Source organism: Acidovorax sp. Root217 (genome assembly GCF_001428645.1).
Classification (GTDB): domain Bacteria; phylum Pseudomonadota; class Gammaproteobacteria; order Burkholderiales; family Burkholderiaceae_C; genus Acidovorax.
The window spans coordinates 82,720-138,316 of record NZ_LMIH01000042.1; the positions used below are offsets into that span (position 1 = coordinate 82,720).

Annotated in this window: 53 protein-coding genes (1 of these 53 cut by a window edge); 24 read left to right on the forward strand and 29 right to left on the reverse strand. The window is 67.7% G+C overall.

The window, feature by feature from the left end; translation table 11 throughout:
* Positions 1-33: 33 nt before the first annotated feature.
* On the reverse strand, positions 34-975 hold the full coding sequence (locus ASE31_RS28930) for a LysR family transcriptional regulator (protein ID WP_057206403.1): 942 nt from the start codon (positions 973-975) through the stop codon (positions 34-36).
* A gap of 67 nt (positions 976-1,042) precedes the next feature.
* Here ASE31_RS28930 and ASE31_RS28935 point away from each other — a divergent pair, with 67 nt between their 5' ends.
* A complete protein-coding gene (locus ASE31_RS28935) occupies positions 1,043-2,536 on the forward strand; it encodes an MFS transporter (protein ID WP_235514802.1) in 1,494 nt (497 codons plus the stop codon).
* 7 nt (positions 2,537-2,543) lie between these two features.
* On the opposite strand, the gene ASE31_RS28940 is transcribed toward ASE31_RS28935, so the two are convergent.
* The 9 genes from ASE31_RS28940 to ASE31_RS28980 all read right to left on the reverse strand — a co-directional run bounded on the left by ASE31_RS28940 (position 2,544) and on the right by ASE31_RS28980 (position 11,521).
* The gene (locus ASE31_RS28940; RefSeq protein WP_057206405.1) at positions 2,544-3,248 is read right to left on the reverse strand and encodes an SDR family oxidoreductase; all 705 of its coding nucleotides are present in this window, start codon (positions 3,246-3,248) and stop codon (positions 2,544-2,546) included.
* A 219-nt stretch (positions 3,249-3,467) separates the two neighbouring features.
* Entirely contained in the window at positions 3,468-3,848 is a 381-nt protein-coding gene (locus ASE31_RS28945) for a hypothetical protein (protein ID WP_157412698.1), read from the reverse strand.
* Positions 3,849-3,878: 30 nt separating this feature from the next.
* On the reverse strand, positions 3,879-5,441 hold the full coding sequence (locus ASE31_RS28950) for a malonyl-CoA synthase (protein ID WP_057206514.1): 1,563 nt from the start codon (positions 5,439-5,441) through the stop codon (positions 3,879-3,881).
* A gap of 35 nt (positions 5,442-5,476) precedes the next feature.
* Complete coding sequence (locus tag ASE31_RS28955) at positions 5,477-6,301, reverse strand: enoyl-CoA hydratase/isomerase family protein (protein ID WP_057206410.1); 825 nt, start codon at positions 6,299-6,301, stop codon at positions 5,477-5,479.
* 223 nt (positions 6,302-6,524) lie between these two features.
* Positions 6,525-7,520 (reverse strand): tripartite tricarboxylate transporter substrate binding protein, encoded by a 996-nt coding sequence (locus tag ASE31_RS28960; RefSeq protein WP_057206412.1) that lies wholly within the window; start codon positions 7,518-7,520, stop codon positions 6,525-6,527.
* 161 nt (positions 7,521-7,681) lie between these two features.
* On the reverse strand, positions 7,682-9,202 hold the full coding sequence (locus ASE31_RS28965) for a malonyl-CoA decarboxylase (protein ID WP_057206414.1): 1,521 nt from the start codon (positions 9,200-9,202) through the stop codon (positions 7,682-7,684).
* Positions 9,203-9,204: 2 nt separating this feature from the next.
* Complete coding sequence (locus ASE31_RS28970) at positions 9,205-9,873, reverse strand: GntR family transcriptional regulator (protein WP_057206416.1); 669 nt, start codon at positions 9,871-9,873, stop codon at positions 9,205-9,207.
* A 384-nt stretch (positions 9,874-10,257) separates the two neighbouring features.
* Positions 10,258-10,551, reverse strand: a complete 294-nt coding sequence (locus ASE31_RS28975) for a cupin domain-containing protein (RefSeq protein WP_057206515.1) — start codon at positions 10,549-10,551, stop codon at positions 10,258-10,260.
* A 76-nt stretch (positions 10,552-10,627) separates the two neighbouring features.
* Entirely contained in the window at positions 10,628-11,521 is an 894-nt protein-coding gene (locus ASE31_RS28980; RefSeq protein ID WP_057206418.1) for a helix-turn-helix transcriptional regulator, read from the reverse strand.
* A gap of 100 nt (positions 11,522-11,621) precedes the next feature.
* Here ASE31_RS28980 and ASE31_RS28985 point away from each other — a divergent pair, with 100 nt between their 5' ends.
* From ASE31_RS28985 to ASE31_RS28995, 3 genes are all read left to right on the forward strand, one after another.
* Positions 11,622-12,509 carry an SDR family oxidoreductase gene (locus tag ASE31_RS28985; protein ID WP_057206420.1) on the forward strand — a complete coding sequence of 296 codons (888 nt, stop codon included), beginning with the start codon at positions 11,622-11,624 and terminating at the stop codon, positions 12,507-12,509.
* A 78-nt stretch (positions 12,510-12,587) separates the two neighbouring features.
* Positions 12,588-13,421: an alpha/beta hydrolase gene (locus ASE31_RS28990; protein WP_082604417.1), complete on the forward strand. Its 834-nt coding sequence runs from the start codon at positions 12,588-12,590 to the stop codon at positions 13,419-13,421.
* Between the two features lie 7 nt (positions 13,422-13,428).
* A complete protein-coding gene (locus ASE31_RS28995) occupies positions 13,429-13,944 on the forward strand; it encodes a GNAT family N-acetyltransferase (protein ID WP_057206423.1) in 516 nt (171 codons plus the stop codon).
* A 10-nt stretch (positions 13,945-13,954) separates the two neighbouring features.
* Here ASE31_RS28995 and ASE31_RS29000 read toward each other — a convergent pair whose 3' ends face one another.
* Positions 13,955-15,445, reverse strand: a complete 1,491-nt coding sequence (locus ASE31_RS29000) for a M20 family peptidase (RefSeq protein ID WP_057206425.1) — start codon at positions 15,443-15,445, stop codon at positions 13,955-13,957.
* A 111-nt stretch (positions 15,446-15,556) separates the two neighbouring features.
* Between ASE31_RS29000 and ASE31_RS29005 the strand changes: the two genes are divergently transcribed.
* Positions 15,557-16,498, forward strand: coding sequence for a LysR family transcriptional regulator (locus tag ASE31_RS29005; RefSeq protein WP_057206427.1), 942 nt, complete (start codon positions 15,557-15,559; stop codon positions 16,496-16,498).
* Between the two features lie 32 nt (positions 16,499-16,530).
* Complete coding sequence (locus ASE31_RS29010) at positions 16,531-16,959, forward strand: N-acetyltransferase (protein ID WP_057206430.1); 429 nt, start codon at positions 16,531-16,533, stop codon at positions 16,957-16,959.
* 9 nt (positions 16,960-16,968) lie between these two features.
* Here the strand turns inward: ASE31_RS29010 and ASE31_RS29015 are convergent, their stop codons facing one another.
* Together ASE31_RS29015 and lgt are read right to left on the reverse strand one after the other, a co-directional pair.
* The gene (locus ASE31_RS29015) at positions 16,969-18,021 is read right to left on the reverse strand and encodes a serine hydrolase (protein WP_057206432.1); all 1,053 of its coding nucleotides are present in this window, start codon (positions 18,019-18,021) and stop codon (positions 16,969-16,971) included.
* A 17-nt stretch (positions 18,022-18,038) separates the two neighbouring features.
* Entirely contained in the window at positions 18,039-18,878 is an 840-nt protein-coding gene (gene lgt / locus ASE31_RS29020) for a prolipoprotein diacylglyceryl transferase (RefSeq protein ID WP_057206434.1), read from the reverse strand.
* A gap of 213 nt (positions 18,879-19,091) precedes the next feature.
* Between lgt and bfr the strand changes: the two genes are divergently transcribed.
* Positions 19,092-19,562 (forward strand): bacterioferritin, encoded by a 471-nt coding sequence (gene bfr / locus ASE31_RS29025; RefSeq protein WP_057206436.1) that lies wholly within the window; start codon positions 19,092-19,094, stop codon positions 19,560-19,562.
* A 94-nt stretch (positions 19,563-19,656) separates the two neighbouring features.
* On the opposite strand, the gene ASE31_RS29030 is transcribed toward bfr, so the two are convergent.
* Positions 19,657-20,934 (reverse strand): hypothetical protein, encoded by a 1,278-nt coding sequence (locus ASE31_RS29030; RefSeq protein ID WP_057206438.1) that lies wholly within the window; start codon positions 20,932-20,934, stop codon positions 19,657-19,659.
* A 288-nt stretch (positions 20,935-21,222) separates the two neighbouring features.
* On the opposite strand from ASE31_RS29030, the gene ASE31_RS29035 reads away from it, so the two are divergent.
* Together ASE31_RS29035 and ASE31_RS29040 are read left to right on the forward strand one after the other, a co-directional pair.
* Entirely contained in the window at positions 21,223-22,236 is a 1,014-nt protein-coding gene (locus ASE31_RS29035; RefSeq protein WP_057206517.1) for a GlxA family transcriptional regulator, read from the forward strand.
* 49 nt (positions 22,237-22,285) lie between these two features.
* Entirely contained in the window at positions 22,286-23,455 is a 1,170-nt protein-coding gene (locus ASE31_RS29040; RefSeq protein WP_057206440.1) for an MFS transporter, read from the forward strand.
* Here ASE31_RS29040 and ASE31_RS29045 read toward each other — a convergent pair.
* Entirely contained in the window at positions 23,452-24,414 is a 963-nt protein-coding gene (locus tag ASE31_RS29045) for a LysR family transcriptional regulator (protein WP_057206442.1), read from the reverse strand. The genes ASE31_RS29040 and ASE31_RS29045 overlap by 4 nt on opposite strands.
* A 143-nt stretch (positions 24,415-24,557) precedes the next feature.
* On the opposite strand from ASE31_RS29045, the gene ilvD reads away from it, so the two are divergent.
* Positions 24,558-26,264, forward strand: a complete 1,707-nt coding sequence (ilvD, locus tag ASE31_RS29050; protein ID WP_057206444.1) for a dihydroxy-acid dehydratase — start codon at positions 24,558-24,560, stop codon at positions 26,262-26,264.
* 145 nt (positions 26,265-26,409) lie between these two features.
* On the opposite strand, the gene ASE31_RS29055 is transcribed toward ilvD, so the two are convergent.
* Positions 26,410-29,049: a diguanylate cyclase domain-containing protein gene (locus ASE31_RS29055; RefSeq protein ID WP_057206446.1), complete on the reverse strand. Its 2,640-nt coding sequence runs from the start codon at positions 29,047-29,049 to the stop codon at positions 26,410-26,412.
* 205 nt (positions 29,050-29,254) lie between these two features.
* On the opposite strand from ASE31_RS29055, the gene azu reads away from it, so the two are divergent.
* The 3 genes from azu to ASE31_RS29070 all read left to right on the forward strand — a co-directional run bounded on the left by azu (position 29,255) and on the right by ASE31_RS29070 (position 31,499).
* The gene (azu, locus tag ASE31_RS29060; RefSeq protein WP_057206448.1) at positions 29,255-29,713 is read left to right on the forward strand and encodes an azurin; all 459 of its coding nucleotides are present in this window, start codon (positions 29,255-29,257) and stop codon (positions 29,711-29,713) included.
* A gap of 106 nt (positions 29,714-29,819) precedes the next feature.
* The gene (locus ASE31_RS29065; protein ID WP_157412700.1) at positions 29,820-30,098 is read left to right on the forward strand and encodes a hypothetical protein; all 279 of its coding nucleotides are present in this window, start codon (positions 29,820-29,822) and stop codon (positions 30,096-30,098) included.
* Positions 30,099-30,101: 3 nt separating this feature from the next.
* Positions 30,102-31,499: a hypothetical protein gene (locus ASE31_RS29070; RefSeq protein ID WP_057206452.1), complete on the forward strand. Its 1,398-nt coding sequence runs from the start codon at positions 30,102-30,104 to the stop codon at positions 31,497-31,499.
* Positions 31,500-31,616: 117 nt separating this feature from the next.
* Here ASE31_RS29070 and ASE31_RS29075 read toward each other — a convergent pair whose 3' ends face one another.
* The gene (locus ASE31_RS29075) at positions 31,617-32,513 is read right to left on the reverse strand and encodes a LysR family transcriptional regulator (RefSeq protein WP_057206454.1); all 897 of its coding nucleotides are present in this window, start codon (positions 32,511-32,513) and stop codon (positions 31,617-31,619) included.
* 104 nt (positions 32,514-32,617) lie between these two features.
* Between ASE31_RS29075 and ASE31_RS29080 the strand changes: the two genes are divergently transcribed.
* The 3 genes from ASE31_RS29080 to ASE31_RS29090 are packed head-to-tail and all read left to right on the forward strand — an operon-like array spanning position 32,618 to position 36,477.
* Entirely contained in the window at positions 32,618-34,327 is a 1,710-nt protein-coding gene (locus ASE31_RS29080; protein WP_057206456.1) for an acyl-CoA dehydrogenase family protein, read from the forward strand.
* Between the two features lie 36 nt (positions 34,328-34,363).
* The gene (locus tag ASE31_RS29085; RefSeq protein ID WP_057206458.1) at positions 34,364-35,338 is read left to right on the forward strand and encodes a tripartite tricarboxylate transporter substrate binding protein; all 975 of its coding nucleotides are present in this window, start codon (positions 34,364-34,366) and stop codon (positions 35,336-35,338) included.
* An 8-nt stretch (positions 35,339-35,346) separates the two neighbouring features.
* Positions 35,347-36,477: a CaiB/BaiF CoA-transferase family protein gene (locus ASE31_RS29090; RefSeq protein WP_057206460.1), complete on the forward strand. Its 1,131-nt coding sequence runs from the start codon at positions 35,347-35,349 to the stop codon at positions 36,475-36,477.
* Positions 36,478-36,492: 15 nt separating this feature from the next.
* Here ASE31_RS29090 and ASE31_RS29095 read toward each other — a convergent pair whose 3' ends face one another.
* The 6 genes from ASE31_RS29095 to ASE31_RS29120 all read right to left on the reverse strand — a co-directional run bounded on the left by ASE31_RS29095 (position 36,493) and on the right by ASE31_RS29120 (position 43,486).
* A complete protein-coding gene (locus ASE31_RS29095; RefSeq protein ID WP_057206462.1) occupies positions 36,493-37,530 on the reverse strand; it encodes an amino acid ABC transporter substrate-binding protein in 1,038 nt (345 codons plus the stop codon).
* A gap of 199 nt (positions 37,531-37,729) precedes the next feature.
* Positions 37,730-38,239, reverse strand: coding sequence for a GNAT family N-acetyltransferase (locus ASE31_RS29100; RefSeq protein ID WP_057206519.1), 510 nt, complete (start codon positions 38,237-38,239; stop codon positions 37,730-37,732).
* Between the two features lie 4 nt (positions 38,240-38,243).
* Positions 38,244-39,578, reverse strand: coding sequence for a phosphoglucosamine mutase (gene glmM / locus ASE31_RS29105; RefSeq protein WP_057206464.1), 1,335 nt, complete (start codon positions 39,576-39,578; stop codon positions 38,244-38,246).
* Positions 39,579-39,658: 80 nt separating this feature from the next.
* Positions 39,659-40,498, reverse strand: a complete 840-nt coding sequence (gene folP, locus ASE31_RS29110) for a dihydropteroate synthase (RefSeq protein WP_057206466.1) — start codon at positions 40,496-40,498, stop codon at positions 39,659-39,661.
* A gap of 192 nt (positions 40,499-40,690) precedes the next feature.
* On the reverse strand, positions 40,691-42,619 hold the full coding sequence (ftsH, locus tag ASE31_RS29115) for an ATP-dependent zinc metalloprotease FtsH (RefSeq protein ID WP_057206467.1): 1,929 nt from the start codon (positions 42,617-42,619) through the stop codon (positions 40,691-40,693).
* A 204-nt stretch (positions 42,620-42,823) separates the two neighbouring features.
* On the reverse strand, positions 42,824-43,486 hold the full coding sequence (locus ASE31_RS29120; protein WP_057206470.1) for an RlmE family RNA methyltransferase: 663 nt from the start codon (positions 43,484-43,486) through the stop codon (positions 42,824-42,826).
* A 33-nt stretch (positions 43,487-43,519) separates the two neighbouring features.
* On the opposite strand from ASE31_RS29120, the gene ASE31_RS29125 reads away from it, so the two are divergent.
* Together ASE31_RS29125 and ASE31_RS29130 are read left to right on the forward strand one after the other, a co-directional pair.
* Entirely contained in the window at positions 43,520-44,002 is a 483-nt protein-coding gene (locus tag ASE31_RS29125) for a YhbY family RNA-binding protein (protein ID WP_057206472.1), read from the forward strand.
* Between the two features lie 5 nt (positions 44,003-44,007).
* Positions 44,008-44,772: a hypothetical protein gene (locus tag ASE31_RS29130; RefSeq protein WP_057206473.1), complete on the forward strand. Its 765-nt coding sequence runs from the start codon at positions 44,008-44,010 to the stop codon at positions 44,770-44,772.
* 6 nt (positions 44,773-44,778) lie between these two features.
* Here ASE31_RS29130 and ASE31_RS29135 read toward each other — a convergent pair whose 3' ends face one another.
* The 4 genes from ASE31_RS29135 to ASE31_RS29150 form a co-directional block, all read right to left on the reverse strand.
* Entirely contained in the window at positions 44,779-45,237 is a 459-nt protein-coding gene (locus ASE31_RS29135) for a DUF4149 domain-containing protein (protein WP_057206474.1), read from the reverse strand.
* A 24-nt stretch (positions 45,238-45,261) separates the two neighbouring features.
* Entirely contained in the window at positions 45,262-45,738 is a 477-nt protein-coding gene (gene greA, locus ASE31_RS29140) for a transcription elongation factor GreA (protein ID WP_057206476.1), read from the reverse strand.
* A gap of 133 nt (positions 45,739-45,871) precedes the next feature.
* Positions 45,872-46,600: an alpha/beta fold hydrolase gene (locus ASE31_RS29145; protein WP_057206478.1), complete on the reverse strand. Its 729-nt coding sequence runs from the start codon at positions 46,598-46,600 to the stop codon at positions 45,872-45,874.
* A gap of 276 nt (positions 46,601-46,876) precedes the next feature.
* On the reverse strand, positions 46,877-47,119 hold the full coding sequence (locus ASE31_RS29150; RefSeq protein WP_057206481.1) for a TIGR04438 family Trp-rich protein: 243 nt from the start codon (positions 47,117-47,119) through the stop codon (positions 46,877-46,879).
* Positions 47,120-47,238: 119 nt separating this feature from the next.
* Between ASE31_RS29150 and ASE31_RS29155 the strand changes: the two genes are divergently transcribed.
* Positions 47,239-47,544 carry a c-type cytochrome gene (locus tag ASE31_RS29155; protein WP_057206482.1) on the forward strand — a complete coding sequence of 102 codons (306 nt, stop codon included), beginning with the start codon at positions 47,239-47,241 and terminating at the stop codon, positions 47,542-47,544.
* Positions 47,545-47,659: 115 nt separating this feature from the next.
* On the opposite strand, the gene ASE31_RS29160 is transcribed toward ASE31_RS29155, so the two are convergent.
* The gene (locus tag ASE31_RS29160; protein WP_057206484.1) at positions 47,660-48,130 is read right to left on the reverse strand and encodes a signal transduction histidine kinase; all 471 of its coding nucleotides are present in this window, start codon (positions 48,128-48,130) and stop codon (positions 47,660-47,662) included.
* A 410-nt stretch (positions 48,131-48,540) separates the two neighbouring features.
* Entirely contained in the window at positions 48,541-50,544 is a 2,004-nt protein-coding gene (gene acs / locus ASE31_RS29165) for an acetate--CoA ligase (RefSeq protein WP_057206486.1), read from the reverse strand.
* 153 nt (positions 50,545-50,697) lie between these two features.
* Between acs and ASE31_RS29170 the strand changes: the two genes are divergently transcribed.
* From ASE31_RS29170 to ASE31_RS29190, 5 genes are all read left to right on the forward strand, one after another.
* Positions 50,698-51,306, forward strand: a complete 609-nt coding sequence (locus ASE31_RS29170; RefSeq protein WP_057206488.1) for a TIGR00645 family protein — start codon at positions 50,698-50,700, stop codon at positions 51,304-51,306.
* A gap of 517 nt (positions 51,307-51,823) precedes the next feature.
* Entirely contained in the window at positions 51,824-53,086 is a 1,263-nt protein-coding gene (gene proV, locus ASE31_RS29175) for a glycine betaine/L-proline ABC transporter ATP-binding protein ProV (RefSeq protein ID WP_057206491.1), read from the forward strand.
* Complete coding sequence (gene proW / locus ASE31_RS29180) at positions 53,083-54,279, forward strand: glycine betaine/L-proline ABC transporter permease ProW (protein WP_082604419.1); 1,197 nt, start codon at positions 53,083-53,085, stop codon at positions 54,277-54,279. Before proV ends, proW begins: the two co-directional genes overlap by 4 nt.
* Before the next feature lie 38 nt (positions 54,280-54,317).
* On the forward strand, positions 54,318-55,313 hold the full coding sequence (gene proX / locus ASE31_RS29185; protein WP_235514804.1) for a glycine betaine/L-proline ABC transporter substrate-binding protein ProX: 996 nt from the start codon (positions 54,318-54,320) through the stop codon (positions 55,311-55,313).
* Positions 55,314-55,469: 156 nt separating this feature from the next.
* Positions 55,470-55,597, forward strand: the 5' end (the start) of a protein-coding gene (locus ASE31_RS29190; RefSeq protein ID WP_057206523.1) for an RDD family protein. It continues 1,000 nt past the right edge of the window; the window shows 128 of its 1,128 coding nt (coding positions 1-128); it begins with the start codon at positions 55,470-55,472; its stop codon lies off the right edge, out of view.

Genomic DNA, 55,597 nt, shown 5'->3' on the forward strand with positions numbered 1-55,597 from the left:
GCACATAACAGAAGCAACAACCAACCACGGAAGCTAACGCCGCGCGCGCAAAACCTTCACCGCCGGCCCCTTGATCATCGGATCGTCCAACACCTTCAAAAGACACTCCCGCAACCACCGGTGCGCCGCATCCGCGCTGTACCGCGGATGCCACGCCATGCGCGTAGTGTCACTCTGCAACGGCAACGGCAACGCAAAGACTTCAAGCTTCAGTGAAGGAGACATGCCCCGCGCCACCCGCTCAGGCACACAGGCCACCAGCTCCGACCGCGAAGCCGCGATCAGCGCCGCAAAGGCACTGGGCACCTGCAGCGCCACCAGGCGCGCCAGGCCCAGCGCGGCCAGCGCATCGTCCAGCGTACTGGGCTCACCAGGCCGCAGCGTCACGCCCACATGGCGCACAGCGGCCAGGCGTGCCGGGGTCAGCGGCTTGGCGAGCAAGGCATGGCCTGCGCGCGCAGCACCCACCAGTTGCTGCTGCGACAGCTCCTGCCACTCCACCTCGGGGTCGCGGCTGCGGAACACGCCCACGTCCAGGTCCACCCGTCCCTCGCGCAATGCGGCGGGATCGCTGTGGCTCTCGGCCAGGAACTGCAGGCTGGCCAGCGGCATCTCCTGCGCGAGCGCCTGCGACAGCGCAGCGCCGTAGACCACGGCCATGCCCTCGGGCGCGCGCACCACAAAATGCCGTCGCACCTGCGCCAGGCCGCCCGGCCCCTCACCCGGCGACTGCAGCGCGCGCGCCTGGGCCAGCAGTTGGCGCACGGGCGCGGCCAGCGCCAGGGCGCGCGGCGTGGGCACCAGTTGGCGGCCCGCACGCACCAGGATGGCATCGCCGAACACCTCGCGGATGCGGGCCAGCGCATGGCTCATGGCCGGGGTGCTCAGGTGCACGCGCTCGGCCGCCGCCGTCACGCTGCCGGTGGCCAGCAGCGCGTCGAGCGCGACAAGCAGGTTGAGGTCATACGTTTTCATATGATGCAACTATATGTTCAAATCATTGCACTGTACAGAACCATGCAGCGCCGCGACACTGCCGGCCATGACGACACCCAACCCCATGCCTGCCACGCAGCCACCTGAACTGGCCCAGCCCCGCTCCACGGCCTTGCCCCTGCTCGCGCTGATGCTCATGTTGGTGCTGGCCGCGCTGGACCAGACCATCCTCTCCACCGCCCTGCCCTCCATCGCCCGCGACATGCCGGGCAGCCTGCCGCCGGCCTGGACCTTCTCGGCCTACCTGTTGGCCGCGACGGTGGTGATTGCGCTGTATGGCCGCCTGGCCGACGTGCATGGCCGCAAGCCCATGCTGCTGCTGGCCATCGCCTTGTTCCTGCTGGGCTCGCTGGCCTGCGCGGCCAGCCAGAGCATGCTGCAGCTGGTGCTGGCGCGCGCGCTGCAGGGCGCGGGCGGCGGGGGGCTGATGACGTTGACCATGCTGACCGTGGCCGCCATGTTTCCGCTGGCAGAGCGCGGGCGCTACCAGTCCCTGCTGGGCGCGGTGTATGGCGTGGCCACCATGTTCGGGCCGCTCACGGGCGGCTGGCTGACCGAGCACCTCTCCTGGCGCTGGGCCTTCGGGCTGAACGTGCCGCTGGCGCTGGTGGCATTTGGTGTTCTGGCAGCCACGCTGCGCGGCCAGGCCCGGGGTCCGCGCACGCCCATCGACCACCTGGGCGCGGCGCTGCTCACCGCTGCACTGTGCAGCGCCCTGCTGATGACGCAGCACGAGCGCCTGCAACTGCCCGACTGGCTGTCGGCCGCCGTGCTGGGCACCGTGTGCGCGCTGTGCACCGTGGCCTTCGTGCTGCGCCAGCGCCGGGCCGCGCACCCGCTGGTGCCGCTGTCGCTGTTCGGCCGGCCGGTGTATGCGGCGGCGTCCATGATCGGACTGGTCACCGGCGTGGCGCTGTATGCGGCCGTGGTCTTCATGCCCGCCTACCTGCAGACCGCCCTGCACCTGGCGCCCACCACCGCTGCCTGGCACCTGTTGCCGCTGATGGCGGGGGTGACGGCTGCCGCCATCGGCAGCGGCCGCCTGCTGCGCGCCCGCGTGCCGGCCCGCAACCTGGGCATGGGCGCCAGCGCGCTGGTGGTGCTGGGCTTCGTGCTGCTGTCCGCCGCCATGCAATGGGCGCCCGCGCAGCCGCTGGTGCTGTCGGCCTGCCTGCTCCCGCTGGGCATGGGCATCGGCCTGCTGTTCCCCATCATCACCATGGTGTCGCAGCGCGCATCTCCCCTGCAGCTCATGGGCATCGCCACGGCCGTGCCGGTCATGCTGCGCAGCCTGGGTGGTGCCGTGGGCGTGGCGCTGCTGACCACACTGTTCGCCGAGGTGCTGCACACCCTGGTGGCCGGGCACCCCGAGGCCATGGCCAGCGCCGGGCCGCATGCGCTGCAGGCCGTGTGGGGCTGCAGCGCGACCGTCGCGGTGCTGGGCGTGGTGGCCTGCCGCTGGTTGCCCGATGCGCCGATGGAACAGCAGGCGCAGCCAGTGGTGAACGCCGGCCCCGCCGGCATCCGCGCCACCGCCTGAGCCAGGATCAGAGCGAGCGCGTCAGCCCACCATCCACGCGCAGGTTCTGGCCGGTGATGTAGGCCCCGCCCTCCGACGCCAGGAAGGCGATGGTCGCCGCAATCTCCGCGCTCTTGCCGTAGCGCCCCAGGGGCACGGTCTGGCGGCGTTCTTCCGTGGCCGGCAGGCTGTCGATCCAGCCGGGCAGCACATTGTTCATGCGGATGTTGTCCTTGGCGTAGCTGTCGGAAAACAGCTTGGTGAAGGCCGCCAGCCCGGCACGGAACACCGCCGAGGTCGGGAACATCGCGCTGGGCTCGAACGCCCAGGCGGTGGAGATGTTGATGATGCTGCCCCCGCCCTGCTTTTGCATGTGGGGCACGACCAGGCGCGTCGGGCGGATCACGTTGAGCAGGTAGACGTCCATGCCCACGTGCCATTGCTCGTCCGTCAGCTCCAGCACCGGCGCGCGCGGGCCATGGCCAGCGCTGTTGACCAGCACGTCGATGCGGCCCCAACGGGCCACAGCCTGGTCCACCAGCCGGGTGAGGTCCTCCACGGACTGGTTGGAGCCGGTCACGCCCAGGCCACCCAGCTCGGCGGCCAGCGCCTCGCCTTTGCCCGACGAGGACAGGATGCCGACCCGGTAGCCATCGGCCGCCAGCTTGCGCGCCGCCGCCGCGCCCATGCCGCTGCCGCCGGCGGTGATGAGGGCCACTTTTTCTACTGCCATGTGTGATTCTCCTGTGCGTTATTTGGCAGATCCCTCACCACGGTGTCGCAATGAGATTTCTTCCACCAAAGAATAGCATTCAGAACACGCTGCCCGGTGTAGCGGCAGCAGCATCTACCTGTAGATAAAGTACACCGGAGACAGGTGGAAGGTGCCGGATCGGATCGCTGAAAAAGCGACGTGACGCACTGCGTGCGCCGTGCGATGCCTCGAGCCGCATCAGCGCGGGTCTTGCGCGCCCAGCAGTGCAACAACCAGCACCCGGCCGTACCTCTTGAGCGCAAGCACCGACAGCACCAACGTGAGTTCCGGCACGCCGATCCAGGGTGCGACCATGCCCAGCAGAGACACAGGCAACTGAACGAACGCGATGACGGCATACACCAGGCCCACCAGGATGGCACAGGCCCTGGCAACCGACGGGTAGCCGCTGAGGAAAAACGTTGGCAGCGCATATGGCGCATTTCCTGAATCCAATGCACCAGCTGCGGCGTGACCCGCGCGCCGGCTTCTGGAGCTGCACGTGCGCAGGTTCTTCGACCTGCCGGCGAGAACCCGGGCATGAAAAAAGGGCCCGCAGGCCCCTTCTCGATCGCCCACGGCAGCGGCGGCTGCGCCGCCCACACCCCTTCAGGCGAACAAGCCCTTGTGCTGATCGCGCAGCAGGTTCTTCTGCACCTTGCCCATGGTGTTGCGCGGCAGTTCGTCGGCCACGAAGCAGCGCTTGGGGATCTTGAAGTTGGCCAACTGCGACTTGAGATGCGCCACGATGGCCTCGCCGTCGAGCTTGGCACCGGGCTTGGCGATGACCACGGCCACGCCCACCTCGCCGAAGTCCGGGTGAGGCACGCCCACCAGGGCGCTTTCGGCCACGCCGGGCATGTCGTTGATGTAGCCCTCGATCTCGGCGGGGTAGACGTTGTAGCCACCGCTGATGATCAGGTCCTTGCTGCGGCCGACGATGCTCACGTAGCCGCGCTCATCGACCTTGCCCACGTCGCCGGTCTTGAACCAGCCGTCAGACGTGAACTCCTCGGCCGTCTTCTCGGGCATGCGCCAGTAGCCCTTGAAGACGTTGGGGCCCTGGACCTGGATGGCGCCGATCTCGCCCAGGGGCAGCGCCTTGTTCGCGTCGTCCACCACGCGCAGGCCCACGCCGGGCAGCGGAAAGCCCACGGTGGCACCACGCCGCTCGGTCTGGTCCTGGTGGCGCTTGTCAGCCGCATAGGGGTTGGAGGTGAGCATGATGGTCTCGCTCATGCCGTAGCGCTCCAGGATGGTGTGGCCGGTGCGCTGCTGCCATTCGTTGAAGGTTTCGATCAAGAGCGGCGCCGAGCCCGCGACGAACAGGCGCATGTTCTTCGCGGTCTCTTTGGTGAGCCCCGGCTCGGCCAGCAGGCGCACGTAGAGCGTGGGCACACCCATGAAGACGGTGGCGCGCGGCATGGCGGCGAGCACGGCCTTGGGGTCGAATTTGCTGAACCAGATCATCTTGCTGCCGTTGATCAGCGCGCCGTGCATGGCCACGAACAGGCCGTGCACGTGGAAGATGGGCAGCGCGTGGATCAGCACATCCCCCGGCTTCCAGCCCCAGTAGTCCTTGAGCACCTGGGCATTGGACAGCAGGTTGCCGTGCGTGAGCATGGCGCCCTTGCTGCGGCCCGTGGTGCCGCTGGTGTACAGGATGGCGGCCAGGTCGTCGGCCGAGCGCGGCACGGGCGTGTGCTCGTCACCATGGTGCGCGGCGCGATCCAGCAGGCTGCCCGTGCGGTCGTCGCCCAGGGTGAAGACATGCTGCGTGCCCTGGGTGAAGGCGATCTTGCTCACCCAGCCGAAGTTGCCGGGCGTGCAGACCACCACGGAAGGCTCGGCGTTGCCGATGAAGTACTCGATCTCGGCGCTCTGGTAGGCGGTGTTGAGCGGCAGGAACACGTAGCCCGCGCGCAAGGTGGCAAGGTACAGCAGCAGCGCTTCGACCGATTTCTCGACCTGCACGGCCACGCGGCTGCCCTCGGGCAGCTTGAGCGACACCAGCAGGTTGGCGATGCGGGCGCTGGCGCGGTCGAGGTCGCTCCAGCTGTAGAGCAGCGGCCGGCCATCGGCGGTGGAGGTCTCCACAGCCGTGCTGGCCAGGTCGGCGGGGAAGGCGGCGCGCAGGGCGCTGAACAGGTTTTGCTGAGGGGTGGAACTCATGGTGCGGTCATCCGTATAGGCAACAAAGCGGCGGTTCAAAACACAGGGGGGCGTTTTTCGAGAAAGGCGGTGATGCCTTCGCGGTGCTCAGCGCTGTCCGCATAGGCATAGGGGTCTGTGGCGTGGTGGTGGCTGGAAGAAGCAGGGTGGTGCTGCGACGGGTCGATGGACAGCGGCGCTTTCAGCGCACGCAGGGTCTGCTTGTTCAAGCGTGCGGCCCCTGGCGCCAGCGCCGCAATGCGGCAGGCGCTGGCCAGGGCCTCGGCGCGGGCGTCTTCGGCACCGGCCACCACACGGCTCAAAAAGCCGCGCGCAAACATCTCGTCAGCGCCAAAGGTGGCGGCTTCCAGCAACATCTGGCGCGCGGTGACCTCGCCCACGGCACCGGCCACCAGCTGCGCCTCGCGCGGCGCCATGGGAAAGCCCAGGCGTGCGATGGGTGCGCCAAAGCGCGCGCCGGCATGGGCCACGCGCACATCGCAGCAGCTGGCAATCTCCACGCCCGCGCCCATGCAGGCGCCGGTGATGTGGGCGACGATGGGCACGTCGCAGTCGAGCATGGCCGAGAGCCCGCCCCAGACATCGCCCTCGTGGAATTCCCGCAGCGCCGCCGCGTCGAAGCGAAAGCCCGGGTACTCGGAGATATCGCCCCCCGCGCAGAAGGCTGCGCCCTCGCCTTCGATCAGCACGCAGCGCACATCGTGGCTGCGCTGGATGTCCTTGAACACAGCGCGCAGCTGCTGCCACATGGCGCGCGACATGGCGTTGAGCCGGCCGGTGTGGCGCAGCGCGACTTGCACCACGCCAGCATCGCCGGCCGCGCCGGGTGCGCGCGCCGCGACTACCTGCGCCGCTGTCATCGCTGCTGATACAACTGCCTGCATATTGCCTTTCCCTGCTCGCCGCTAATTGGGGGGGCGTTCAGAAGGTGTGAATGGACCCGGCGTGTCCGAGCAGGCCGCCACAACGCGTGCGATCTAGGCGCAAAGCACAGCCATAGCGCGGGCTATGGCGAGCATTTGCAACGACGAGCGCGCGTGTTTTGGAGGCATGAGCGGGCATGGCGGGTTCGTTCACACCTTCTTAGTCGAGCTTGGCGCCCGAGGCCTTGACCACCGTGGCCCAGCGCTTGACTTCGCTGCTGACCATGGCGCCGAACTGCTGCGGGGTCAGGGTGCCGTAATCGGCACCGTTGCTGGCCCAGATGGTCTTGATCTCATCGGCCGTGCCGATGCGCTTGACCTCTTCCACGATGCGCGCCTGGATGTCGGCCGGCGTGCCCTTGGGTGCCCACAGGCCGTACCAGGTGGTCACGGTGTAGTCGGGCAAGCCCACCTCGGCGGCGCAGGGCACGTCGGGAAAGGCCGGGTTGCGCTTGCTGCCCGAGACCATCAGCGCCTTGATGCGGCCGCTCTTGATGTGCGTGGCCGAGGAGCCCAGGCCATCGAACATCATGTCCACATTGCCCGCGATCAGATCCTGCAGGGCCGGGCCCGCGCCGCGATAGGGGATGTGGGTGATGAAGGTGCCCGTTTGCTGCTTGAACAGCTCGCCCGCCAGGTGGTGCGAGGTGCCGGCACCGGCCGAGCCGTAGTTGAGCTTGGCGGGGTTGCGCTTGACGTGGTCGATGAACTGCTGGAAGTTGGCCACCGGTACGGCCTTGGGGTTGACCACGACCACCTGGGGCACGTTGGCCAGCAGGGCCAGGGGGATGAAGTCCTTCTCGATGTCGTAGTCGAGCTTGGGGTACATCGACGGGGCGATGGCGTGGTGCACGGCGCCCATGAACAGGGTGTAGCCGTCGGGCGCGCCCTTGGCCGCAAAACTCGCGCCCACGGTGCCGCCCGCGCCGCCCCGGTTGTCGATGACCAGGGTCTTGCCGACGGTCTTGGAGAACTGGGCGGACATGGGCCGGGCGAAGGCATCGGTACCCCCGCCAGCGGGGAACGGCACCACCAGGGTCACCGGCTTGCTCGGCCATGCGGACGCCTGGGCCCAGCTGCTGCCACAGGCCAGTGCGGCGGCCGCAGCAGCGGCACCGCGCAGCACGTCGCGGCGCTGCAGGTCGTTGTCTTTCATCTTGTCTCCTGTCTTATAAAAATAGAAGTAAAAGGTCCAACACAACAAAAGGCGCATGGTAGCGCCGCCTCACGACACGGGTGTCACCGATGTACACCACGGCCCCAGGGGTTACGGGTTACCCCTCTGGACGCGGCACGCAGGCGCGGTGACGCCGCGATTCAGCCTTTGCACAGGCTGTCGATGTCTCCCGATGCGGGCACCTTGCCCTGTGCCAGCATGCTGCGGTGCTTGTCGATGCGCTTCAAGTCATACAGGTAGTTGACCATCAGCCCGTACGACTGCTTGAGCCCCTTGGTGGAGGGGTCGCCGCCCCAGTTCAGGCGTTCCACGCGCGCGCCATTGCCCAGGTGAAAGCGCGCCACCGGGTCCACGGGCTTGCCCTCGGCCAGCTCGCGCGCCAGGTAGTGGGCCGCGCATTCGAGCAGCATCTGCCGCACGGGCGAGCGGGCGTCCAGGTCCAGCGGCTTTTCGAGCGCGGTGAGCAGGTGTGCGGCCTGTGGCGGCTCGAAGCCCACGGCGCGGCCCAGCTCGGCGCGGCGCTTGTCGTCCAGCCGCTCCAGCATGGGCGCCGCATGCTTGGCCAGCCAGCCCCTGAAACCTGGGATGGGCGAGAGCGTGGCAAAGGTGCGCAGGCGCGGGAACTCCTCGGTCAGCGTCTCCACCACGTGCTTGATCAGCGAATCACCAAAACTCACGCCGCGCAGCCCCGTCTGGGTATTGCTGATGGAGTAGAAGATGGCCGTCGTGGCCTTGGCCAGGTCGGCCGGTGCGGCGGCCTCGTCCAGCAGCGGGGTGATGCTGCTGGAGATCCGGTCCACCAGCGCCACCTCCACGAAAATCAACGGCTCGTTGGGCAGGCGCGGGTGGAAGAATCCGTAGCAGCGGCGGTCGCTGTCGAGCCGGTTCTTCACGTCGGCCCAGCTGCGGATGTCGTGCACCGCCTCGTACTTGATGAGCTTTTCGATCAGCGAGGCAGGCGAGTCCCACGACAGCCGGCGCAGCTCCAGAAAGGCCACGTCGAACCAGGTCGAGAACAGGTGCTCCAACTCCGCGTCGAGCGGCAGCAGGCGCTTGTCGGCCTTGAGCAAGGGCAGCAGCTCGGCGCGCATGTCCAGCAAAAAGCGCATGCCTTCGGGCACCACCGCAAAGCGCTGCAGCAGGCGGGTGCGCGGCGACACCAGGGCGCGGCGCAGGCTGATCTCGGCCTGGCCCTCCTCGGCCGTGCCCGCTGCGGCCTCGTAGCGCTGGCGGGCGGACTTGAAGCGCGTGGCATCGGGTGCGAACTGCTCGCACAGCAGCAGCCACATGTCGCGCCGCTCCTCGGGCGCAGCCTCGGCATACCACTGGGCCACGCCGTGGGCGCGGCGCCCGCCTTCGAGCTCGCTCACCTGCGGGGCCACCACCTCCTGCAGGTCCGCCAGCAGGCGGCGCAGGGCACGCGGCGACAAGGCCTCCTGCCCGCGACGCAGCGTTGCCGCCAGGCGTTCGTTGGTGGAGCGAGGAACAGCCACCTTGGCCACCACGTCGGTCACGTTGGCCTTGTCGGCGGCCGCTCGCGCAAGCTTGTCGCCCGGGGCCTTGTCACCGGCAGGCTTGTCGCCTGCGGCTTTGTCGCTGGCGGGTGCAGCGGAGCGCAGGCGCGAGACGCTGCGGGCAATCCATTCGGGGGCAGTGTTCATGTTCATGGTGTCAACCTCGATTGCTGGGTGCGGGCTACGTCGCGCAGGGCCTCGCGCTGGCGCAGCAGATGGGTGCGCATGGCCTCCTCGGCGGCATCGCAGTCCTGGGCCTTCAGGGCTGCAAACACCGCCAGGTGCTCTGCCAGGCTCTGCTGCAGGCGCCCGGGCGCGTGCAACTGCTGCAGCCGCGCCAGGCGCAGGATCTTGCGCAGATCGCCGATCACCTGGGCCAGCCAGCGGTTGTCCGCCAGCGTGATGAAGGCCTCGTGGATGGCGTGGTTGGCTGCGTAGTATTCGGGGATGCGCCCGGCTGCGGCATGCGCCTGCAGGCGTTGGTGCAGCACCTCCAGCGCAGCCACGTCGCCCGCACTGGCGCGGCGCGTGGCTTCGTGCGCGGCGCGGCCTTCGAGCAGCGCGATCACGGGGAATATCTCGTCCAGGTCCTTGGCCGTGACCTCGGCCACGAAGCAGCCACGGCGCGGCTCATGGCGCAGCAGGCCCTCGGCCACCAGCACCTTGAGTGCCTCGCGCAGCGGCGTGCGCGAAATCTCCAGCCGCTCACACAGCGCCGCTTCGTCCAGAAAGCTGCCCGGCGCCAGCTTGCCGGCAAAGATCTCCTCGCGCAGACGCGAGGCGACTTCATCGTGCAGGGAATTGGATACCAGGCGCATGTGCGGGTGAACTCCGGGTGAATCAGCTGCCAGGCCCCACAAGGGCCCCGGCTTTTGCCGCCAACATGCCATCAAATGACGGCAAACGCAGGCTTTGCTCTCACATAGGTGTAATTTCTCATAATTATGGAAAATGACAAGGGGGAAAGCGTGATTTTTGGTAAGCGAGGCCAAAAAACCAGTTGCTGCAGCAAGCGAGCAACACCCCAGGCTCTTTGATGGCGCTTCTGGGCGTCTCGCGCCTGCCTGCAACGACGGCGCCGCAAATCCACGCGCAGGACCAAACGCTGCTTCTACCTCTTCGCTGTAGCAAAGGCGCCGCCTCTCGCCATGCAGCATCGCAAGTGCGCCAAACTGCGGTGCTGCAGGCCCGGGGGCCTTCAATCAATCGGCAGAGATTCGCCGTGCCACCCAGTAAGTCGCACCCTGCGCCCCATACCGTTCCGCATGCGGCTCATTGCGGTACAGCGTAAACGTATCGCCGGGCACCAGGCGGCGCTCCTGGCCCTCGCAGGTGAGCCACATCTCGCCCTGCACGACGATGGCGCTCACGCCGAAGTCGTGGCGGTGCTCGGGCACCACCTGACCCGGCGCCCATTCACGCACCAGCGCTTCGTCGAACCCGCCGGCAAGCGACTGGGCCTGGAATTGCTCGAAGCTCAAAGGTACGGCGGACATGGCGGTCATCTGGCTTGTCTCCTGCAGGCATGCGGAACTGGCGGTTTTTTTTGCATCGGCGATGTGAGGGGCGTGTCTATGCGGGCGTGGTCTGGCGCTGGCGCCTGACAGCAGCGCTTGCCGCTGCCGCCGCCTTGCCCTCCTCGCCCGCAGCAATCAGCGCCTTCACACGCGCCAGGTCGCGCGGCGTGGCGGGGGTGTAGATCACCATGCCCAGGTCGGGCCGGCCATCGACGGCAAAGGCCGAATACTCCAGGTCGATGGGGCCGGCCACGGGGTGCACCACGTGCTTGGGGTGCTCGCCATAGCTGCTCTGCACACCGTTGTCGCGCCAGAGCGCGCGGAACTCGGGGTCGATTTCGCACAACTCCTCCACCATGGGGTGCACGCGGGCGGCGGCGCCAGCACGCGCCACGTCGGCGCGGAAGGCGCCGACGATGAAGCGCGAATCACGCTCCCAGTTGGGCATCTTGCGGCGCAGCGCCGCACTGCCGAAAACCACGCGCAGGATATTGCGCTGCCCCACGGGCAGCGCGCCATAGTCGGTCAGCACCAGGGTGGAGGCATGGTTCCAGGCGACCACGTCCCAGGTGGAGGTCTTCACATAGGCGGCGCTGGTTTCGAGCGAATCGAGCACGCGCTGCAGCCGGGGCGTCACGCCCTCGGGGTCCTGAAAGCGCACCTCGGGCGGGCGGCCCAGGGCGAGCAAAAAAACGTATTCGCGCTCGGCTTCGGTGAGCATCAGCGCGCGGGCGATGCGCGCCAGCACATCGGCCGAAGGCGCCCCGCCGCGCCCCTGCTCCAGCCACGTGTACCAGGTGGCGCTGACATGGGCGCGCTGGGCGACTTCTTCGCGGCGCAGGCCGGGCGTGCGCCGGCGCGCGAGCGAAAAACCGAGCGCCGCAGGGTCCAGCCGGGTGCGGCGGTCGCGCAGGTAGTTGCCCAGCGGGTTGTCGTTGGTGTCGGGCATGGATGCAGTCCTGTTACTTCTTATACCTGTATAAGATCACTACTTTACCCGGATAAGCCCCGTGGCGACACTGCCCTCCTTTCACAGGAAGGACATCACCATGCGAGTATTCGTGACCGGCGCGACCGGTTTTGTGGGAACGGCCGTCGTCAATGAGCTGATCGATGCGGGCCACAGCGTGCTGGGCCTGGCCCGCTCGGACGAAGGGGCTGAGCGCCTGGCCGCCGTGGGCGCCGAGGTGCACCGCGGCTCCATCGACGACCTGCCCAGCCTGCGCCGCGGCGTTGCCCACGCCGATGGCGTGGTCCACACGGCGTTCAACCACGATTTTTCAACCTATGCGGCCAACTGCGAGGCCGACCGGCGGGTCATCGCGGCGCTGGGCGCCGAGCTTGCGGGCACCGACCGGCCCCTGCTCGTGACCACCGGCATGACGCTGCTGGGCAACAGGGGCGGCGTGGGCACCGAAGAGGATGCGCCCGTGCCCAGCAGCGCCGGTGTGCCGCGCAGCGCCTCGGAAGAGGCTGCAATGGCCCTCGCGCAGCAGGGCGTGCATGCCTGCGTGGTGCGGCTGCCGCAGGTGCACGACCCGTTCAAGCAGGGCCTGATCACCTACCTGATCGCACTGGCCCGCGAGAAAGGGGTGTCGGCCTACCTGGGCGAAGGCTCCAACCGCTGGCCCGCCGTGCATGTGCTCGATGCCGCCTGCCTGTACCGACTGGTGCTGGAGCGAGGCACGCGCGGCACCCGCTACCACGCGGTCGGCGAAGAAGGTGTGGCGCTCAAGGCGGTTGCCGAATCCATCGGGCGCGGCCTGAACCTGCCCGTGGCCTCGGTGCCGGCCAGTGGTGCCGAGCAGCACTTTGGCTGGCTGGCCCGCTTTGCCGGCATGGACAGCCCGGCCTCCAGCGCGCTCACGCAGCAGCGCCTGGGCTGGCGGCCGGTGGAGACCACGCTGATCGCGGACCTGGATCGCGCGCAGTTCTGAAGCACAGGTCCATGGCCACAGGGTCCTGAGCGATTCCTGCAACCCTCCCTACAATGGCACGACAGGAGGAGTTCCAGAATGCCAGGAAGAACGCACACCATTCTGCCCATGGACCGGCGCACCGCGCTGCTCGCCCTGGGCGCAGCCTCCGCTCTTGCCGCATGCGGCGGGGGCGGTTCGAGCGAGCCCCCGCCCGAGCCGGTCGGGCAGGTTTTCAGTTCCACGCTCAAGTCCGAGTCGAATGGGTACACCTACGCCATCCAGGTGTACGTGCCACAGTCGTACGCCACGGGCACCACCGCGCTACCCGTCATCTATGCGACCGAGGGGGATGCACTGTATGGCTCGGGCATCACACCCACGCGCTTTGACACCTTCAAGCAGGCGATGCAGACCCGAGGAACGCAGGCCATCCTGGTTGGAATCGGCGGCACCGTCATGCGCGGCACGGACTTCCTGCTGCCCGGCGCCACGCGCTACCTGGACTTCATCACCAAGGAGCTCGCGCCGGTGATCGAGCGCCAGTACCGCGCGGATCCCAAGCGCAGGGCGCTGTCCGGTTTGTCGCACGGCGGCTACTTCGTGATTGCGGCGCTGGTGACCGAGGGGATGGCTGGCGCGCTGAGCTTCTCGCACTACCTGTCGACCGAGGCCAGCTACGGCGGCCATGGCAGCACGGCGGCCTTCCTTGCCTACGAGAAACAGCTCGACGGCAAGCCACTGCCCGCCACCCTGTACCTGACCGGCGCGGGCACGGGCGCCAACAACGTCGGCATCATCAAGCCCCTGCACGAGCAGATGCGCGCGCAGAGCAATCCGGGATTCACGCTGGTGAATGCGGACTACAACGCCAGCCATGTGGGAACGGACCTGCCTGCCTTCGAGGACGCGCTCAAGCGCTTTTTCCCCTGACCACGGCATGGGCGCGACCGCTGTGCACATCGCCCTGGCAGAGCGCAGTGCGCACACTTCGCTGACCGACCTGCTCTGCGAACTGAATGCCTACTACGCCGATGCCGGCGTGGCCACGGCCCCGCGCGAGGCCGTGCACACACACCTACGCGACCACCTTCTCGCGCCCGGCTCGACTGTGCGTCTGGTAGTGGCCAGCGATGCGGCGGGCAAGGCCCTGGGCTTTGCAGCCATCGTTTTCCTGCACTCGCTGGTGGACCCAAGCCCCGGGCACCGGCTGCAGTGCATGGTCAAGGAGGTGTTTGTCAGCGCCAATGCACGGGGCAAGGGCATTGGCCGGCTGCTCATGGCCTGGGTGGCGCGGCACGCGGCCCAGGAGGGCTGCGGCCGCATGGACTGGAACGTGAAGGCCGGCAACCACGCGGGCATCGCCTTTTACGAAAGCCTGGGCGCGGTGCTGGTGGCCGACAGGCTGAGCTACCGGCTCACGCGCGAGGCGATGGACCGGCTGGCCTGCCCCTGAAAAGGTCGAATCAGGGCTTGGCGCCCGCCTGGCTCACCTGCCCGATCAGGCGGTGATAGAAGCGGATCGCGTCCGCATAGTTGGCGATCTCCAGGCGCTCGTTGGTGCCGTGAAAGCGCTTCAAGTCCTCCGAGTTCGCGCGCACGGGCGAGAACTTGAAGATGTGGTCGCTGATGGCGCCGTAGTGCTGCGAATCCGTGCCCGCCACCATCAGGCCCGGGGCCACCAGCACGTCGGGAAAGACCTCGCGGATGGTCTGGTTGAGCAGGCGGTACTGGGTGGAGTCGGTGGGCGCGACCTTGGAGGCGTCCACCGCGCCAGGCAGCGGGCTCAGCTCGTACTGCGCCGTGGGCGCGCTGATCTTGCTGCGCATGTGCTCCATCACCTGCTCCTTGGTATCGCCGGGCATGATGCGGAAGTTGACCGTGGCCTCGGCGCGGCCGGGCACCACGTTGTCGCGGTTGCCGGCGTTCACGATGGTCAGGGCCGTGGTGGTGCGCAGCATGGCGTTGGTGCTGGCGGCCCCTTCGAACTGCTTTTGCACCACGGGGCGGAACAGCCAGAGGTTGGACAGCACCACCCGGTTCACGCCACCCATCTCGGGCGCCAGCGTGTCGAACAGCTCGCCCGCCACGCCACGGATGCCGCCGGGCATCTGCTCTTCGTCCAGGCGGTTGAGGGCGTCGCTCATCATGGCGATGGCGCTGCTGCCCTTGTGCGGTGGCATGGACGAGTGGCCGGGCGTGCCCGACATCTTCATCACCACCGACATGTAGCCCTTCTCGGCCACGCCGATGACGGCGGCCGGCTTGGCCAGGCCGGGCATCACGCCGTCCAGGATCAACAGGCCTTCGTCGATCACGAAATCCAGGCTCACCTTGCGCTCCTGCAGCAATGCGGCGATCTTGGCCGCGCCGCGCAGGCCGCCCACTTCCTCGTCGGCACCGAAGGCCAGGTAGATGGTGCGCTGGGGCACAAAGCCGCTGGCCAGCAGCATCTCCACGGCTTCGAGCTGGCTCATGAGGTTGCCCTTGTCGTCCCAAGAGCCGCGGCCCCAGACGAAGCCGCCCTGGATGGCACCCGAGTACGGAGGCTGGGCCCAGTCGCCTTCGGTGCCGGGCGCCACGGGCACCACGTCCTGGTGGGCCATCAGCATCACCGGCGCGGCGTTGGCATCGCTGCCGGGCCAGGTGTAGAGCAGGCTCAAATCGCCCACCACCTCGCGCTTGAGCTTGGCGTGCACCAGCGGAAAGCGCTGCTGCAGCAAGGCATGGAACTGCAGGAACTGGCCGGCGCTGAAGTTGGCATCGTCTCGCGAGGACTCGGTGCGCAGGCGCACGGCCTCGGCCAGGCGGCCGGCCACGGCGGCATCGTCCACCGGCAGTTTGGCAATCGGCGCAACCTCCAGCTGGCGCGAGCCCTTGCGCGCTGTGTTGACGCCCAGGGCCACAGCCAGCAGCAACACCAGGGCCAGCAGCCCCAGCAGGAGTTTCTTGATCATGTACGTCAGCGCTTTCTAGGATTCGGTGGGCGGGCGAGAGGGTTGCATGCTAAGCCGGTAACGAAATGTTCGTCCAATGCATAATTCAAGTCGTTTCGTTCGATTTTCCGCATGAGCACCACCATCGCCCAGTTGCGCCATTTCATTGCCCTGGCCGACAGCGGCAGCTTCACCCGCGCGGCTGACAGCACGCGGCGCTCGCAGGCCGCCTTCAGCCGCAGCATCGCCATGCTGGAAGCCCACCTGGGCGCGGCACTGGTCGAGCGCAGCGGCCAGCGCAATGCGCTCACACCCATCGGCCGCACCGTGCTCGAGCATGCGCGCCAGGTGGTGGCCCAGGCCGACGAGTTGCACCAGGTGGTGCGCCACCATGTCAGCGGCGAAGCGGGCTCCGTGCGCCTGGGGATGACTGCCACGCCCCATGCCCTGCTGGGCCACCGCCTGCTGCGCATGGCGGCCGGGCATGCAGGCCACATGCGCCTGCAACTGAGCGGCGGGCCCCAGACGCAACAGATACAGGCCCTGCGCGACCGCGCGCTGGATGCGCTGGTGATGGACCTGCGCTCCCTCCCCGGCGCCCATGCCGACCTGGAAGTGCACACACTGGCCGAGCTGCCCACCGGGGTTCTGGTGCGGCCCGGCCACCCCCTGGCGCAACGGCACCCCGTGCGATTTGCCGACCTCACGGAATTTGCCGTGGCCTGCACCGGCATGAGCGCGGCGATGGGACGGCTGCTGGTGCAGCGCCTGGGCCTGCAGGCCCACCCCGACACACTGATCACCCTGGGCAGCGAATCGGTGGCCGACCTGCTGGACGTGGTCAGCCACACGGATGCCGTCTACCTGGGCATCGTGGCCCCGGCAGCGCCCTTGCTGGCGCAAGGCCAGTTGGTGGCGCTGGACATACCGACACAGGGGCTGCAATCGCACATCGCCTGGGTGCAGCGCGTGGCGCGCGCGCCCAACCCGGTGCTGGACGGCATACGCGGGCAGGTGCAGGCCTGGCTGGGGGAGGCAGGTTCCATAGAGCAAGCGGCCGACCTGCCGGCATAATCGCCGCCCCATCCAGCCCGCCCCCTGCATCCATGGCCTATTCCTTCACCTTCGCTCCACCCTCCCCCGAAGACCTGCAGGCGGGAACGCTCGGCAAACACCTGCGCGAATTCAACTACCGCACCGTGGGCGAATACCCGCAGGCGCAGCCGGTACGGCTGGACGTGCGCGACCCGGACGGCCGGCTGGTGGCGGGCATCCGCTCCTATGTGTTCGTCTCCTGGCTGCAGACCGATGTGCTGTGGGTGGCCGAGGACCAGCGCGGCCAGGGCCTGGGCGCACGCCTGCTGGGCATGGCCGAAGCCCAGGGCAAGACACTGGGTGCAAAAAACGCCAAGCTCGAAACCTTCGAGTGGCAGGCACGGGCTTTTTACCTCAAGCAGGGCTACGCCGAGTACGCGCGCATCGACGACTATATCCAGGGCCAGTACCTGGCGCTGATGCGCAAGCCGCTGGCATGAGCCAAAGCGCTATCCCAACAGGGAAGACCTGAACACCGGGTGCTCCACCGGCAGCACCTGCTGCGCCAGCGGCACCGCGAGGGCCATGCCCCGGTCGCTGTTGGTCAGCAGCACGAAGCCATCGCCCGAGCCGGGAGAGACCATGGCGAAGTTGCGAAAGCCCGGGTTGTTGCCCCACTGCCAGAGCATGGGGCCGGCCGGGGTGCGCTCTATGCCCCAGCCATAGCCCCACTCCAGCCCCAGCGCCTTGTCGGCCACCACGGGGGCGGACATGGCCAGCGCCAGCAACCGCTCATCGGCCACGACGGCGGCCAACAGGCGCGCATAGTCTCCCGCCGTGGTGTACAGCGAAGCGGCAGCCACGGGCACGCCCCAGCGCATGCCGCTGGCGGCGTCGCCATGGGCATGCACGGCCCGGCCTTCCAAGGCGGCGTTCCAGACCAGGCTGGAATCGCGCATGCCCAGGGGGGCAAACACCTCAGCGTCCATCCACTGCGCGATGGGCGTGCCGGTGACGGCCTCCATCACGGTCTGCAGCAGCACATAGCCTTCGCCCGAATAGCGCCAGCGCTGGCCGGGCTCGAAGGCGGGGGCCAGCGTGCCGCCGGTCCAGTTGGGCAGGCCCGAGGTGTGGTTGAGCAAGGCGGCCACCGGGATGCGGGCCAGCATGCTGGCGGGCACGGTGTCGCTGGCATCGCCGGGTTTGCGCCGCAGCACATGCTGGTAGTGCACATAGCCTTGCGGCAGATAGTGCGAGACGGGCGCCTGGAGGTCCAGTTGGCCCGCGAGAGCCAGGCGCAGAGCGCCATAGGCGACGACGGGCTTGGTCAGCGAGGCCGCCTGGAACACCGCGTCGGGTGCGGCACCACAGGTGCCTGCCACCACGGTCTCCTGCACACGGCCCGCCTGCAGCGTGGCATGCGCCGCTGCGCACACGCCCAGGCTGGCAGCCACCCCGGCCACCGGCTGGTGTCGGTAGCGCGTGAGGTCCGTGGCGCACGATGCCAGCAGCGGTGACGCGGCAGCGCTGGCCAAAAGGAGCCGGCGGCGGGTGACGGTCATCGACACCGCGCGGCAGGTCAGGGCTTGGGCGTGGTGAGCGCAGGCGTGCCGCCCTCGCGCTTGGCGGCCCACAGCCACATCAAAATGCCGGCCACGATCATGGGCACGCACAGCCACTGGCCCATGCTCATGCCCAGCGAGAGGATGCCCAGGTGCGCATCGGGCTCACGGAAGTATTCGGCGATGAAGCGGAAAGCCCCGTAGCCGATCAGGAAGACGGCGGCCACCTGGCCCTCACGGCGCTGGCGCCGGGCATACAGCCACAGCAGCACGAACAGCAGCAGCCCTTCCAGCAGAAACTGGTAGACCTGTGAAGGGTGGCGCGGCAGCATGGAGCCGCTTTGCGGGAACACCATGCCCCAGGGCAGGTCAGGGCTGGCAAAGCGGCCCCAGAGTTCGCCATTGATGAAGTTGCCGACGCGGCCCGCCGCCAGGCCCGTGGGCACGCAGGGCGCTACGAAGTCGGCCACCTGCAGCCAGGGGCGCTTGCGCGAGTGGGCAAACCACAGCATGGAGACGATCACGCCCAGCAGCCCGCCATGGAAGGCCATGCCGCCCTGCCACACGTAGAAGATCTCCAGCGGGTGGCTCAGGTAATAGCCGGGCTTGTAGAACAGGCAGTAGCCCACCCGCCCGCCGATCACCACGCCGGCCACGCCGAGAAAGAGGATGTCCTCCACGTCCTTGCGCGTCCACGCGCCCGGGCCGGTAATGGAGGCGAACGGCTGGTGCCGCAGCCGGGCGATGCCCAGCAGCATGAACAGCCCGAAGGCCGCCAGGTAGGTCAGGCCATACCAGTGGATGGCCAACGGGCCCACTTGCAGGGCGATGGGGTCGATTTGGGGGTAGGTCAGCATTTGGGCGGTATTGTGCCCGCGCGCTGTGGCAGTTGGCAGCCGGCAGCCCCGCGAGGTGTGGGGGCAGCGCCCAGGAGGCTGTGAGCGCACCGGGCGCACCCCCGATGAGAACGCTTCTGATCCCTGTACGCATGCAGAGCGCGCAGAGGGGGACATTCCCCCCAAACGCCTTCGTCCGCGCGATACTCCTTACCAAAATTCAAGGATAAAAACATGCAGGGAAACCCACAGGTCGTCGACTACTTCAAGGATCTGCTGCGCGGCGAACTGGCCGCGCGCGACCAGTATTTCGCGCATTCGCGGATCTATGAAGACCAGGGCTTCATCAAGCTCTACACCCGCCTCGACCACGAGATGCAGGAAGAAACCCAGCACGCCGACGCGCTGCTGCGCCGCATCCTCTTCCTGGGCGGCCGCCCAGACATGCGGCCCAAGGAGTTCACTCCCGGCGAAACCGTGCCCGAAATGCTGCGCAAGGACCTGGCCACCGAGTACGAAGTGCGCGCCGCCCTGCAAAACGGCATGGCGCTGTGCGAGAGCGTTGGCGACTATGTGAGCCGCGACCTGCTGCTGACCCAGCTGCGCGACACCGAGGAAGACCACGCCTACTGGCTCGAAAAGCAGATCGGCCTGATCGACAAGATCGGCCTGCAGAACTACCTGCAGTCACAAACCTCCGCCTGAGCGAGCCCCCCCAAGGTACTCGCGCGCCTGTCGCCGGGCTCAGGCGGGGGGAACGCCCGTACATCCGGTCCCAACGGCCAGTTCTGGTGTCTACTCAATGCAGGCGTGGGCCTTCTTCGTCGTAGTAGTGTCGCGCCTCGTCCCACTCAGGCGCGGGTGGCGCAAAAAGCAGATCCCGGTCACCGGCATCGTGCAGCCCAGGGGCGTCTGCCGGGTCCAGCATCGCCACCATTTCCTGGGCAAAACTGCGCAAGGCAATGAACTCGCAGGAGATGCGCTGGAAGATGACCTCACTGACCCGGTAGGACCCCGGCCCAGAGTCCTCGGGGTCGTTGGAAATCTGCAGCGCCGTCACCCCGTCCATCAAGGCGATGGCGTGCACCCCGAGCGATGCGAAGTGGGACACCAGCACCTTCATGTCGACGCACACAAACAACTGAAAAGCCCCCTGCATGAACAGCACGGCATTTTCAGCAGTCATTGACAGGGTGAACGGCTGCATCGGCACCCAGGCCATTTCGGGCGCCACCTGTATCGACATCATCGATTTCGATGCCATGCCCTTGAGCGCATGCAGGCAACCCGGGTTGCCCTGGTAGTGGTCTGTGAGGATCGCCACGTAGCGCAGGCCATCTTCCGGAAAGACCTGCGCAATGCCCGATTCCATGGCCTGCTGCACACAGCCGTTCAGGTGCGCCGCATGCGCTGTCGCGTGGTGGATTTCCGGCGGCGGCGCATTGCGCGTGCTGCGGAAATCCGCCGGAAAACCGCCAGCCAGAAGCTGCATGGTGCGCCGCAGCTCTTCGTCCAGGAGCTTTCCTGGGCGACCGCGTTGCGCCAGCGATTTCAGCTCAACGGGCTGCGGTTCACTGCCCGCCAGAACACAGATATCGCCTTGCCCCACCATGTTCGTCACATCGGCCAACACAACGGGGATGCCCATGCCGGTGCCCAGCCTCAGGGCCCGGTACCGCCTGCGAAACGTTTCCTGCCGGGAGACGAGTCCCGCACGCTCCTTGGCCTGGGTTCGCTGCGCAAAATAGAAGTACCTGTGGCGTTGGGGCGGATGGTAGGTCGCCGCAATGCCATCGCCAAAGCAGCGGTACAAAAAGCGCAGATGCTCCAGCGCGTCACAGCGGCCCTGGATTTTCAGGACCAGCTCTTTCGTCTCGCGCGCTTTCTCTCCGATCAGCCGCTCTCTCACCAGACGCTGCTTGAGGCGAAGCCTGGCGTCCTGAAGGCGGTCATGGCTCAGCTTCGACCGGGCGATGCGCCGGATGAGCAATTGCTGAAGTTCCAGGACGAGATTCACCCGCCCTGGGTCGCCCTGGATGGTGCCGAGCAGCCGCGCGGCCTTCAGGAGCCACTGCATCTCTCGGGGAAACCTCAAGGGGAAAGGCATTCGCAGTCTCCTCAAAGCGTGCGATGGACAAGTTCAAATCTGTTGAGGACCCTTGGCTTGGCGGCCCATCCTGTCTGCAGGATAGCGCCCATGCGGCAGCGAACGCCAGCAAATTATCGCTTGTTGACAATGTGGCCCGGGCAGTGGTGGCTGGCGCCGCCTGACTGCGCTTTGTCCAGCCGGCGCACCTTGGCATTTGGCCAGATCTGTGGGCTCATTGTCATTGCGGCCAACCCCACGAACGCCGACACTGGGCGCATGCCCCACCCCACCCGCACCGTTGCCTGCCTGGTCTACCCCGGTGTGATGAGCCTGGACGTGGTCGGCCCGATGCAGGTCTTCGGCTCGGCCAATGCCGAGCGCACCGGCCATGGCCTGCCGCCAGCCTATGCGCTGCGCCTGCTGGCGGGCGCGCCGGGGCCCGTCACCACTTCGGCCGGTTTTGCGCTGGTGGCCGATGGCAGCTGGGCCGATACCGACCCCGCAGGCCTGGACACCGTGCTGGTGGCAGGCGGCGATGGTGTGGCCGACCAGTTGGGCCACACCGGCATGCTGCAGTGGCTGCGCCATGCCGAGCCCCAGGTGCGCCGCCTGGGCTCGGTCTGCTCGGGCGCCCTGCTGCTGGCCCAGGCCGGCCTGCTCGATGGCCTGCGCGCCACCACGCACTGGTGCCGCATGGAAAGCATGCGCCAAAACTACCCCGCCGTGCAGGTGGACGAGGACTGCCTGCACACCTACGACGCGGCCCACCCCGTGTACAGCCACCTGTTCACCTCGGCCGGCGTCACGGCCGGCATCGACCTGGCCCTGGCGCTGGTGGAGGCAGACCTGGGCCGCCCCATGGCCCTGGCCGTGGCACGCCGGTTGGTGATGTTCATGCGCCGCCCGGGCGGGCAGGCGCAGTTCAGCGCGCTGCTGGCGCCCGAGACGCGGCATGCACCCCGGCTGGCGGCCCTGCTTGAATGGATTCCCTCGCAACTGGGCGGCGACCTGTCGCTCGACGCCCTCGCCGGGCAGGCCTGCATGCCGCCGCGCACGCTCACGCGCGTGTTCCAGCGCGAACTGGGCACCACGCCGGGCCGCTATGTGGAGCGCGTGCGGGTGGAGGCCGCCTCCACCCTGCTCGCGCAGGCCCAGGCATCGGTCTGCACCGTGGCCCGGCTGTGCGGCTTCGAGCACCCCGAAAACCTGCGCCGCAGTTTTCACAAGCACCGCGCGGTGAGCCCGCAGGCGTATGCGCAGCGCTTTGGCGCCGGTGCCTTGCTGGACTGACCACTTTTCCCCCGCGCCAGACACGGCGCACCACCGAAAGCCTCTATCCATGCTGCTGTTGCGCAATGCCTCCGTTCGCCTGCTGTTCGCCGGCCAGGCCCTGTATTGGGGCTGCTCCATCATCGGCATCACGCTGACCTCCATTGTCGGCGCGCGGCTGGCGCCCTGGCCGGCGCTGGCCACCTTTCCGCTGGCACTGCTGGTGCTGGGCAACCTGCTGTCGGTGCAACCGCTGTCGCTGTTCATGCAGCGCCACGGCCGGCGTGCCGGGCTGCAGGCCGGCGCGCTGTGCGGTGTGGCGGGCGGCCTCATCAGCATGGCGGGGGTGCAGTGGGGCAGCTTTGCCGTCTTCTGCGCGGGCACGCTGGCCATCGGCGCCTACCAGGCATCGTCGGGCTACTACACCTATGCCGCGCTGGAGGCGGTGGACGCGCAGCAGAAAGGCCGGGCCGCCGCCTGCGTGGTGGCGGGTGGCCTGTGTGCGGCCGTTTTCGCCCCACCGCTGGCGCTGTGGTCGCGCAACCTGCTGGCCACGCCGCTGGCCGGCGCGTACCTGGCGATTGCCGTGCTGGCCGCGCTGGGCTGGGCGGTGATGGCGCGGTTGCGCGAGGGCGTGGCGCCCAAGCCAGCCGCGGGCGGCATGGCCGCCATGCGCGCCCTGCTCGCCCGCCCCGGCCTGCGCGCGGCGGTGGTGATGACGGCCATCGGCCACGGCCTGATGATCCTGGTGATGAACGCCACGCCGCTGGCGATGGAGGTCTGCGGCTTCTCGGCTGCATCCGCCGCGCAAGTCATCCAGTGGCATGTGATTGGCATGTTCGCACCCGCGCTGTTTTCGGGTGCGCTGGTGGACCGCTTCGGCAGCCGCCGAGTGGCTACCGTAGGCGCCCTGTGCCTGGCGGCCAGCGCGGTGGTGGCGCTGTCGGGCCTGTCGTTCACCGAGTTTCTGGCCAGCTCCTTCCTGCTGGGCACGGGCTGGAACCTGATGGTGATATCGGGCACCACGCTGCTTGCCGAAAGCCATGCGCCCGAGGAGCGCGGCCAGGCCCAGGCACTCATGCAGCTGGCCAACGGCATCGTGGCGGCGATGATGTCCTTTGCCTCGGGCGCGCTGTTGACTGGCGTGGGCTGGACCGCCATCAACGCGGTGGCGCTGCCGCTGCTGGCCATTGTGGCGGGGCTGCTGTTCGTGCGCGGCCGCGCTGCGGCAGTTGCTTAACCGGCAGCCGAGCGCTCGCGCACGAAGTCGATGAAGCGAGCCAGCGCCGGGTTGTTCAGCCCGGCGGGCCAGACCAGGCTGGTCTCGCACACCGGAAGGGGACCGGGCACCGCTTTCACGGCCTTGGTCCGCGCCTTGCCCGGAGCAGGCCCGAACGCATCGGCCGCGCGGTACACCACCCCCTCGCGGCGGAACTGGGTCACGCTCTCGGGCACCCAGGCCACGCCCAGGCCACCCCACACCAGGTTGACGATGGTCTGCATCTGGATCGCCTCCTGCGCCACCACGGGCACGCGGCCAGCCGCGTGGTACAGCGCAAAGATCGCGTCGTGCAGCGAGGGCACGATGCGGCGCGGAAAGATCACCAGCGGCTCGGCCAGCACCTGCGCCAGGTCCAGGCGCGGCACACCGGCCAGCAGGTGGCTTGCGGGCAGCGCCAGCACCAGGGGTTCTTCGGCCACCGCCAGGCGCGCCAGTTCGGGCGGGGCCGCGCCGGGCGAATGCAGCACCAGCCCGCCATCGAGCTCGCCGCGCGCGAACAGCGCGCGCTGCACGTCGCCCGTGGCTTCCACCAGCTCCAGCGCCACCTGCGGGCACAGCACGCGAAAATCGCGCACCCACTCGGGCAGCCGCTCGAAGCCGATGGTGGAGACAAACGCCAGCCGCACCCGCCCCACCTCGCCCGCCGCTGCGGCGCGCGCCCGCACCGGCAGCGCCTGCGCGCGCTCCAGAAAGTCGCGCACGTCGGGCAGCAGCGCCTCGCCCGCCGGCGTCAGCGCCACACGGCGGCGCGTGCGGTCGAACAGCATCACACCCAGCGTGCGCTCCATCTGCGCAATCGCCTGGGTCAGCGGCGGCTGCGTCATGTGCAGGCGCAGCGCGGCCCGGCCAAAGTGCAGTTCCTCGGCCACGGCGACGAACTGGCGCCAGGCGCGCACATCGATGAATGTCTCTTTCATATGTTTTATATATTAATGGAGCAGATGAAAGGGATTGGAAACGCAGCGGCAAACCTCGCATACTTGCAACCCGAAAGCATGGGACACGTGGAACGCTGCGCTGTCCTCCCCACAACAACGACTCCCCCACCAGGAAACACGCCATGGCAGACAGCAAGACCATCCCGATCCAGCCCATCAACCGCCGCAGCGCCAACATCACGCAAGGCAAGTCGCGTGCGCCCAACCGCTCCATGTACTACGCCATGGGCTACGAGGAAGGCGACTTCGTCAAGCCCATGGTCGGCGTGGCCAACGGCCACAGCACCATCACCCCCTGCAACAGCGGCCTGCAGAAGCTGGCCGACGCGGCCATCGCCGGCATCGAGGAAGCCGGCGGCAACGCCCAGGTGTTCGGCACGCCCACCATCTCGGACGGCATGGCCATGGGCACCGAAGGCATGAAGTACAGCCTGGTCAGCCGCGAGGTGATCAGCGACTGCATCGAGACCTGCGTGGGCGGCCAGTGGATGGACGGCGTGCTGGTGGTCGGCGGCTGCGACAAGAACATGCCCGGCGGCCTGATGGGCATGCTGCGCGCCAACGTGCCGGCCATCTACGTGTACGGCGGCACCATCCTGCCTGGCCGCTACCAGGACAAGGACCTGAACATCGTGAGCGTGTTCGAGGCCGTGGGCGAGAACGCCGCCGGCAAGCTCAGCGACTTTGACCTCAAGGAGATCGAAAAGCGCGCCATCCCCGGCACCGGCTCGTGCGGCGGCATGTACACCGCCAACACCATGTCCAGCGCCTTCGAGGCCCTGGGCATCAGCCTGCCGTATTCGTCCACCATGGCCAACCCGCACGACGAGAAGATGAACTCGGCCAAGGAATCGGCCAAGGTGCTGATCGAGGCCATCAAGATGGACCTCAAGCCCCGCGACATCGTGACCAAGAAGGCCATCGAGAACGCCGTGGCCGTGATCATGGCCACCGGCGGCTCCACCAACGCCGTGCTGCACTTCCTGGCCATCGCCCACACGGCCGGCGTGGAATGGAGCATCGACGACTTCGAGCGCATTCGCAAGCAGACCCCCGTGCTGTGCGACCTGAAGCCCAGCGGCAAGTACCTGGCCGTCGACCTGCACCGCGCAGGCGGCATTCCGCAAGTGATGAAGGTGCTGCTCAACGCCGGCCTGCTGCACGGCGACTGCATCACCATCAGCGGCAAGACCATTGCCGAAGTGCTCAAGGACGTGCCCGATGTGCCCCGTGCCGACCAGGACGTGATCCGCGGCATCGACAAGCCCATGTACGCCCAGGGCCACCTGGCCATCTTGAAGGGCAACCTCAGCCCCGAAGGCGCCGTGGCCAAGATCACCGGCCTGAAGAACCCCGTCATCACCGGCCCCGCCCGCGTGTTCGACGACGAGCAGTCCGCCCTCGAAGCCATCCTGGCCGGCAAGATCGTTGCCGGCGACGTGATGGTGCTGCGCTACCTGGGCCCCAAGGGCGGCCCCGGCATGCCCGAAATGCTGGCCCCCACCGGCGCGTTGATCGGCGCCGGCCTGGGCGAAAGCGTGGGCCTCATCACCGACGGCCGCTTCTCCGGCGGCACCTGGGGCATGGTGGTCGGCCACGTGGCGCCTGAAGCGGCGGCAGGCGGCACGATTGCCTTTGTCAACGAAGGCGACAGCATCACCATCGACGCGCGCCAGCTGCTGCTGGAGCTGAACGTGAGCGAAGAAGAAATCGCCAAGCGCCGCGCCGCCTGGACGGCTCCCGCCCCGCGCTACACCCGCGGCGTCCAGGCCAAGTTCGCCTTCAACGCATCGAGCGCCAGCAAGGGCGCGGTGCTGGACGCGTATTGAGGAACGGCAACAGGATGGTGCAGGTCTTGAGGGGCGGGTAGCCCCCCAGCATCGCCCATCCCCACAATATGAACGCCTGCAGCTTCGCTGTGGGCGTTTTGCTTTTTACGACCCCTGATTCGGGCCGATTGAATGCAGCCCCGTATCAGACGGTGCTATTGACCGCCTGCGGTCCCTGCGCCAGCTGCACGCGGTGCTTGCCTGAGCGCTTGGCCTGCAGCATGGCGGCGTCGGCCTCTGCCAGCAGCTCCTGTGCGTCGAGCCGGCCCCGTGACAGCGCGACACCGATGCTCATGCCGACCTGCACGGGTGCCTGCGAGGCCAGCAGTTGTACGGGCTGGCACGCGGCCTGCATCAGGCGATCGAGCACGGCACGCCATTCGTCCCCGGCCACGGGGGTGAGGACCAGCACGAACTCATCGCCGCCGATACGCGCCGCCGTGTCCGATGCTCGGACGCTGCTGCGCACGCGCCCGGCCAGCTCGACCAGGAGCTGGTCGCCTGCCTCGTGCCCCAATTGGTCGTTCACGGCCTTGAAGCCGTCCAAGTCGGCAAAGCAGACCGCGACCCCATGGCCGGCGCGCTGTGCCGCAGCCAAGGCCTGGCGCAGGCGGTCCAGCAGCAGCAGGCGGTTGGGCAGCTGCGTGAGCGCGTCGTGGAAGGCCACGTGGGTGATCTGCTCATGCGCCCGCTTGGCGGCAGAGATGTCCACCGCCATCCAGAAGGTCTCGCGGTCCGACAGGCGCACGCCACTCAGGTCCACCCAGATGGCGTCGCCGCTCTTGTGCTGCAGGCGCACATCGGTGCGAAAGTTCTGGCCCCGGTCCAGCCGCAGCGCCGCGGCATTCTCCACGTTGCAGTGGTCCTGGCCATGGGCATACAGGTCCTGCACCTGGGCACCGTCGAGCTCGCCGGGCGCATGGCCCAGCATGCGTTCCATCGCGGCGTTCTTCCAGGTGATGGTGCGGTCGCGCAGCTTGACCATGCCCACGAGGTCGCTGTTGAGCATGGCCGACTGGTCGTGCAGCAGGGTCTGCACCTGCTGCAGCGCCTGGTGCTGCGCCGTCACGTCGATCGCCACGGTGCGGCTCATCAGGAAGTTGCCCTGGGCATCGCGCACGGCCGTGGCGTTGATGCGCACGAAGCGGCGTTCAGCGCCCGGTGGTGCCAGCTCGACCTCGATCTCCGGCGCCTGCTCCTGCAGGGTCAGCACGATGAAGTGGTCATGGAATCGCAGGCGGCTCGCCCCCTGCAGCAGATCGCTGAAGCGGGTGTGGGACTCCAGGGGCGTGCCGCCCAGCCACTGCTGCAGGGTGGCGTTGATGTGCACGACACAGCCCTCGGCATCGAGCGAGAAATACCCGCAGGGTGCGTGGTCGTACAGGTCGCGGATGCGCGCGCCGGATTCTTCCAGGCTTTGCAGCAGGCGCTGCCTGTCGGTGATGTCGCGGGCGGAGCCGAAGATCAGCAACTGCCCGTCGATGTCCACCGCATGCCAGTGCAGGTCGACGTCGATGACCTGGCCGTCCGCCCGCCGGTGCTGCACCTCCACGCGCTGGCGGTCACCGTCACGCACCTTGACCAGCCAGGCGCGGATGGCCGCCTCGTTCTGGTTGGCGTCCCAGCTGGAGACATGCCGGCCCTGCAGCCCCTCCCGGGAGGATCGGTGCATCTGCGCGAACGAATCGCTCATCTCGACCAGGTGCCCCTGGCGGTCGAGGATGTGGATGCCGTCACCGGCCACGCGCAGCAGGATCTGCGTGCGCCGGCTCTGCGCCTCCAGGGCGCGCAGGGTGCCCAGCTCGCGCAGTCCCAGGCGGTAGACCACGAAGGCGGCGGCGCAGCTCAGCAGCCACATGAGGCCGGCCAGCAGAGAGAGCATGCGCGCCTCCTGGGCCAGGGGCTGGAAGAAATGCTGGTTATTGAGCCCCGCAAAGACGATGAATGGCCAGCCCTGCACCTCCCGGTAGGCAACCGTCCGCTCGACCCCATCGGCCGCAGAGATGGCCGCGTAGACACCCGAGGCCGGGCTGCTCGCCAGGGCCGCCCGCAGCTCATCGGAGACCTGGGTCGATCCAACCTCGACACGAACCTCGTTCCCGGGCGACATCCAGGCCACGAAACGCAGATCCCGCATCCTGAGCGTGATGGCGTCGCGCTCACCCAGCTCGTAGCGGTGGAACAGCTGCGCAAAGTGGTCCACCCGAATGGTTGCGTACAGTATCCCCGCGAACTGGCCATTCAAGGCCAGGGGGCGCGCGATGACGATCACCCAGTTGCCCGAGATCTGCGAAACCACGGGCCTGGAGACAATGGGATCACCCGAAGTGGCCTGCCGGGCCTGCTGGAAGAAGGCGCGGTGCGAGATGTCGGCCACCGGCGCCCCGGCCTCCAGGTTGCCCCACCGCACCGACCCCTTCTCATCCGCCAGGCGAAAGCCCTCGGCGCCCACGAGCAGGCTGAGCCGCTCATCGAGCAGCCGCTGGATGTCTTCGTCCGCCGCACCGGAGCCAAACCCGCTGCGCAAAAGGTCGTCCAGCGTCATCCTCAGCACGGCATCGATGAGCCCCAGTTCGGAACCCACGTTGGCCCCGGTGACGGCCACCAGGCTTTCCGCCGTGGTGCGGGCCCGTTCTTCATGGTTCTGCCGCGACGAAGACAACACCCACAGGACCAGACCGCACAGCAGTGCCGCGAACAAGGCATTGGCCCCGATCAGCAGCGTGCCCAGCCTGCGGCCAGGGCGCTCGGCGCGCAGGGACAGCGGTGCGGAACTCTCGGGCATGGGCAATGCTAGCCGAAGCCTTGGTGCAGGGCCACCGGGCCCGCCCCTGGCCCGGATGGATGCGTGGTGCCGTTGCGCCAGTGTCCTCTGATGCAGGTCAACAGCGCTGTCGGCCATCGGTGGTCCACTCACAGGCAGCCTGCCCCCCCTGCCCTCCAGAGGCTCTCGGGAACGCAGTTTCTTTTTACCGACGGAGAAATGACAGATGACGATCAAGATGAAAAACGCCGCAGCCATGCTGCTGACCACCCTGCTCGCCGGCCCCGCGCTGGCAGCTGCCTGCGACGTGGAGATCGAGGCCAACGATGCCATGCAGTTCAACAAGTCCAGCATCGCCGTTCCCGCCAGCTGCAAGCAGTTCACCGTGAAGCTCAAGCATGTGGGCAAGCTGCCCAAGGCAGCCATGGGCCACAACTGGGTGCTGAGCAAGGCCGCCGACATGCAGGGCGTGGCTGCCGATGGCATGGCAGCCGGCGTGGACAAGGCCTATGTCAAGTCCGGCGATGCCCGCGTGATCGCGCACACCAAGGTCATCGGCGGCGGCGAAGCCGATGCGGTGGCCTTTGACGTGGCCAAACTCAAGGCGGGCGAGGCCTACGCCTGGTTCTGCTCCTTCCCCGGGCATTCGAGCCTGATGAAGGGCACGCTGGCGCTGGCCAAGTGACGGTGACACGGTAGGGCGGATGCCGCAGGCCGGGCATCCGGTGCAGCTTTCTGGCACGATCGGCGGGATACCACCCGCACGCAACCCAGAGAAGGCCCGGATCCGCATGAGCATCGTCGTTTATTGGCAAGAAGCACCGGGAGTGGCCGCCATGCAGGCGTTTGACCCCCATGAGCTGGCGCCCGCCCTGCAGTTCTGCGAGGCCCGGCGCAAGGCTGGCAAACGCCATGTGAGCCTTTCGACGGAGCTGGCCGAGAGCGTGGGCCGGCCTGGCGTGAACACGGTAGAAGCCCGGCTGCTGCCCGACGGCACGCCGTACGACTGGACCAAGACCCACCGGGGTGCCGGCCCGGACATGCCGGTGGGCGGCAACGGCGGCGCCTGATTCGTGCCCCTGCTGCCCCACCCTCCCTTGCTCGAACAGGTGCTGCGCACGGTCATGCGCCGCTACCGCCTGCCCGCAACACCGGCAGCCTGCGCGCAACGGCTGGAGACCAGCCCCGCCACCGCGCTGGCCATGGCCATCGACCAGGCGGGCAGCGCTGCGCAGCATGCACAGGCGCCCGATGCAGCCACCCAGCGCCTGTTCACCGGCTCGCTGGCGCGCCTGATCGGGGATGCCATGCGCGCGGACAGCGGCGATGCCGCCTACCAGGCCATGGTGCTTGCGCACCATGCGCCCCCGGTGCGCGAGGCCATGGCACTGCAAGCCCATGCCGAGAAGGACGAGCGCGAGCTGCGCAGCATCGTCAACGCCGTCGCGCATCCCGCCAAACTCCCGCATTGCACCGCAGGCCCCCAACGCGAGGCGCTGGCGCAGCTGTATGCAGCCCACGCCTCGGCGCAGTGGGATGCGCTTGCAGCCGCCGCCCAGCGGCTGCTCACCATGCCGCAGCTGGCTGGCGAGGCGCGATTGCAGCGCGACCTGGCACGGCTGCTGGGCGGTGCAGCGCTCGCCCGCATGCAGCGCGCCACGGTGATCGCCGCCGACCCGCTGGTGCAGCAATACCAGGCCCTGCGCGACCAGCATGGCCCCCGCTCGGGCAGCCCCGCCGCCGTCGCGAAAGGTCAGGCCGCGCAGCAGCGTGGCGCAGCGGTGGAGGTATTGGCGGCGCAGGCGCTCGAAACGCTGGCGCAGCGGCTCAATGCAGCCGAAGGTGCGGCCGAGGGAAGGGCAGGCGAATGGCGCGTGGTGACGTCGATGCGGGTGCCGTCCACACTACCGGGCAGCGCAGAGCGCGCCAAGAGCGAATGGGATGCGGTGCTGCTGCGGCAGGCGGCAGCGCCCGCCGGTGCGCCAGAGCCCGCCTGGGATGTGTGCCTGCTGGTCGAAGCCAAGGCCTCCATCGACGCGGCCACCACGGATTTTCCGCGCCTGCTGCGCGGCCTGGGCCTGCTCGCCCAGGCGGACCCGAAGGCTGCCTACACTTTCAGCACGCACCAGGGCCCGGTGCTGCTGCGCGGCGCTGCGCTGGGTGCCCTGGGCACGGGCAACGCCGAGTTGCCCGGCACCGTGCTCTACTGCTGTGACGCACCGGCCGAGGTGGCGCCGCACTTGCTGAGCGCCGCCAGCCGCATGCAATTGCTGTCTGCACCCGAGAGTCTGGCCTTTGCCAGTGCATGCGCCCAAGGCCGGCTGGCGGATGCGCGGGATCTCGAACCGGTCTGGCAGCGGCTGCTGGAGTCCCCCCAGTGGGAGTCCGTGCTCCACCAGTACCCGGCGATGCGCCGTGTGCGGGAGTTGGTGGTGCATGTGGCGGACCTGTCCGCCGCCGTCGACCCCTGATACGGATTTGCCTTCAACCGTCTAACGTCGTTGGTTCGCCTTGCCGTGCTATAGCACTGTCTGCGGCTTCCCGCCTAGCTATACGATTGAATGCAAATCCGTAGGACGCAAACTGCATCAGGGCGCCTGGCGCGTGCCCACGAAGCGCTCCAGCTCATCGAGCAATTGCACCACCAGCACGTTGCGCGTTGCCGCATGCCAGACCCCGTAGGCTTCGGACTGCTTGCCCGAGTCTTCGAGCGGGCGGAACACGGCGCCCGGCAACGCGCAATGCCGCATGGCATCGGGCACCAGCGCCACCCCCATGCCTTGCGAGACCAGCGAGACCACGGCCAGCCAGTGCCGTACCTCCAGTCGCACTTCGGGGTAGAAGCCTGCATCGGCGCAGATCGACAGGATGCGCGCGTGGTAGTCGGGTGAGGCATTGCGGGAGAACAGCACGAAGGACTGGCCCTGCAGGCTGGCCACCGCCAGCCGGCGCTTTCTGGCCAGGGGATGGCCCGCAGGCAGGCATGCCACGAAGGGCTCGGACACCAGCAACCGGCAGTCGAGTTCGGCGGGCACGCGGTGCGTGTGGGCAAAGCCAATGTCCAGGCGGTCATGCAGCAACTCGGCCATCTGCTCGGCCGAGTTGAGCTCGGTCAGCGTGACCCGCACGGCAGGGTGGGCCGCCTGGAAGCGCACCAGCGCCTGCGGCAGGCCACGGTAGAGCATGGAGCCGACAAAGCCGATGCGCAGCCGGCCGGCAGACCCCTGTGCCACCTGGCGCGCCTCGGTGGCAGCCTCCTGGGCCGCCTGCAAAAGGCTCAGCGCCGAGGCCTGCAGCGCCTGGCCCGCCGACGTGAGGCGCACCGCCTTGCTGCTGCGCTCGAACAGCTGCGCGCCCACCGACTCCTCCAGCTGGCGTATGGCCACGCTCAGCGGCGGCTGGGAGATGGCAAGGCGCCGGGCGGCCCGGCCGAAGTGCAGTTCCTCGGCCAGGACAACGAAGTACCGCAGGTGGCGCAGTTCCATGGCGAACCCTTCAACGATATTCAAATCGGAATGAACAAGACCTAATCAATATTAGACAAGAATTATTCACCGGCCAAGAATCGCGGCAAAGGAGACAACACGCCATGCCCACCGACTCTTCGCCATCCGACGAGGCCTGCAGCCATCCCGTGCCCGACCGCCATGGCGCCAGCCTCTATGACAGCGACACCGAGCTGCACCGGCTGCTCTCGCTCTACCTGCCGGCCGACCTGCTGGCGCACATGCGCCCGCACTTCGAACGGCTGGGGGCCCTGGCGGGCGGCGTGCTGGACGAGCTGGCCGGCACCGCCGACAGGAACCCACCCACCCTCTCGCTGCGCACCCGCACGGGCATCGACGCGCAGAGGGTGCACAAGCACCCGGCCTATGTGCAGATGGAGCGGCTGGCGTTCAGCGAGTTCGGCCTGGCCGCAATGTCGCACCGCCAGGAAACGCTGGGCTGGAAGGGCAGCATGCCGCCCCTGGTCAAGTACGTGATGACCTACCTCTTCGTGCAGGCCGAGTTCGGCCTGTGCTGCCCGGTGTCGATGACCGATTCGCTGGCGCGCACCCTGAAGAAGTTCGGCAGCCCCGAACTGGTCGCACGCTTCATGCCGCGCCTGCAGAACCTGGACTTCGACAGCGTGGCCCAGGGTGCCATGTTCATGACCGAGCAGGCGGCTGGTTCGGACATCGCAGCCACGCAGACGCGCGCCTGGCTCGACGACCAGGGCCAATGGCGCCTCACCGGCGACAAGTGGTTCTGCTCCAACCCCGATGCCGACTTTGCGATGGTGCTGGCGCGCTGCGATGGCGGCACCCCGGGGTTGAAGGGCGTCTCGCTGTTCCTGCTGCCCCGGCTGCTCGATGGCGGGGCGCCCAACCACTACCGCATCCTGCGGCTCAAGGACAAGCTGGGCACGCGATCCATGGCCAGCGGCGAGATCCGGCTCGAAGGGGCCGTGGCCTACCTGGTGGGCGAGCAGGGCCGGGGCTTCGTGCAGATGGCCGACATGGTGAACAACTCGCGCCTGTCCAACGGCGTGCGCGCAGCGGGGCTGATGCGCCGCGCCGTGGCAGAGGCCGAGCACATCGCCCGCGAACGCCGGGCCTTTGGCAAGCGCCTGCAGGACATGCCCCTGATGCAGCGCCAGTTGCAAAAGCTGGTGCTGCCCGCCGAACAGGCCCGCAGCATGGTGTTCCAGACCGCCCAGGCGCTGGCCCGCTCCGACGCGGGCGAGGCGGCGGCCTACCCGCTGCTGCGCATCCTGACGCCGCTCATCAAGTTCCGCGCCTGCCGCGACGCACGCAAGGTGACCGGCGACGCCATGGAAGTGCGCGGCGGCTGCGGCTACATCGAGGAGTGGAGCGACCCCCGCCTGGTGCGTGACGCGCACCTGGGCTCGATATGGGAGGGCACCAGCAACATCGTGGCCCTGGACGTGGTCCGCGCGGTGAATCGCGAAGGCTCGCTGCCCGTGCTGCAGGCCCATTGCGAGGCGCTGCTGGACGACACGGCCATCGCGCCGGGCTTTGCCGCCGCACTGCGCAGTGCGCTCGCGCGCGCCGCATCGCTGGCCCTGCTGGCCGCTGCAGAGGGCGGCGACCCGCTCGCTCGCCAGGCCGCATCGGCGCTCTACCACGTCACCAGCGCCATCGCGATGGCCTGGGAGGGCGCGCGCGGCGGCTCCGCGCAGCGCATCGAGTGGGCGCAGCTGGTGCTGCTGCACCGCGTGCTGCCGCGCGACCCACTGGTCCCGGCACGCATACCGCTGGAATGGACCGGCGGTGCCACGAACGCCGTGCCGGCCTGAGCCCTTGCCCCCCACACAACAACCCGGAGACAAACCATGCGACTTCTCACCACCCTCGTGCTCGCCACTGCGGCCGCACTGCCGCTGATGCCACATGCGCATGCAGACACCTTTCCGGACCGCCCGGTCACACTGGTGATCCCCTTCCCGCCCGGTGGCCCCACCGATGCCATGGCGCGCACACTGGCGGCCGAGATGAAGGACCGGCTGGGCCAGCCCATGGTGGTGGAAAACCGTGCCGGAGCCGGTGGCAACATCGGTGCCGAGTACGTGGCGCGCTCAGCGCCCGATGGCCAGACCCTGCTGTTTGGCACCTCGGGCCCGCTGGCCATCAACGCCAGCCTGTACCGCAAGATCGGCTACGACCCGGTGAAGAGTTTCGCGCCGGTGATCCAGGTCGGCCATCTGCCGAACATCCTGGTGGTGAACCCCTCGGTGCCCGCCAAGACCGTGAAGGAGCTGATCACCTACGCCAAGGCCTCGCCCGGCAAGCTGAGCTATGCCTCCTCGGGCAACGGGGCCTCGTCGCACCTGGCGGGGGTGCTGTTCAACGCCTCGGCCGGCGTGGACCTGCAGCACATCCCCTACAAGGGCACGGGGCCGGCCTTGACCGACCTGCTCGGCGGGCAGGTGACCATGAGCTTCACCGATGTGCTGACCGCACTGCCCTACGTCAAGAGCGGCAAGCTGCGCGCCCTGGGCGTCACCACGGCAGAACGTTCGCAGGCATTGCCCGAGGTGCCCACCGTCGCCGAGCAAGGGGTGCCGGGCTATGACGTGAGCGTGTTCTTCGGCATCGTGGCGCCGGCGGGCACGCCGCCCGAGCGCATCGCCAAGCTCAACAAGGCTTTCGTCGACGTGCTGAACACCGCCAAGGTCAAGCAGCTGCTGGCCTCCCAGGGGCTGGAGCCCGCCCCCTCGCCCAAACCCGAGCAACTGGGCAAATTCATCGAAGCGCAGGTGGGCAAGTGGGCGGGCGTGGTCAAGCAGTCCGGCGCGCAACTCGACTGAGGCCCGCCATGAACACCTCCGATTCACGCCCCCAGGGCGCGCTGGCCGGCATCCGCGTGCTGGACATCTCGCGCATCCTCGGCGGCCCCTACTGCGGCCAGATCCTGGGCGACCATGGCGCCGACGTGCTCAAGGTGGAACCCCCACAGGGCGACGACACCCGCACCTGGGGCCCGCCCTTCAAGGACGGGGTGGCCTCGTACTACCACGGGCTCAATCGCAACAAGCGCAGCATGCACCTGGACCTGGGCAGCACGCAGGGCCGCGAGGCTCTGCTGGCGCTGGTGGCCGAGGCCGATGTGCTGATCGAGAACTTCAAAACCGGCACGATGGAGCGCTGGGGCATGGGCTACGGGGAGCTGTCACGGCGCTTCCCGCGCCTGGTGTGGTGCCGCGTCACGGGTTTCGGGTCCGATGGCCCGCTCGGGGCCCTGCCCGGCTACGACGCTGCGGTGCAGGCCATGGCAGGCATCATGAGCATCAATGGCGAGGCCGAAGGAGGCCCGCTGCGCGTGGGCCTGCCCGTGGTGGACATGGTGACCGGCCTGAACGCCGTGATCGGCGTGCTGCTGGCCCTGCAGGAGCGCCAGCGCAGCGGCCGGGGGCAGTTCGTCGAGGCGGCGCTGTACGACAGCGGCCTCTCGCTGCTGCACCCGCACGCGGCCAACTGGTTCCTGGACGGCAATTCGCCCCGGCGCACGGGCAACGCGCACCCGAACATCTACCCCTACGACACGCTGGCCACCGGCACGCAGCCGCTGTTCATCGCCGTGGGCAACGACCGCCAGTTCGCCAGCCTGTGCCGCTGCATTGGCGTGCCGCAGCTGGCGAGCGACGCCCGCTATGCCAGGGCCGGCGACCGCTCGGTGAACCGCGTGGCCCTGAAGGCCGCGTTGGAGGATGCGATGCAGGATTTCGACGGTGCCGCCCTGGTGGACACCCTGATGGCCGCCGGTGTGCCCGCCGCGCCGGTGCTGTCCGTCGATGCCGCGCTGTCGCATCCGCACACGGCGCACCGGGAGATGGTGGTGGATCTGCCTGGCGGCTACCGCGGCATCGGGGCGCCGGTGAAGCTCAGCCGCACACCGGCCACCTACCGCCATGCCCCGCTGACGCCAGGCACGGGCTTCGAGGGCTGATCGCCATCGGGATCCTCAGCGGATCGGGAAGGCGTACATCAGCCCGTTCTTGTTCCACTGGTTGTTCAGGCCGCGCTGCAGGCCCAGGGCCGACTTGGGGCCTACGTTGCGCTCGAAGATCTCACCGTAGTTGCCCGTGGTCTTGACGGCGCGGGCCAGCCAGTCGCGGTCCAGCCCCAGCAGCTTGCCAGTGTCTTCGGTGGTGCCCAGCAGGCGCTGCACCACGGGGTCGGTGCTGCCGGTCTTGAGCCGGTCGACCGAGGACTGGGTCACGCCATATTCCTCGGCCTCGATCAGGCCGTAGACCACCCACTTGACGATGGCAAACCACTCATCGTCGCCACGGCGCACCATGGGGCCCAGGGGCTCCTTGGAAATCAGCTCGGGCAGCACCACGTGCTCCGACGGGTCCTTGGCCTCCTTGTTGCGCACCGATGCGAGGCCGGAGGCGTCGGTGGTGTAGCCCACGCAGCGGCCCGCGAAGTAGGCGGCGGTGGCGGCCTCGACCTTTTCGAACACGGCAGGCTTGATGGCCAGGTTGTTGGCCTTCGAGTAATCGACGAGGTTCTTCTCGGTGGTGGTGCCCGATTGCACGCACACCGTCTGGCCCTTGAGCTGCTTCAAGCCCTTGATGCCGCTTTTCTTGAGCACCATCACGCCCTGGCCGTCGTAGTAGGTGACGGCCGTCTGGTGCAGGCCCATGGACGCATCGCGCGTCAATGAAAAAGTGGTGTTGCGCGAGAGCACGTCGATCTCGCCCGACTGCAGCGCCGTGAAGCGCTGCTGGGTGCTGAGCGGCACGAACTTGACCTTCTCGCCATCGCCCAGCACCGCCGCCGCCACTGCGCGGCAGATGTCCACATCGAGGCCCGACCACTTGCCCCCCGCATCGGCTACCGAAAAGCCGGCCAGCGCCGTGTTGACGCCGCAGACCACCAGGCCCCGGGCCTTGATGCCGTCCAGCGTCTTGCCGGCATGCGCGGACAAGGGTGCGGCACATGTGGCAACGAGGAACAGGCTGGCGACTGCGGTGCGCAGGGGGGAATGGGTCATGAAAGGCTTGCTCCTTGAAAATACGGCCGTGATGCACCCTGCGCACCGCCCGCCGTCACCTTGTGGGTGCGAGATTCTGGACGATACGTGCCGTGCAACCGCATCGGGGTTTACGAGGATGGAGGCGACAGGCTACACGGATTGCACCGCAGCATCTACAAGCAAACAGCTGCTTACAAAAGCCGGGGCCGCAGCCATATCAGAGCAGCTTCTTCTGCAGAAACTGCGCCTGCCCCATCGCTGGGTCCAGCGCATACGGCGCGAAGCCTTCGCGCAGGTACAGCGCCATGGCGCTGGTGTTGCCCGAGAGCACTTCGAGCGTGAGCTTGCAGGCACCGCGCTCGCGCGCGATGGACTCCACCAGCGCCAGCATGCGCTGCGCGATGCGCTGGCCGCGCCAGCCCGGTGCCACCACCACATCGTGCACGTTGACCAGGGGCTGGCAGGCAAAGGTGGAAAAGCCCTCGAAGCAGTTGACCAGACCCACGGGCACGGGCGGCGCGCCCTCTTGCTGTGCCCAGGCCAACACGCTGAAGGCCTGTGGGCGCTGCCGCAGTGCGGCGGGCAGGCCGTGCAGCACATGCGCGGCCAGCGGCTGGCCACCACCGGCTGCGTCGCGGGCGTAGCCGTCGAGCAACTGCACCAGCGCCTGGGCGTCGCCGGGATCGGCGTAGTCCACGCGGCGAACTTCAATCTGTGCGGGAGTCATGGTCTCAACCTGCACGGGCTGCATCGGCCAGGCGCTGGGCGCAGTGGCTCGCCTGCTGGGCCTCGCGCGCCTCGACCATCACGCGCAGCAGGGGCTCGGTGCCGCTGGCGCGTATCAGCACGCGGCCCGTGGTGCCCAGCTCCTGCTTCACGGCCTCGGTCTCTCGGGCCAGCAGCTGGTTCGACTTCCAGTCCTGACCGGGAGCCAGGCGCACGTTGAGCAGCACCTGGGGGTACAGGGTCACGTCGCTGAGCAGCTCGGGCAGCTTCCTGCCGCTGCGCACGCAGGCCTGCAGCACCTGCAGGGCGCTGACCAGGCCATCGCCCGTGGTGTGGCGGTCCAGCGCCAGCAGGTGGCCTGAGCCCTCGCCGCCCAGCGTCCAGCCGTGGCGCGCCAGCTCTTCGAGCACGTAGCGGTCGCCCACCTTGGCGCGCACGAATTGCACGCCGCGCTGCTGCAGCGCCACCTCCACGGCCATGTTGGTCATGAGGGTGCCGACCACGCCGGGCACCTCTTCGCCGCGGCCCAGGCGGTCGGCGGCCATGAGGTAGAGCAGCTCGTCGCCGTTGTACAGGCGGCCCGTGGCATCCACCATCTGCAGGCGGTCGGCATCGCCGTCGAGCGCGATGCCGTAGTCGGCGCGGTTGGCGCGCACCGAGCGCACCAGCGCCTCGGGGTGCGTGGCCCCCACCTCGTGGTTGATGTTCAGGCCGTCGGGCGCGCAGCCGATGGACAGCACCTCGGCGCCCAACTCGTGGAACACCTTGGGCGCCACCTGGTAGGCCGCGCCATGGGCGCCATCCACCACGATCTTCAGGCCCTTCAGGGTCAGGTCCTGCGGGAAGGTGCTCTTGCAGAACTCGATGTAGCGGCCCGCCGCGTCGTCAAGACGGCGCGCCTTGCCCAGGCTGGCCGAGTCGGCCCACACAGGGGCTTCAGACAGGGCCGCTTCCACCGCCAGCTCCCAGGCGTCGGGCAGTTTGGTGCCCTGGGCGCTGAAGAACTTGATGCCGTTGTCGGGAAACGCGTTGTGGCTGGCGCTGATCACCACGCCCAGGCTGGCACGCTGCGCGCGCGTGAGGTAGGCCACGCCCGGTGTGGGTAGCGGGCCGAGCAGCACCACGTCCACCCCGGCCGAGTTGAAGCCCGACTCCAGCGCGCTTTCGAGCATGTAGCCCGAGATGCGCGTGTCCTTGCCGATGAGCACGGTGGGGCGCTCTTCGGTGCGGCGCAGCACGCGCCCCACGGCATGGGCCAGGCGCAACACGAAGTCGGGGGTGATGGGGGCCTGGCCCACGGTACCGCGAATGCCGTCGGTGCCGAAATACTGGCGTGTCATGTGTGAAATCTCCTCGGGTTCTGTCGCTTTTTGGTTTTGCTTCGCACTTGCTCGTACCGGCCTCGTACCTGCCACAGCCCTCACGGCTGTCGCTGCTGCTCCATGGCCTGCCACACGGCCAGGGCGGTCACCGTCTCGGCCACGTCGTGCACGCGCACGATGCGCGCACCGTTCACCACCGCCAGCAGCGCCGCCGCCACGCTGGGCAGCATGCGTTCGCCGGCCACGGCCAGCCCGGTCACCGCCCCCAGGGACGACTTGCGCGACCAGCCGGCCAACACTGCGTAGCCGGTGGCCGCCAGCTCCTGCTGGCGCGCCAGCAGCGCAAAGTTCTGCTCCACCGTCTTGCCAAAGCCAATGCCGGGGTCGAGCGCAATGCGCCCGGGGGCCACGCCCAGGGCCTGCAGACCGTCGGCCGCCTGCGCCAGGAACGACAGCACCTGGGCCACCACGTCGCCCGCCATGGGCGCCACCTGCATGGTCTGCGGATCGCGGTGCATGTGCATCAGGCAAACCCCGCACAGCGGGTGGCTGGCCACCACGGCCGCCGCGCCAGGTTGGCGCAGCGCCCACACATCGTTGACGATGTCGGCCCCCAGGTCGAGCACGGCCTGCATCACCTCGGGCTTGTAGGTGTCGACAGACACCGGTACGCCCAGCGACACTGCGCCCTGCACCACCGGCACCACGCGGGCCAGCTCTTCGGCCAGCGCCACGGCGGGGCTGCCGGGGCGCGTGGATTCACCGCCGATGTCGAGGATGCGCGCACCATCGCGCACCAGTTGCTCGCAATGGCGCAGCGCAGCGGCCGTGCTGGCGTGCTGCCCGCCGTCCGAGAACGAATCGGGCGTGACATTGACGATGCCCATGACCTGCGGCCGGGCGAGATCAATGGCGAAGCGGGAGGTCTGCCAGAGCATGGAATGGGAGGTGGTCCACCGGGGATTGAACGGCGCCGCCAGGGACGCACAGGCAGGGGGACGGAAGGGAAGTGGATGCGGGAGAGAGACGAAGAAAGGGTTGCTGCCGGGCCCGGCCACGAAAAACGGGGCACTGGGCCCCGTTGCTGCGGTCGAACCGCTGGTTCGCCTGTCGTGCCTGGACGCTCTCTATCAGGCGGCCGATGGAGCTGCTGGCGCAGCCTCGGTGGCCACGGCAGGCGTGCCGCCGCCAGGGGTGTCCCCACCCGACGAAGGCGTGCGGGGCGTCCAGTCCTTGGGAGGGCGTGGAGGCTTGCCGGCCATGATGTCGTCGAGCTGTTCCGTGTCGATGGTTTCCCATTCGAGCAGGGCTTTGGCCATGGCGTGCATCTTGTCGCTGTTCTCTTCGATCAGGCGGCGGGCCAGGTCGTACTGCTCGTCGATGATGCGGCGCACCTCGCCATCGACCTTTTCCATGGTCTGCTCGCTCATGTTCGTGGTCTTGGTGACCGAGCGGCCCAGGAACACTTCGCCCTCGTTCTCGGCATAGACCATCGGGCCCAAGGCTGCGGTCATGCCATAGCGGGTCACCATGTCACGTGCGATGTGCGTGGCACGCTCGAAGTCGTTGCTGGCGCCGGTGGTCATCTGGTTCATGAACACTTCTTCGGCAATGCGGCCACCGAACAGCATGCTGATCTGGTTGAGCATGTACTCGCGGTCGTAGCTGTAGCGGTCCTGCGCGGGCAGGCTCATCGTCACGCCCAGGGCACGGCCACGGGGGATGATGGTGACCTTGTGCACCGGGTCGCACTTGGGCAGCAGCTTGCCGATCAGGGCGTGGCCGGACTCGTGGTAGGCCGTGTTGCGGCGCTCTTCCTCGGGCATGACCATGCTCTTGCGCTCGGGGCCCATGAGGATCTTGTCCTTGGCCTTCTCGAAGTCCTGCATCTCCACGGTGCGGGCGTTGCGGCGCGCAGCCATCAGGGCGGCTTCATTGCACAGGTTGGCCAGGTCGGCACCGCTCATGCCAGGCGTGCCACGGGCAATGATGTTCGGGGCCACGTCCTGGCCGATCGGGATCTTGCGCATGTGCACGTTCAGGATCTGTTCGCGGCCGCGGATGTCGGGCAGCGTCACATACACCTGGCGGTCGAACCGGCCGGGGCGCAGCAGGGCGGCGTCCAGGATGTCGGGGCGGTTGGTGGCAGCCACCACGATCACGCCCAGATTGGTTTCGAAGCCGTCCATCTCGACCAGCATCTGGTTCAGGGTCTGTTCGCGCTCGTCGTTGCCACCACCGAGGCCGGCACCGCGCTGGCGGCCCACGGCGTCGATTTCATCGATGAAGATGATGCAGGGGGCGTTCTTCTTGGCGTTGTCGAACATGTCGCGCACACGGGCCGCGCCCACGCCGACGAACATTTCCACGAAGTCGGAGCCCGAGATGCTGAAGAACGGCACCTTGGCTTCGCCCGCGATGGACTTGGCCAGCAGGGTCTTGCCGGTGCCGGGCGGGCCGACCAGCAGCAGGCCACGCGGAATGCGCCCGCCGAGCTTCTGGAACTTCTGCGGGTCTTTCAGGAAGTCCACGACTTCCTTGACTTCTTCCTTGGCCTCGTCACAACCGGCCACGTCCGCGAAAGTGACCTGGTTGTTGTTTTCGTCGAGCATGCGCGCCTTGCTCTTGCCGAAGCTGAAGGCACCGCCCTTGCCGCCGCCCTGCATCTGGCGCATGAAGTAAACCCATACGCCGATGAGCAGCAGCATGGGGCCCCAACTGACCAGCAAGGTCATGAGCAGGGAGCCTTCTTCACGGGGCTTGACGTCGAACTTGACATTGTGGCTGATCAGGTCGCCCACCAGGCCGCGGTCCAGCACCGATGCGTTCGTGCGGATCTTGCGGTCGTCGTTGGTCGTGGCAACGATCTCGCCGCCGCTCAACCCCTCGGGGATGGTGGCGCTCTTGATACGGTTGTTACGAACTTCTTCGAGGAATTCGGAGTACCCGATATGTCCTGCGCTGGCGCCGCCACGGGTGTCAAACTGCTTGAACACCGTGAACAGCACCATGGCAATGACCAGCCATACGGCAATTTTTGAAAACCACTGATTGTTCAAGCGGGGCTCCAGTTGCAAGGGAGAAAGGGCGACGGTCACAAAGCCGTCACGGCCTATATGTGGCCCATTTTAGGTCTTTCAAGCGCAGACACCATGGCTATTCCCCCTAGCGGCCATGGGCACCGCTCGGGATTTGCGGGGGTTTGTCACATATCGGCGGGGGTTTTGCCTCTCAGGCAGCCCCCTTTGGGAGATTTCGGCGCATCACGCCGATTTCTTGAGCCCCATGCCGACCAGGAAGGTTTCTGACGATTTATCGCGCGATGCCTTGGGCTTTACGGGTTTCACCACCTTGAAGGTCTGCTTGAACAGCGTGACCAGGTCGCTGTAGCCGCTGCCGTGAAACAGCTTGACCACCAGCGCCCCATCGGGCTTGAGGTGGGTGGTGGCGAATTCCACCGCCAGCTCGACCAGATGGGAAATGCGGGCGGCATCGGCCGATTCAATCCCCGAGAGGTTGGGCGCCATGTCCGAGACCACCACGTCCACCACCCGGCCGTCCAGTGCCGCCTCCAGTTGCGCCAGCACCGCCTCTTCGCGAAAATCCCCGTTCAGGAAGGTCACGCCCTCGACGGGCTCCATGGGCAGGATGTCCAGGGCGATGATGGTGCCGTTGAGTTGCCCCGTGGCCGCGCCACCCGGCGACAGGCGTCGGCGCACGTACTGGCTCCAGGCACCGGGCGTGGAGCCCAGGTCCACCACCGTATTGCCGGGCTTGATGAGGTGCAGCTGCTCATCGATCTCCTTGAGCTTGTAGGCTGCGCGGGCCCGAAAACCCTCTTTCTGGGCCAACTTGACGTAGGTGTCGTTGACGTGGTCATTGAGCCACGCCTTGTTGACCTTCTTGCTTTGGGTTTTAACTTTCATTGTGTTTTTCTTTCAGCCTCGATAATACGGCCCATGCCCCAAATTCAATTGACTCCCGCTGAGCGCCGGGAATACCGCGCCGATGCCCATCACCTCAACCCCGTGGTGCTCGTGGGCGGCGATGGCCTCACCCCCGCCGTGCAAAAGGAAATCGACGCCGCCCTGAACGCCCACGGGCTGATCAAGGTGCGCGTTTTCAACGACGACCGCGCCGCCCGCGAGCTGATGTACCAGCAGCTCACGGCCGACCTGAGCGCCGCGCCCATCCAGCACATCGGCAAGCTCCTCGTGCTGTGGCGCCCCCAGCCCGCCAAGGACAAGGAACGCACCATCGACGAAGACCGCATGCCCGGCCCGCGTGACGTGAAGGTGCTCAAGTACAGCAAGCGCGCCGGCCAGCGCCCCGAGGTCAAGCAGCTGCGCGTGCTGGGCAACCAGCGCCTGACGCCCGGCGGCCAGATCAAGCGGGCCAAGAAGCCCAAGCTCAAGTCCGTCAAGAAACGCCAGGCTGACTGATCCGCATGCAGGCCACGCCCGCTGGCGGCGCTGCGCCCCCCGGGGGCCAGCGCCACGTCATCTGCATGAAATGGGGCACGAAATACGGCCCCGAATACGTCAATCGCCTCTATGCCATGGTGCGCAGGCACCTGGCTGGCGATTTCAACTTCGTCTGCCTCACCGACAGCAATGCCGGTATCCGCAGCGAAGTGCAGTGCCTGCCCATCCCGCCGCTGGACCTGCCTGCCGGCATTCCCGAGCGCGGCTGGACCAAGCTCGTCACCTTCAGCGCCGACCTGCACGGCCTCAAGGGCACCGCGCTGTTCCTCGACGTGGATGTGGTCGTCACCGGCCCGCTCGATGATTTCTTCACCCAGCCGGGCGAATTCCTCATCATCCACGATTACAAGCGTCCCTGGCGCGTCACGGGCAATTCGTCGGTGTACCGCTTCGAGCTGGGCGCCCACCCGGACGTGCTCGACTATTTTCGCGGCCATTTCGCGCAGATCCGCGAGCAGTTCCGCAACGAGCAGGCCTACCTGTCGGACTTTCTGCACCGGCAGGGCAAGCTCGCCTACTGGCCTGCGGCCTGGTGCCCGAGCTTCAAATACCACGGCATCCCCGCCTGGCCCAGCAACTACTGGAAGGCGCCTTTCGTGCCGCAGGATGCGCGCATCGTGATCTTTCACGGCGAGTGCAACCCGCCCGATGCGCTGGCTGGCCGGCGCAACCGGCGTTTTCGCTACATCCGCCCCGCCACCTGGGTGGCCGAGCACTGGCACGAATAAGCGGGTTCAAAGACCGGGCTGCGCCGGCCCGGCCCCGTCTTCGGCGGGAGCGACCGCAACCTGCACGGTACGCCACAGCACCACCAGCGCGCACACCCACTGCAGCACGTACATGCCGGTGCCCACGGAATGCCACAGGCGCAGGTCCTGCCGCGCGACGATGCGCGGCGACACGCCAAACTGCACCAGCAGGGCGAGCAGCAGGCCACCGAGCACGAAGCCCAGGACGGCCTTGGCCCAGGGCTCCTGGAACTCCTCGTGCCGGCGCCGGGAGATGAGCAGCAGCAGCATGCAGCAAGCCACCGTGACCCAGGTCTGCGCCGCGAACAGCTTCGCCGCCATCTGCCCGGCCATCGCGGCCGAGGGCAAGTGGGCGAACAGCAGGGGCACCACCAGGAAACCCACGGTGGTCAGGCTGCCCCACCACAGGGCAGCGGCCAGTGCAGGAAGGCGCGCAGCGATCATGAAGCCAAAGAGGGCCTGCTGGCCTCAGACGTAGCTGACGGCCACCACCTCGTAGCGGCGAACACCGCCCGGTGCCTGCACTTCGGCGGTGTCGCCCTCTTCCTTGCCGATCAGCGCGCGCGCGATGGGGCTGGAGACGTTGATCAGGCCCTGCTTGAGGTCGGCCTCGTCCTCGCCCACGATCTGGTAGGTCACCGTGTCGCCGGACTCTTCGTCTTCAAGCTCCACCGTGGCGCCGAACACCACCTTGCCACCCGCATCCACAGCGGTCGGGTCGATGATCTGCGCAGCGGACAGCTTGCCCTCCACCTCCTGGATGCGGCCTTCGATGAAGCCCTGGCGGTCCTTGGCGGCTTCGTATTCGGCGTTTTCGCTCAGGTCACCCTGCGCGCGGGCGTCGGAAATGGCCGTGATCACCCAGGGGCGGTCCACGGTCTTCAAGCGGTGCAACTCTTCGCGCAGCTTCTCCGCGCCGCGCTTGGTGATGGGAATGGTGGTCATGTCCGTCGTCGTTCGGGTTGTCAAAAAAACGACACCGCCGGGCGCAGGCCGGGCGGTGTCATGGACATGATTATGCCGCGTGTTGGGCGTGGGTCCAAGCACCCATCCACACTCGCAACAAGAGGTCCGCTTTTCAGTCCCGCCCGGCCCGCTCGATGCTGGCGGCAGCCAGCGCCGGGTCGGAAAAGCAGATCTCGTGGCTGCCCTGGCACTCCACCAGGCGGAACAGGCCCAGCCGCTCCGACAGGCGCGGGTGCCAGGGCAGGCTGTGGGGCAAGGCCGCGTCCTGCTGGGCATTGAGGTAGCTCTTGCCGATCTCCAGCGCCGCCAGGGGCACGGGCAGGCGCGCCGGTTCGGTGAAGGTGCGGTAGGGGTGCGGGTTGAGCAGCGCATAGCTGCTGCGCGCCAGGGCCTCGTCGGCGTCGTTGATGAAGGCCTCGCGCCAGATCGGGTACGGCAGCATCACCGCATTGCCGTTGGCCGCCGCCACCTGGTCGAACAGCGCGCGGTAGTGGGGCGGCACCAGGTCGTTGAGGCATTCGCCGTCCAGCGGCACAAAGGCATTCCAGTACACCAGCCGGCGGATGCGCCCGGGCAGCCTCGCCGCCATGTGGCTGATGACCATGCCGCCATAGCTGTGGCCCACCAGGCGCACGTCCGTGAGGTCCTGGCCTTCGATGAAGGCCGCGAGCGAGTCCACCGCATCGGCCAGGCCCGTGGCTGCCCGGTCGTCGCCCGGCCGGTTGCCGGCCAGGGTGGGGCAGTGCACCGTGTGGCCGCGTGCGCGCAGGTGGCCGGCCGTGGCCTCCATCTCGGCGCCGGTGTGCCAGGCGCCATGGACCAGGACATAGAGTTCCGCCATCGTTGTCTCCTTCGGGGTAGTTGTGCCAGGCGGGGCGACATGCCCTGCCCTGGCGATACCTTACGAAGAAGACCGGGGACTGGCTGGCCTGGTTGCGCCAGGGCGCTGTGCCGAAAGTGCCAGGCGCCCTTGCGGATGGGCACCCGGGCGGACAAGGCATAAAAAAAGCCCATACCACTGCGGTACGGGCTTTTTTTTAAGGGGCCAGGGATGATCGCTCAGGCGGCAAGCGTGCCGCCTCTGCCAAGGGCATCGCCTGCGCCCGGCCAAGCGCACTCAGCGGGGCTTGCGCGGCGCGATGCCCATGGCTTCCTTGTTCTTGTTGATGCGGTCCTGCTTGCGCGTCGCCATCTTTTCCATGGCCTTGCGCTTGGTGTAGCCGGTCGCATCGGCCCAGGCCCACCAGACGATGGTGGCGCCGTAGAAGCCCAGGATCCACCACCAATCCATGTTCGCGACGGGGCCGATTTCAAAGTATTTCAGTGCCGTCAGGATAACGGCGATGGCGAGCAGGTACATGGCGATCTCCAATCAATACGGGTGCGCAGGGGATTGGCGGCCGACGGGCCCCAGGTCAACCCAAGTCACTACAATTCCGTTAAAAGAACTGTAACCCAACCCACAGGAAAATCCCCACCATGAAGCGCACTCTGATCACATTGGCCCTCACGCTGTCGGTGGCAGGCCCCGCCATGGCCGATCTGGCGCTGGCCACGGCCAAGAGCTGCATGGCCTGCCATGCCATGGACAAGAAGGTGGTGGGCCCCTCCTACAAGGAAGTGGCGGCCAAGTACGCGGGCCAGAAGGACGCCGTGGACAAGCTGGCCGCCAAAATCATGAAGGGCGGCGGCGGCGTGTGGGGCCCCGTGCCCATGCCTGCCAACGCACAGGTGAACGAAGCCGATGCCAAGAAGCTGGCCGCCTGGGTGCTGACGGTAAAGTAAGCCGCCGGGCGCCAGGGCACCGCGCCCTCCCCTGCCAACAAACGACAACAGCCGTGCCACTGTGCCAGTGGGGCGGCTGTTGTGCTTTGGGGGCCAGGATGCTGGCCAGACCGTGTTACACGAGGTTCATGTCGGCCCCGCGCACGCGCATTTGCTGCTCCAGTTGCCCCACATAGGCGGCGGTGGTGTTGTCGGATTCCTGGGCCCGGGCGGCCAGGCGGGTTTCGAGGTGGTCCAGCCGGGCCAGCAGGGCGGTGTGCGTTTGCTGCTGCTGGGTTTCCAGAAAGGCGCGCAGCTCGGTGAAGCGCGAGGCCTCGGCCTTGTCGGCCAGCTCGCGCTGGGCCTGCAGTTCCTTGGTGTGGCGGCGCGTCTCCAGCAGCACCGAGCCCTGAAGCGAGAGCACATAGGCCACGCCGACGATGGCCAGCAAGGCCGTGAGGCCCAGCATGAGCAGGCCCAGCGGCGCCTCCAGTGTGGTCACGCCCAGGGACACGGGCACGGGTGCAGACAGCGCTGCCCAGTTGAGGGCCGCCAGCACGGCAATGGCCAGCATGGTCAGCAGCAGCACGATGGATCGTAATTGCATGGGAAAAGCTCCGTTCATTCGTTGCACGCACCGCTCGCCGACCCTTATGGCCGGTGGCGTGTTGAACGGGTTGTAACCCATGCGGGGCTGCAAACACAGACCTTGCAGCGGTTTGCCGAAGCTGTCCTACAGGGGCGGCTGCCTGGCCGCTGCGCGGCGGCCGGTGGCCGGGATAAAAAAGTTGCGAAGCGTCCCGAAACGAAAAAGAGAGGGAGGGAGGAAAAGCGCTCCGGAAGGGGCAGTCGGGACCCCGAGGGGACCGAAAGGCTTCGCAACGTTAAAAAGGTGCTTCGATCAGGCGCCGTGAATGATCGACGAGGATTCTGTGGCCACGTCACATCGCTGCGCGATATGAGTGTCCCCAAACCCTGCAAGCGCTGCGCGCGGGCGCCTTGCGGCGCCCTCCTGGATCAGTTGGTCTGCGACAACTGATCCAGGATTGCCGGATTCTCCAGGGTGGAAGTATCTTGGGTGATGGCTTCCCCCTTGGCGATGCTGCGCAGCAGCCGGCGCATGATCTTGCCGCTGCGCGTCTTGGGCAGGTTATCGCCGAAGCGGATGTCCTTGGGCTTGGCGATGGGGCCGATTTCCTTGGCGACCCAGGCGCGCAGCTCGTTGGCGATCTGCTTGGCCTCTTCGCCGGTGGGGCGCGAGCGCTTGAGCACGACGAAGGCGCAGATGGCCTCGCCGGTCACGTCGTCGGGGCGGCCCACCACGGCGGCTTCGGCCACCAGATCGGTCTTGGAGACCAGGGCCGATTCGATCTCCATCGTGCCCATGCGGTGGCCCGAGACGTTGAGCACGTCGTCGATGCGGCCGGTGATGCGGAAGTACGCCCGGTCGCTGCTGCGCACGGCACCGTCGCCGGCCAGGTAGTAGCCCTTGAGCTCTTCGGGGAAGTAGGCCTTCTTGAAGCGCTCGGGGTCGTTCCAGATGGTGCGGATCATGCTGGGCCAGGGGCGCTTGATGACCAGGATGCCGCCCGTGCCGTTGGCGATGTCGTTGCCCACTTCATCGACGATGGCGGCAGTGATGCCGGGCAGCGGCAGCGTGCAGCTGCCGGGCACCAGCGGCGTGGCGCCGGGCAGCGGGGTGATGACGTGCCCACCGGTCTCGGTCTGCCAGAAGGTGTCCACGATGGGGCAGCGCTCGCCGCCCACGTTCTTGTGGTACCACATCCAGGCTTCGGGGTTGATGGGCTCGCCCACGCTGCCCAGGATGCGCAGGCTCGACAGGTCCGAGCGCGCAGGGTGCACGGCGGCATCGCCCTCGGCGGCCTTGATGAGCGAACGGATCGCGGTGGGGGCCGTGTAGAAAATCGTGCACTTGTGCTTCTCGATCATCTGCCAGAAGCGGCCGGCATTGGGGAAGGTGGGGATGCCTTCGAAGATGATCTGCGTGGCGCCTGCGGCCAGCGGGCCGTAGGCCACGTAGGTGTGGCCGGTGATCCAGCCGATGTCGGCCGTGCACCAGAAGATGTCGTCAGGCCGCAGGTCGAAGGTCCAGTCCATCGTGAGCTTGGCCCACAGCAGGTAGCCGCCGGTGGAGTGCTGCACGCCCTTGGGCTTGCCGGTGGAGCCGCTGGTGTACAGGATGAACAGCGGGTGCTCTGCGCCCACGGCCACGGGCGGGCAGTCGGTGCTCTGGCCTTCGAGGGCTTCGGTGAAGGTCTTGTCGCGCCCGGCCACCATGTTGCATGCGGTGCGCGTGCGCTGGTAGACGAAGACGTTGCGGATGGTGTCGCAGCCGCCGGCGGCCAGGGCCTCGTCGATGATGGCCTTGAGCGGCAGCTCCTTGCCGCCGCGCATCTGGTAGTTGGCGGTGATCACGGCCACGGCACCGGCGTCGATGATGCGCTCCTGCACCGCCTTGGCGCTGAAGCCGCCGAACACCACGCTGTGCGTGGCGCCGATGCGCGCGCAGGCCTGCATGGCGATCACGCCCTCCACCGTCATGGGCATGTAGATCAGCACGCGGTCGCCCTTGCTGACGCCATGGGCCTTGAGCGCATTGGCGAACTGGCCCACGCGGGCCAGCAATTCCTTGTAGGTCACGCGGGTCACGGTGCCATCGTCGGCCTCGAAGATGATCGCGTCCTTGTTCTCGGTGGGCGTGCCGATGTGGCGATCCAGGCAGTTGGCGCTGGCGTTGAGCTCGCCGTCATCGAACCATTTGAAGAAGGGGGCGTTGGATTCGTCCAGCGTGCGGGTGAAGGGCTTGGTCCACTGCACGTTCTCGCGCGCCAGGCGCGCCCAGAAGCCTTCGAAGTCCTTGTCGGCCTCGGCGCACAGCGCGTCGTAGCCGGCCATGCCGGACACGCGGGCGGCCTTCACGGTGGCATCTGATGGGGGGAACACGCGGTTTTCAACCAGCACGGACTCGATTGCCGATGTAGAGGTGGATGCTGCACTCATCTTGTTGTCTCCTGGGTCTGATGGAATTGGTTTGGCCGGTACTGTCCTGCGCGGCACTTACAAGCCACTGACTGGCACGAAGCTTACAGGTCCTGTCACAGGCCACTGCGGGAGACCCCCTAAAATCGCGCGTCTCCCCAACACCCCCACTTTATGTCCGCCCCCAAGCCGCCCCTGACTACCGCCCCCATGCGCCCCCTGCCCTCGCTGATCTTTGCCAGCCGCTGGCTGCAGCTGCCCCTGTACCTGGGCCTGATCCTGGCGCAGGCGGTGTATGTGTTCCATTTCTGGGTGGAGCTGGTGCACCTGATCGAGGCCGCCTTCGGCAACACGGCGGCACTCAAATCGCTGGTGTCCAGCATCGGCTACAAGAGCGATGTGGACGTGACGGCGCTCAACGAGACCATCATCATGCTGGTGGTGCTGGCGCTGATTGACGTGGTGATGATCTCCAACCTGCTGATCATGGTGATCGTGGGCGGGTACGAGACCTTCGTCTCGCGCCTGCACCTGGAGGACCACCCCGACCAGCCCGAATGGCTCAGCCACGTGAACGCCTCGGTGCTCAAGGTCAAGCTGGCCACCGCCATCATCGGCATCAGCTCCATCCACCTGCTCAAGACCTTCATCAACGCCGCCAACTACGACATCAAGGTGCTGATGTGGCAGACCATCATCCACGTGGTGTTCCTGCTGAGCGCTCTGGCCATTGCGGCGACGGACCGCCTGATGGCGCACAGCGCACCACCTGCCAAGCACTGACCACTCCTTCCCCAAAGCCCCGCCCGGGCCTGCCAGCCAGGTCCGGCGGGGCTTTTTCATGGGCGGCGCGCGCGCAGCGCCCGCGTATACCACCGTCGGAAAAACCCGCAGTTCCGACATAAATGCACTGAATACTTATAATTCACCGGTGTTTTACAACCTGCAACGCAGGTAATCGTCCTTTTCACAGGGCGAATCCCCGAGTCGGGGCGGCTGAAACCTGTTGACGGACAGCCCCCGACGCCAAGGCCGGATCTCCGGCCCTGATGCATCGTTCAGCGTTCGGCCCCCTGCGGTGCCGCGCCGACTCTGAGGCCCTTGCGCACCACCTCGCGTGCCATTCGGGCCGATCCGGGCACCTGCCGTGCCCACCCCTTGCCTTTGTGCCCTGCGCCTGCGCGCCGGGTTGGCTGCCGCATCAGGGTTCCGCTTTTCCGGCCCTCCATCGAGCCTGGGCCACCTGTAGGTGGCCGGGCGTGTTGATCCACCCGCCATCCACCGAGGAAGGACCCACCCCATGGCCAAACAAATCACCATCGAGCATGTGTTCAAGGTTTTCGGCGACACACCGCAGACCGCGCTGGACCTGGCACGCCAGGGCCTGGACAAGAAGGACATCCTGGCGCAGACCGGCAATTCCATCGCCGTCTTCGACGCCAGCTTCACCATTGCGGCCGGCGAGATCTTCGTCGTCATGGGCCTGTCGGGCTCGGGCAAATCGACGCTGGTGCGCATGCTCAACCGCCTGATCGAACCCACGGCCGGCCGCATCCTGGTGGAGGGCGAGGACATCCATGCCCTGAGCGAGCGCCAGCTGCGCGCCCTGCGCCGCAAGGACATCAGCATGGTCTTCCAGTCCTTCGCCCTGATGCCGCACCTGACGGTGCTGGACAACGCCGCCTTCGGGCTCGAACTGGCCGGCGTGGGCCGTGCGGAGCGCCAGCAGCAGGCCGCGCTGGCGCTGGAACAGGTGGGCCTGGCCGGCTGGGGCGCGAGCTACCCCGACGAGCTCTCGGGCGGCATGCAGCAGCGTGTGGGCCTGGCGCGGGCGCTGGCCAGCGACCCGTCCATCCTGCTCATGGACGAGGCTTTCTCGGCGCTGGACCCCATCATCCGCACCGAGATGCAAAGCGAGTTGCTGCGCCTGCAGCAGGTGCGCCGGCGCACCATCGTCTTCATCTCGCACGACCTGGACGAGGCCATGCGCATCGGTGACCGCATCGCCATCATGAAAGACGGCGAAGTCGTGCAGGTGGGCACGCCCGACGAGATCCTGCGCAACCCGGCCAACGGCTATGTGCGCAGCTTCGTGCGCGGCGTGGACGCGGCCGCCGTGTTCAAGGCCGGCGACATCGCGCGCAAGCGCCTCACGGTGGTGCACGAGCACAGCGACCGGGGCGCCCGTGCGGCGCTGCAGCTGATCGAGGGGCACGATGACGACTTCGCCTACGTGCTCAACCCCAGCCGGCGCTACCTGGGCACCGTGTCGGCCGACTCCTTGCGCGCGGCCCTGCAAGGCCACACCGGGCCGCTCGGGCTGCAGCATGCCTACATCGGTGGGGTGGAGCCCATCGCCGCCCAGGCGCCGGTGGCCGATCTGTTCGGCCAGGTGGCGCAGGCCCCCTGCGCGCTGCCCGTGGTGGACGCGGACGGGCACTTTCGCGGCGCGATCAGCAAGACCACGCTGCTGCGCTTTCTGGACCGGGACACACCGCCCATTGCACCCACGCCAGCCACCCCATCCACCCCATCCACCGACACTGCAGGGAGCCGCGCATGAACCAGACGACCACGAACACGCACCAGGCACAGGCACAGGAAGGCCCCTGGACGAGCGATGCGGCCAACGCACCCGCCCTGGCGGGCGCGAACACGCCCCCGGCGCCCTTCGTCGATCCCTGGGAAGCGTCGATGCAGGCCGGCAACAGCGGCGCACCGGCCGCCGATTGGCTCAACCCGCCCACGCCGGTTGCAGACCTGGCAGGCGGGGTCGACCCCACCGCGGCCAGCAGCCTGAGCCCCGGCGATTGGTTCGCCGGCTCTCTTCCTGTGGAGGCCTGGATCAACCAGGGCCTTGGCTGGGCGGTAGAGCACTTTCGCCCCTTCTTTCAGAGCGTGCGCGCGCCCATCGACGGCACGCTCAGCGGGGTGGAAGGCCTGCTCACCAGCCTGCCCGCCCCGGCCATGGTCGTTCTGGCGGGTCTGCTGGCCTGGCAGTTCGCGGGCCGCGCCCTGGCCATCGGCACCGTGGTGTCGCTGGCGCTGGTGGCGCTGCTGGGCATCTGGCCCGAGGCCATGGTCACCTTGTCGCTGGTGCTCACCTCGCTGGCTTTCTGCGTGCTGATCGGCCTGCCCCTGGGCATCGTGCTGGCCAGCAGCAACCGCGCGCAGCGCCTCATGCGCCCGCTGCTTGATGCCATGCAGACCACGCCGGCCTTCGTCTACCTGGTGCCGGTGGTGATGCTGTTCGGCATCGGCAACGTGCCGGGCGTGGTGGTCACCATCGTCTTCGCGCTGCCGCCGCTGGTGCGCCTGACCAACCTGGGCCTGCGCCAGGTGCGGCCCGACCTGATCGAGGCCTCGCGTGCCTATGGCGCATCGCCGCTGCAGATGCTGGTGAAGGTGCAGCTGCCGCTGGCCATGCCCTCCATCATGGCCGGCATCAACCAGGCGCTGATGCTGTCACTGTCGATGGTGGTCATCGCCTCGATGATCGCCGTGGGCGGCCTGGGGCAGATGGTTCTGCGCGGCATTGGCCGGCTGGACATGGGCCTGGCCACCGTGGGCGGCCTGGGCATCGTGCTGCTGGCCATCACGCTCGACCGCATCACCCAGTCCCTGGGCCGGCCGCGCCGCGGCGTGCGCCACTGGTGGCACACCGGCCCTGCGGGCCTGGTGCTGCGCACCACATCGCGCCTGGTGCAGCCACGCCGGGCCCCGCAAGGCTCGGGCGCCCTGCCCGCCCTGCGCTGATCCCCCACCCGACACGAGAAAACGAACCCATGGCATCCATGAACCACCGCATCGCCACCGTGCTTGCCGCCTTTGCCCTGGCGGGTGGCGTGCATGCACAGACCGAGCTGCCCGGCAAGGGCACCACCGTGCAGCCGCTGCAAAGCTCCATCGCCGAAGAGAGCTTCCAGACCCTGCTGGTGGGCCGTGCGCTCGAAAAACTGGGCTACACCGTGCAGCCCACCAAGGAGGTCGAGTACCCCACGGCCCACGTGGCCATCGCCCAGGGCGACGCCACCTACATGGCCAACCACTGGGACCCGCTGCACGCCGACTTCTACCGCAATGCGGGTGGCGATGCCAAGCTCTCGCGCACCGGCAGCTATTCACAGAACGCCGTGCAGGGCTACCTGATCGACAAGAAGACGGCCGAGCAGTACGGCATCACCCACATCGACCAGCTCAAGGACCCCCAGCTCGCCAAGCTCTTCGACACCAACGGCGACGACAAGGCCGACCTCACCGGCTGCACGCCCGGCTGGGGCTGCGAGGGCGTGATCGAGCACCAGCTCACGGCCTACGGCCTCAGCGGCACGGTGACCCATGTGCAGGGCAGCTACTCGGCACTGATCGCCGACACCATCGCCCGCTTCAGGCAGGGCCAGCCCATCCTGTACTACACCTGGACGCCCTACTGGGTCAGCGGCGTGCTGCGCCCCGGCCAGGAAGTGGTGTGGCTGCAGGTGCCGCGTTCGGCACTGCCGGGCGGACAGGCCGGGGTGGACACAGAGCTGCCCAACGGCAAGAACTACGGCTTCATCCCCAACCACCAGCGCATCGTGGCCAACCGGCAGTTCACCGACCAGAACCCGGCGGCAGCCAAGCTGTTCGAGGTAATGCAGCTGCCCGTGGGCGACATCAACGCCCAGAACCTGGCCATGCGCGACGGGCAGAACCGGCCCGCTGACCTCGCGCGCCATGCGGACGGCTGGATCCGCGCGCACCAGGCCACCTTCGACGGCTGGATCGCACAGGCGCTGGCGGCATCCCGATAAATCGGCCAGTTGTGCGGAATGTCTCACTCTTTCGGGTGGGTGTGTGTGGTGCAGGCCACAAGCGGTGGCGGAGGGCTGCAGGCGGCGGGGCGCGCGCCGCATAATCCGGCCGCCTCCACCTTCGCCGGCCATCGACTTGTGGCCTGCCGCACCACCATGCAATGCCCGCGCTGCAACTGGCAGAACCACGCCTCCTACACCCAATGCTTCAGCTGCCAGGCGCCGCTGCCGGTGGCTGGCGCGCAGACAGGTGCAGCCCCTCTTTCCTCTTTCCCCACCGCCAA

Bases quoted from the DNA above. Each gene is read 5' to 3' on its own strand.
- ASE31_RS29015 (WP_057206432.1), bottom strand. From the start codon at position 18,021: ATGACCGTCACCCGCCGCCGGCTCCTTTTGGCCAGCGCTGCCGCGTCA.
- ASE31_RS29040 (WP_057206440.1), top strand. From the start codon at position 22,286: ATGCTGCTGTTGCGCAATGCCTCCGTTCGCCTGCTGTTCGCCGGCCAG.
- ASE31_RS29135 (WP_057206474.1), bottom strand. From the start codon at position 45,237: ATGATCGCTGCGCGCCTTCCTGCACTGGCCGCTGCCCTGTGGTGGGGC.
- ASE31_RS29145 (WP_057206478.1), bottom strand. From the start codon at position 46,600: ATGGCGGAACTCTATGTCCTGGTCCATGGCGCCTGGCACACCGGCGCC.
- ASE31_RS29045 (WP_057206442.1), bottom strand. From the start codon at position 24,414: ATGAAAGAGACATTCATCGATGTGCGCGCCTGGCGCCAGTTCGTCGCC.
- acs (WP_057206486.1), bottom strand. From the start codon at position 50,544: ATGAGTGCAGCATCCACCTCTACATCGGCAATCGAGTCCGTGCTGGTT.
- bfr (WP_057206436.1), top strand. From the start codon at position 19,092: ATGCAGGGAAACCCACAGGTCGTCGACTACTTCAAGGATCTGCTGCGC.
- ASE31_RS29120 (WP_057206470.1), bottom strand. From the start codon at position 43,486: ATGAAAGTTAAAACCCAAAGCAAGAAGGTCAACAAGGCGTGGCTCAAT.
- ASE31_RS29055 (WP_057206446.1), bottom strand. From the start codon at position 29,049: ATGCCCGAGAGTTCCGCACCGCTGTCCCTGCGCGCCGAGCGCCCTGGC.
- ASE31_RS28965 (WP_057206414.1), bottom strand. From the start codon at position 9,202: ATGAACACTGCCCCCGAATGGATTGCCCGCAGCGTCTCGCGCCTGCGC.
- ASE31_RS29085 (WP_057206458.1), top strand. From the start codon at position 34,364: ATGCGACTTCTCACCACCCTCGTGCTCGCCACTGCGGCCGCACTGCCG.
- ASE31_RS29035 (WP_057206517.1), top strand. From the start codon at position 21,223: ATGCCCCACCCCACCCGCACCGTTGCCTGCCTGGTCTACCCCGGTGTG.
- proV (WP_057206491.1), top strand. From the start codon at position 51,824: ATGGCCAAACAAATCACCATCGAGCATGTGTTCAAGGTTTTCGGCGAC.
- ASE31_RS28955 (WP_057206410.1), bottom strand. From the start codon at position 6,301: ATGACAGCGGCGCAGGTAGTCGCGGCGCGCGCACCCGGCGCGGCCGGC.
- ASE31_RS29125 (WP_057206472.1), top strand. From the start codon at position 43,520: ATGCCCCAAATTCAATTGACTCCCGCTGAGCGCCGGGAATACCGCGCC.
- ASE31_RS29030 (WP_057206438.1), bottom strand. From the start codon at position 20,934: ATGCAGTGGCTCCTGAAGGCCGCGCGGCTGCTCGGCACCATCCAGGGC.
- ASE31_RS29150 (WP_057206481.1), bottom strand. From the start codon at position 47,119: ATGTACCTGCTCGCCATCGCCGTTATCCTGACGGCACTGAAATACTTT.
- ASE31_RS28970 (WP_057206416.1), bottom strand. From the start codon at position 9,873: ATGCGCCTGGTATCCAATTCCCTGCACGATGAAGTCGCCTCGCGTCTG.
- ASE31_RS28930 (WP_057206403.1), bottom strand. From the start codon at position 975: ATGAAAACGTATGACCTCAACCTGCTTGTCGCGCTCGACGCGCTGCTG.
- glmM (WP_057206464.1), bottom strand. From the start codon at position 39,578: ATGACACGCCAGTATTTCGGCACCGACGGCATTCGCGGTACCGTGGGC.
- ASE31_RS28990 (WP_082604417.1), top strand. From the start codon at position 12,588: ATGCCAGGAAGAACGCACACCATTCTGCCCATGGACCGGCGCACCGCG.
- ASE31_RS29095 (WP_057206462.1), bottom strand. From the start codon at position 37,530: ATGACCCATTCCCCCCTGCGCACCGCAGTCGCCAGCCTGTTCCTCGTT.
- azu (WP_057206448.1), top strand. From the start codon at position 29,255: ATGACGATCAAGATGAAAAACGCCGCAGCCATGCTGCTGACCACCCTG.
- ASE31_RS28995 (WP_057206423.1), top strand. From the start codon at position 13,429: ATGGGCGCGACCGCTGTGCACATCGCCCTGGCAGAGCGCAGTGCGCAC.
- ASE31_RS29090 (WP_057206460.1), top strand. From the start codon at position 35,347: ATGAACACCTCCGATTCACGCCCCCAGGGCGCGCTGGCCGGCATCCGC.
- ASE31_RS29010 (WP_057206430.1), top strand. From the start codon at position 16,531: ATGGCCTATTCCTTCACCTTCGCTCCACCCTCCCCCGAAGACCTGCAG.
- ASE31_RS29075 (WP_057206454.1), bottom strand. From the start codon at position 32,513: ATGGAACTGCGCCACCTGCGGTACTTCGTTGTCCTGGCCGAGGAACTG.
- ASE31_RS28975 (WP_057206515.1), bottom strand. From the start codon at position 10,551: ATGTCCGCCGTACCTTTGAGCTTCGAGCAATTCCAGGCCCAGTCGCTT.
- ASE31_RS29000 (WP_057206425.1), bottom strand. From the start codon at position 15,445: ATGATCAAGAAACTCCTGCTGGGGCTGCTGGCCCTGGTGTTGCTGCTG.
- ASE31_RS28980 (WP_057206418.1), bottom strand. From the start codon at position 11,521: ATGCCCGACACCAACGACAACCCGCTGGGCAACTACCTGCGCGACCGC.
- lgt (WP_057206434.1), bottom strand. From the start codon at position 18,878: ATGCTGACCTACCCCCAAATCGACCCCATCGCCCTGCAAGTGGGCCCG.
- ASE31_RS29155 (WP_057206482.1), top strand. From the start codon at position 47,239: ATGAAGCGCACTCTGATCACATTGGCCCTCACGCTGTCGGTGGCAGGC.
- ASE31_RS28960 (WP_057206412.1), bottom strand. From the start codon at position 7,520: ATGAAAGACAACGACCTGCAGCGCCGCGACGTGCTGCGCGGTGCCGCT.
- ASE31_RS29065 (WP_157412700.1), top strand. From the start codon at position 29,820: ATGAGCATCGTCGTTTATTGGCAAGAAGCACCGGGAGTGGCCGCCATG.
- ASE31_RS29005 (WP_057206427.1), top strand. From the start codon at position 15,557: ATGAGCACCACCATCGCCCAGTTGCGCCATTTCATTGCCCTGGCCGAC.
- ASE31_RS28950 (WP_057206514.1), bottom strand. From the start codon at position 5,441: ATGAGTTCCACCCCTCAGCAAAACCTGTTCAGCGCCCTGCGCGCCGCC.
- ilvD (WP_057206444.1), top strand. From the start codon at position 24,558: ATGGCAGACAGCAAGACCATCCCGATCCAGCCCATCAACCGCCGCAGC.
- ASE31_RS29130 (WP_057206473.1), top strand. From the start codon at position 44,008: ATGCAGGCCACGCCCGCTGGCGGCGCTGCGCCCCCCGGGGGCCAGCGC.
- ASE31_RS28940 (WP_057206405.1), bottom strand. From the start codon at position 3,248: ATGGCAGTAGAAAAAGTGGCCCTCATCACCGCCGGCGGCAGCGGCATG.
- greA (WP_057206476.1), bottom strand. From the start codon at position 45,738: ATGACCACCATTCCCATCACCAAGCGCGGCGCGGAGAAGCTGCGCGAA.
- folP (WP_057206466.1), bottom strand. From the start codon at position 40,498: ATGCTCTGGCAGACCTCCCGCTTCGCCATTGATCTCGCCCGGCCGCAG.
- ASE31_RS29160 (WP_057206484.1), bottom strand. From the start codon at position 48,130: ATGCAATTACGATCCATCGTGCTGCTGCTGACCATGCTGGCCATTGCC.
- proW (WP_082604419.1), top strand. From the start codon at position 53,083: ATGAACCAGACGACCACGAACACGCACCAGGCACAGGCACAGGAAGGC.
- ASE31_RS29100 (WP_057206519.1), bottom strand. From the start codon at position 38,239: ATGACTCCCGCACAGATTGAAGTTCGCCGCGTGGACTACGCCGATCCC.
- ASE31_RS28985 (WP_057206420.1), top strand. From the start codon at position 11,622: ATGCGAGTATTCGTGACCGGCGCGACCGGTTTTGTGGGAACGGCCGTC.
- ASE31_RS28935 (WP_235514802.1), top strand. From the start codon at position 1,043: ATGACGACACCCAACCCCATGCCTGCCACGCAGCCACCTGAACTGGCC.
- proX (WP_235514804.1), top strand. From the start codon at position 54,318: ATGAACCACCGCATCGCCACCGTGCTTGCCGCCTTTGCCCTGGCGGGT.
- ASE31_RS29170 (WP_057206488.1), top strand. From the start codon at position 50,698: ATGTCCGCCCCCAAGCCGCCCCTGACTACCGCCCCCATGCGCCCCCTG.
- ASE31_RS29080 (WP_057206456.1), top strand. From the start codon at position 32,618: ATGCCCACCGACTCTTCGCCATCCGACGAGGCCTGCAGCCATCCCGTG.